This window comes from Paenibacillus sp., assembly GCF_035645195.1.
Lineage (GTDB): Bacteria > Bacillota > Bacilli > Paenibacillales > YIM-B00363 > Paenibacillus_AE.
This window is the reverse complement of sequence record NZ_DASQNA010000052.1, coordinates 1-57,671: the sequence shown is the minus strand read 5'-3', so window position 1 is coordinate 57,671 and position 57,671 is coordinate 1. Positions and strand designations below refer to the sequence as shown.

The 57,671-nt window shown below is 61.7% G+C and carries 55 protein-coding genes, 1 tRNA gene and 1 rRNA gene (1 of these 57 running past the window's edge); 3 read left to right on the top strand and 54 right to left on the bottom strand.

Annotation, left to right across the window (positions count from 1 at the left end; genetic code table 11):
• The 39 genes from VE009_RS26945 to VE009_RS26755 form a co-directional block, all read right to left on the bottom strand.
• Positions 1 to 626, bottom strand: the 5' portion of a protein-coding gene (locus VE009_RS26945; protein WP_325013197.1) for a DegV family protein. The gene continues 214 nt to the left of window position 1, outside the view; only the first 626 of its 840 coding nucleotides appear in the window; its start codon is at positions 624 to 626; its stop codon lies off the left edge, out of view.
• Between the two features lie 110 nt (positions 627 to 736).
• Positions 737 to 1,072 carry a thioredoxin family protein gene (locus VE009_RS26940; RefSeq protein WP_325013195.1) on the bottom strand — a complete coding sequence of 112 codons (336 nt, stop codon included), beginning with the start codon at positions 1,070 to 1,072 and terminating at the stop codon, positions 737 to 739.
• Positions 1,073 to 1,079: 7 nt separating this feature from the next.
• Positions 1,080 to 2,153, bottom strand: a complete 1,074-nt coding sequence (locus VE009_RS26935; RefSeq protein WP_325013193.1) for a M42 family metallopeptidase — start codon at positions 2,151 to 2,153, stop codon at positions 1,080 to 1,082.
• A 24-nt stretch (positions 2,154 to 2,177) separates the two neighbouring features.
• Positions 2,178 to 3,806, bottom strand: coding sequence for an Hsp70 family protein (locus VE009_RS26930; RefSeq protein ID WP_325013191.1), 1,629 nt, complete (start codon positions 3,804 to 3,806; stop codon positions 2,178 to 2,180).
• 38 nt (positions 3,807 to 3,844) lie between these two features.
• Positions 3,845 to 5,782, bottom strand: coding sequence for a hypothetical protein (locus VE009_RS26925; RefSeq protein ID WP_325013189.1), 1,938 nt, complete (start codon positions 5,780 to 5,782; stop codon positions 3,845 to 3,847).
• Positions 5,772 to 6,353 carry a hypothetical protein gene (locus VE009_RS26920; protein WP_325013187.1) on the bottom strand — a complete coding sequence of 194 codons (582 nt, stop codon included), beginning with the start codon at positions 6,351 to 6,353 and terminating at the stop codon, positions 5,772 to 5,774. Before VE009_RS26920 ends, VE009_RS26925 begins: the two co-directional genes overlap by 11 nt.
• A 44-nt stretch (positions 6,354 to 6,397) precedes the next feature.
• A complete protein-coding gene (locus VE009_RS26915; protein WP_325013185.1) occupies positions 6,398 to 9,064 on the bottom strand; it encodes a DEAD/DEAH box helicase in 2,667 nt (888 codons plus the stop codon).
• A gap of 134 nt (positions 9,065 to 9,198) precedes the next feature.
• A complete protein-coding gene (locus VE009_RS26910; protein ID WP_325013183.1) occupies positions 9,199 to 10,560 on the bottom strand; it encodes an FHA domain-containing protein in 1,362 nt (453 codons plus the stop codon).
• A gap of 11 nt (positions 10,561 to 10,571) precedes the next feature.
• Positions 10,572 to 11,072, bottom strand: coding sequence for an A24 family peptidase (locus tag VE009_RS26905; protein ID WP_325013181.1), 501 nt, complete (start codon positions 11,070 to 11,072; stop codon positions 10,572 to 10,574).
• Positions 11,069 to 11,656, bottom strand: coding sequence for a hypothetical protein (locus VE009_RS26900; RefSeq protein WP_325013179.1), 588 nt, complete (start codon positions 11,654 to 11,656; stop codon positions 11,069 to 11,071). The genes VE009_RS26905 and VE009_RS26900 overlap by 4 nt, the downstream gene beginning before the upstream one ends.
• 43 nt (positions 11,657 to 11,699) lie before the next feature.
• Positions 11,700 to 13,532, bottom strand: a complete 1,833-nt coding sequence (locus VE009_RS26895) for a hypothetical protein (protein WP_325013177.1) — start codon at positions 13,530 to 13,532, stop codon at positions 11,700 to 11,702.
• A gap of 14 nt (positions 13,533 to 13,546) precedes the next feature.
• On the bottom strand, positions 13,547 to 14,578 hold the full coding sequence (locus tag VE009_RS26890; protein WP_325013175.1) for a hypothetical protein: 1,032 nt from the start codon (positions 14,576 to 14,578) through the stop codon (positions 13,547 to 13,549).
• Complete coding sequence (locus VE009_RS26885) at positions 14,550 to 14,762, bottom strand: Flp1 family type IVb pilin (protein ID WP_325013173.1); 213 nt, start codon at positions 14,760 to 14,762, stop codon at positions 14,550 to 14,552. The genes VE009_RS26890 and VE009_RS26885 overlap by 29 nt, the downstream gene beginning before the upstream one ends.
• A gap of 21 nt (positions 14,763 to 14,783) precedes the next feature.
• Positions 14,784 to 15,503: a type II secretion system F family protein gene (locus VE009_RS26880; RefSeq protein WP_325013171.1), complete on the bottom strand. Its 720-nt coding sequence runs from the start codon at positions 15,501 to 15,503 to the stop codon at positions 14,784 to 14,786.
• A gap of 137 nt (positions 15,504 to 15,640) precedes the next feature.
• Positions 15,641 to 16,408: a type II secretion system F family protein gene (locus VE009_RS26875; RefSeq protein ID WP_325013169.1), complete on the bottom strand. Its 768-nt coding sequence runs from the start codon at positions 16,406 to 16,408 to the stop codon at positions 15,641 to 15,643.
• Positions 16,409 to 16,429: 21 nt separating this feature from the next.
• Positions 16,430 to 17,611, bottom strand: a complete 1,182-nt coding sequence (locus VE009_RS26870) for a CpaF family protein (RefSeq protein ID WP_325013167.1) — start codon at positions 17,609 to 17,611, stop codon at positions 16,430 to 16,432.
• On the bottom strand, positions 17,590 to 18,651 hold the full coding sequence (locus tag VE009_RS26865; protein ID WP_325013165.1) for a hypothetical protein: 1,062 nt from the start codon (positions 18,649 to 18,651) through the stop codon (positions 17,590 to 17,592). The genes VE009_RS26870 and VE009_RS26865 overlap by 22 nt, the downstream gene beginning before the upstream one ends.
• Before the next feature lie 82 nt (positions 18,652 to 18,733).
• Complete coding sequence (locus VE009_RS26860) at positions 18,734 to 20,359, bottom strand: serine/threonine-protein kinase (protein ID WP_325013163.1); 1,626 nt, start codon at positions 20,357 to 20,359, stop codon at positions 18,734 to 18,736.
• A gap of 159 nt (positions 20,360 to 20,518) precedes the next feature.
• Complete coding sequence (locus tag VE009_RS26855) at positions 20,519 to 21,595, bottom strand: SAM-dependent methyltransferase (protein WP_325013161.1); 1,077 nt, start codon at positions 21,593 to 21,595, stop codon at positions 20,519 to 20,521.
• Positions 21,571 to 22,338 (bottom strand): ABC transporter ATP-binding protein, encoded by a 768-nt coding sequence (locus VE009_RS26850; protein ID WP_325013159.1) that lies wholly within the window; start codon positions 22,336 to 22,338, stop codon positions 21,571 to 21,573. Before VE009_RS26850 ends, VE009_RS26855 begins: the two co-directional genes overlap by 25 nt.
• A 77-nt stretch (positions 22,339 to 22,415) precedes the next feature.
• Entirely contained in the window at positions 22,416 to 23,255 is an 840-nt protein-coding gene (locus VE009_RS26845; RefSeq protein ID WP_325013157.1) for a deoxyribonuclease IV, read from the bottom strand.
• A gap of 11 nt (positions 23,256 to 23,266) precedes the next feature.
• On the bottom strand, positions 23,267 to 24,076 hold the full coding sequence (mutM, locus tag VE009_RS26840) for a bifunctional DNA-formamidopyrimidine glycosylase/DNA-(apurinic or apyrimidinic site) lyase (protein WP_325013155.1): 810 nt from the start codon (positions 24,074 to 24,076) through the stop codon (positions 23,267 to 23,269).
• A 64-nt stretch (positions 24,077 to 24,140) separates the two neighbouring features.
• Positions 24,141 to 25,409, bottom strand: coding sequence for a ribonuclease H-like domain-containing protein (locus VE009_RS26835; protein ID WP_325013153.1), 1,269 nt, complete (start codon positions 25,407 to 25,409; stop codon positions 24,141 to 24,143).
• Positions 25,406 to 27,694 (bottom strand): DEAD/DEAH box helicase, encoded by a 2,289-nt coding sequence (locus VE009_RS26830; protein ID WP_325013152.1) that lies wholly within the window; start codon positions 27,692 to 27,694, stop codon positions 25,406 to 25,408. Before VE009_RS26830 ends, VE009_RS26835 begins: the two co-directional genes overlap by 4 nt.
• 326 nt (positions 27,695 to 28,020) lie before the next feature.
• Positions 28,021 to 28,236, bottom strand: a complete 216-nt coding sequence (locus tag VE009_RS26825; RefSeq protein ID WP_325013150.1) for a hypothetical protein — start codon at positions 28,234 to 28,236, stop codon at positions 28,021 to 28,023.
• Positions 28,237 to 28,336: 100 nt separating this feature from the next.
• Positions 28,337 to 29,578, bottom strand: coding sequence for a molybdopterin-dependent oxidoreductase (locus tag VE009_RS26820; protein WP_325013148.1), 1,242 nt, complete (start codon positions 29,576 to 29,578; stop codon positions 28,337 to 28,339).
• Positions 29,579 to 29,779: 201 nt separating this feature from the next.
• The gene (locus tag VE009_RS26815; RefSeq protein WP_325013146.1) at positions 29,780 to 31,108 is read right to left on the bottom strand and encodes a hypothetical protein; all 1,329 of its coding nucleotides are present in this window, start codon (positions 31,106 to 31,108) and stop codon (positions 29,780 to 29,782) included.
• A gap of 18 nt (positions 31,109 to 31,126) precedes the next feature.
• Positions 31,127 to 31,723 carry a PulJ/GspJ family protein gene (locus VE009_RS26810; protein WP_325013144.1) on the bottom strand — a complete coding sequence of 199 codons (597 nt, stop codon included), beginning with the start codon at positions 31,721 to 31,723 and terminating at the stop codon, positions 31,127 to 31,129.
• The gene (locus VE009_RS26805) at positions 31,720 to 32,109 is read right to left on the bottom strand and encodes a type IV pilus modification PilV family protein (protein WP_325013142.1); all 390 of its coding nucleotides are present in this window, start codon (positions 32,107 to 32,109) and stop codon (positions 31,720 to 31,722) included. Before VE009_RS26805 ends, VE009_RS26810 begins: the two co-directional genes overlap by 4 nt.
• 19 nt (positions 32,110 to 32,128) lie before the next feature.
• Positions 32,129 to 32,746: a copper amine oxidase N-terminal domain-containing protein gene (locus VE009_RS26800; protein ID WP_325013140.1), complete on the bottom strand. Its 618-nt coding sequence runs from the start codon at positions 32,744 to 32,746 to the stop codon at positions 32,129 to 32,131.
• 1 nt (position 32,747) lies between these two features.
• Positions 32,748 to 33,560 (bottom strand): hypothetical protein, encoded by an 813-nt coding sequence (locus tag VE009_RS26795; protein ID WP_325013138.1) that lies wholly within the window; start codon positions 33,558 to 33,560, stop codon positions 32,748 to 32,750.
• A complete protein-coding gene (locus tag VE009_RS26790) occupies positions 33,557 to 34,417 on the bottom strand; it encodes a hypothetical protein (protein ID WP_325013135.1) in 861 nt (286 codons plus the stop codon). The genes VE009_RS26795 and VE009_RS26790 overlap by 4 nt, the downstream gene beginning before the upstream one ends.
• A complete protein-coding gene (gene pilM, locus VE009_RS26785) occupies positions 34,417 to 35,523 on the bottom strand; it encodes a type IV pilus biogenesis protein PilM (RefSeq protein ID WP_325013133.1) in 1,107 nt (368 codons plus the stop codon). Before pilM ends, VE009_RS26790 begins: the two co-directional genes overlap by 1 nt.
• A gap of 100 nt (positions 35,524 to 35,623) precedes the next feature.
• The gene (locus VE009_RS26780; RefSeq protein WP_325013131.1) at positions 35,624 to 36,391 is read right to left on the bottom strand and encodes a prepilin peptidase; all 768 of its coding nucleotides are present in this window, start codon (positions 36,389 to 36,391) and stop codon (positions 35,624 to 35,626) included.
• Between the two features lie 70 nt (positions 36,392 to 36,461).
• Positions 36,462 to 36,824, bottom strand: a complete 363-nt coding sequence (locus VE009_RS26775; protein ID WP_325013129.1) for a competence type IV pilus major pilin ComGC — start codon at positions 36,822 to 36,824, stop codon at positions 36,462 to 36,464.
• A gap of 23 nt (positions 36,825 to 36,847) precedes the next feature.
• Positions 36,848 to 38,056 carry a type II secretion system F family protein gene (locus VE009_RS26770; protein ID WP_325013127.1) on the bottom strand — a complete coding sequence of 403 codons (1,209 nt, stop codon included), beginning with the start codon at positions 38,054 to 38,056 and terminating at the stop codon, positions 36,848 to 36,850.
• Between the two features lie 16 nt (positions 38,057 to 38,072).
• Positions 38,073 to 39,125 carry a type IV pilus twitching motility protein PilT gene (locus VE009_RS26765; protein ID WP_325013125.1) on the bottom strand — a complete coding sequence of 351 codons (1,053 nt, stop codon included), beginning with the start codon at positions 39,123 to 39,125 and terminating at the stop codon, positions 38,073 to 38,075.
• 58 nt (positions 39,126 to 39,183) lie between these two features.
• Positions 39,184 to 40,872 (bottom strand): GspE/PulE family protein, encoded by a 1,689-nt coding sequence (locus VE009_RS26760; protein WP_325013123.1) that lies wholly within the window; start codon positions 40,870 to 40,872, stop codon positions 39,184 to 39,186.
• A gap of 102 nt (positions 40,873 to 40,974) precedes the next feature.
• Entirely contained in the window at positions 40,975 to 41,946 is a 972-nt protein-coding gene (locus VE009_RS26755; RefSeq protein WP_325013121.1) for a metal-dependent hydrolase, read from the bottom strand.
• Between the two features lie 159 nt (positions 41,947 to 42,105).
• Here VE009_RS26755 and VE009_RS26750 point away from each other — a divergent pair, with 159 nt between their 5' ends.
• Entirely contained in the window at positions 42,106 to 42,426 is a 321-nt protein-coding gene (locus VE009_RS26750) for a YbjQ family protein (protein WP_325013119.1), read from the top strand.
• 91 nt (positions 42,427 to 42,517) lie between these two features.
• Here VE009_RS26750 and rnz read toward each other — a convergent pair whose 3' ends face one another.
• Positions 42,518 to 43,447, bottom strand: coding sequence for a ribonuclease Z (gene rnz, locus VE009_RS26745; RefSeq protein ID WP_325013118.1), 930 nt, complete (start codon positions 43,445 to 43,447; stop codon positions 42,518 to 42,520).
• A 2-nt stretch (positions 43,448 to 43,449) separates the two neighbouring features.
• Positions 43,450 to 46,896: a methionine synthase gene (gene metH, locus VE009_RS26740; protein ID WP_325013117.1), complete on the bottom strand. Its 3,447-nt coding sequence runs from the start codon at positions 46,894 to 46,896 to the stop codon at positions 43,450 to 43,452.
• 179 nt (positions 46,897 to 47,075) lie between these two features.
• Between metH and VE009_RS26735 the strand changes: the two genes are divergently transcribed.
• Positions 47,076 to 47,618, top strand: coding sequence for an acireductone dioxygenase (locus tag VE009_RS26735; RefSeq protein WP_325013116.1), 543 nt, complete (start codon positions 47,076 to 47,078; stop codon positions 47,616 to 47,618).
• 25 nt (positions 47,619 to 47,643) lie between these two features.
• Here VE009_RS26735 and VE009_RS26730 read toward each other — a convergent pair whose 3' ends face one another.
• From VE009_RS26730 to VE009_RS26710, 5 genes are all read right to left on the bottom strand, one after another.
• Entirely contained in the window at positions 47,644 to 48,114 is a 471-nt protein-coding gene (locus VE009_RS26730; RefSeq protein WP_325013114.1) for an Hsp20/alpha crystallin family protein, read from the bottom strand.
• A gap of 198 nt (positions 48,115 to 48,312) precedes the next feature.
• Positions 48,313 to 49,095: an HAD family hydrolase gene (locus tag VE009_RS26725; protein ID WP_325013112.1), complete on the bottom strand. Its 783-nt coding sequence runs from the start codon at positions 49,093 to 49,095 to the stop codon at positions 48,313 to 48,315.
• 6 nt (positions 49,096 to 49,101) lie between these two features.
• The gene (locus VE009_RS26720) at positions 49,102 to 49,611 is read right to left on the bottom strand and encodes a hypothetical protein (RefSeq protein ID WP_325013110.1); all 510 of its coding nucleotides are present in this window, start codon (positions 49,609 to 49,611) and stop codon (positions 49,102 to 49,104) included.
• Positions 49,612 to 49,616: 5 nt separating this feature from the next.
• Positions 49,617 to 49,802 carry a DUF896 domain-containing protein gene (locus VE009_RS26715; RefSeq protein ID WP_325013109.1) on the bottom strand — a complete coding sequence of 62 codons (186 nt, stop codon included), beginning with the start codon at positions 49,800 to 49,802 and terminating at the stop codon, positions 49,617 to 49,619.
• 124 nt (positions 49,803 to 49,926) lie between these two features.
• Positions 49,927 to 50,292, bottom strand: a complete 366-nt coding sequence (locus VE009_RS26710) for a LysM peptidoglycan-binding domain-containing protein (RefSeq protein WP_325013107.1) — start codon at positions 50,290 to 50,292, stop codon at positions 49,927 to 49,929.
• Between the two features lie 193 nt (positions 50,293 to 50,485).
• Here VE009_RS26710 and lexA point away from each other — a divergent pair, with 193 nt between their 5' ends.
• Entirely contained in the window at positions 50,486 to 51,106 is a 621-nt protein-coding gene (gene lexA, locus VE009_RS26705; RefSeq protein WP_325013105.1) for a transcriptional repressor LexA, read from the top strand.
• 155 nt (positions 51,107 to 51,261) lie between these two features.
• Here the strand turns inward: lexA and glnA are convergent, their stop codons facing one another.
• From glnA to VE009_RS26665, 8 genes are all read right to left on the bottom strand, one after another.
• Entirely contained in the window at positions 51,262 to 52,590 is a 1,329-nt protein-coding gene (gene glnA / locus VE009_RS26700) for a type I glutamate--ammonia ligase (protein WP_325013103.1), read from the bottom strand.
• Between the two features lie 64 nt (positions 52,591 to 52,654).
• Complete coding sequence (locus VE009_RS26695) at positions 52,655 to 53,065, bottom strand: MerR family transcriptional regulator (RefSeq protein ID WP_325013101.1); 411 nt, start codon at positions 53,063 to 53,065, stop codon at positions 52,655 to 52,657.
• 96 nt (positions 53,066 to 53,161) lie between these two features.
• Positions 53,162 to 54,415, bottom strand: a complete 1,254-nt coding sequence (locus VE009_RS26690; protein WP_414694937.1) for an aminotransferase class I/II-fold pyridoxal phosphate-dependent enzyme — start codon at positions 54,413 to 54,415, stop codon at positions 53,162 to 53,164.
• 37 nt (positions 54,416 to 54,452) lie between these two features.
• Positions 54,453 to 55,733 (bottom strand): GTPase HflX, encoded by a 1,281-nt coding sequence (hflX, locus tag VE009_RS26685; RefSeq protein ID WP_325013100.1) that lies wholly within the window; start codon positions 55,731 to 55,733, stop codon positions 54,453 to 54,455.
• Between the two features lie 132 nt (positions 55,734 to 55,865).
• On the bottom strand, positions 55,866 to 56,513 hold the full coding sequence (locus tag VE009_RS26680) for an HD domain-containing protein (RefSeq protein ID WP_325013098.1): 648 nt from the start codon (positions 56,511 to 56,513) through the stop codon (positions 55,866 to 55,868).
• 36 nt (positions 56,514 to 56,549) lie between these two features.
• Positions 56,550 to 57,251 carry a response regulator transcription factor gene (locus VE009_RS26675; RefSeq protein ID WP_325013097.1) on the bottom strand — a complete coding sequence of 234 codons (702 nt, stop codon included), beginning with the start codon at positions 57,249 to 57,251 and terminating at the stop codon, positions 56,550 to 56,552.
• A gap of 154 nt (positions 57,252 to 57,405) precedes the next feature.
• A tRNA-Gly gene (locus VE009_RS26670) sits at positions 57,406 to 57,480 on the bottom strand.
• Between the two features lie 52 nt (positions 57,481 to 57,532).
• A 23S ribosomal RNA gene (locus VE009_RS26665) occupies positions 57,533 to 57,671 on the bottom strand; the annotation flags it as partial.

The window sequence follows — 57,671 nt, the reverse complement described above, 5'->3', positions numbered from 1 at the left end:
GCCGACGTGCCGCGCACCTTCTCGAGCACCTCGACGGCGCCCTGCTCGCTCGCGTGCATCAGCAGCTTGATGTTCAGCATCGACGCCACGGCGCCGCGCAGCCGGTCGAGCCGGCCGCCTTTGATCACGTTCTCCAGCGTATCGAGCACGAACTCCGTCCGGGTCGTCGAGACGAGCCGCTCCACGGCTGCCTCGATGCGCTCCAGCGGTTCGCCGCCCGCGGCGAGCTGCGCCGCTTGGTACACGATGCCGCCGAGCCCCATGGAGGCGGTTTTCGAATCGATGACGGCGACAGATGCGTCGGGCCGCTCCTCGCGGAACAGCGTCGCCCCGAGCGCCGCGTGCTGATACGTGCTGCTCAGCGCCGACGACAGCGTGACGACGAGGATCGCCTCGCCGGGCGCCGCCTCGCGGAACGCTTCCAGGAACGCGTGCGGCGACGGGCTGGACGTCTGCGGCAGCCCTTCGGACACGCGCATCCGCGCGTAAAATTCGGCGGCGGGCATCGTCGAATCGAATTCGTCGGCGCCGAAGCGAACGCCGAGCGGGACGACCCGGATGTTCCAGGCGTCGCGCAGCGCGGCGGGCAAATCGGAGCTGCCGTCGGTAATGATGTGAACAGGCATGTTAAGCTTCCCTCTTTCTCAACGCGATGAACGTTGTTGGTAGTGATAGATAAGAGCAGAATCGCATCGAACATCGCATACGGCAGGGGTGAAGCCAGCCCTAGCAGACTTTACTTCAGACGAGTTCTGACTCGCTCCAGCACGTTTTCGACGGAGCGCAGCGTGTACAGCTTTTCCGTCACCCGCTTCCCTTCGACGAAGGCGAGGCACGGCACGCTTTCGATTTTCCATTCGGCGACGATCGCCGGCATGAAGTTGACGTTCGCCTTCACGATGCCGGCGCCGGGCTCGATCGCCCGGACGACGCGCAGCATTTTCTCGCCGAGCTTGCACGTGCCGCACCACGGGGTATAAAAGTATACGGCGAAGGCGCCGTCGTCGGCCCAGCGGCGGCGAACGAGTTCGGCTTCGGACACCTCCGGCATGTCCAGCGCATGTTCGGCCATGGCGGCGTCACTCCATCGCATAAGCGGCGAGCAGCGCGTACGTGTGGCGGATGGCGTCGATATGCGTACGCTCCATCGCGTGCGACGCATGCACGCCGGGGCCGACGAGCGCCGCGCGGATGTTATGGCCGGCGCGCAGCGCCGCGGACGCGTCCGAGCCGTAGCGCGGGTAAATATCGACCGCATAGGAGAGGCCGAGCCGCTTCGCGTGGTCGATTAACCGGTTCGTCATGCCGTAATCGTACGGGCCTGTCGAATCCTTCGCGCAAATCGAGACGTCCCGCTCCGTGCACGTCAGATCGTCGCCGATCGCGCCCATGTCGACGGCGATCATTTCTTCGACGCCGTCCGGAATGTACGACGAGCCGTGGCCGATTTCTTCGTAGTTGGAAATCAGGAACAGCACGTCGCGCCGCGGCCGCGCGCCGGTGCGCGACATCGCCTCCAGCACGGCGAACATCGCCGCCACTCCGGCTTTGTCGTCGAGATGCCGCGACTTGATGAAGCCGTTATCGAACACGACGGTCCGCGGGTCGAGCGAAATGTAATCGCCCGGCCCGATCCCGAGCGCCGCGGCGTCTTCTTTGCTCGCGACGGGTTCGTCCAGACGGACGACGTAGTTCGTCTCGTCCCGCTTCTGATCGCGCGCGTCGGGATAGACGTGCACGGACGGCTTCTCCGGCAAAATCGTGCCCGGCACGGCCCGCCCGTCCCGCGTATGGACGAGGCAATATTCGTTCTCGATCGACTGCATCATATAGCCGCCGAGTATCGTAAGCTTCAGCGACCCGTCTTTCGCGATCGAGCGGACCATCGCCCCGAGCGTGTCGACGTGGCCGCTCAGCAGCAGCGCGGGCCCGCCCTCCGTTCCGGGCACGCGAATGACGCCGCCGCCCTTGGCGATCCGCTCCATGCGGAAGCCGAGCCGCGCGGCTTCGTCCTCGAGCAGCCGCATGATGCCGTGCGTAAACCCGGTCGGGCTCGGCGTCTTCAGCAGCGTCTCCAGCAGCTTGATCGTGTACTCCCGGTTGAATTCGGGCGGCTGCGCCGCGCCTGCGTTCCTTGCGTTGGATGCTTCCATCGGCTTGTTGCGCCTCTTTCTCCGTTAATTTCGCTCCAGTTTGACGTTCCAGCCCGCGTCCGCGAGCTCGAGCTCTTCGACGCCGACCTCCTGCTTGAACAGGTTGTCGTAGGCGGTGACGCGCAGCCGCTGCGACTTGTCGATCGCGTACGTGATCGTCAGCCGGTTGATGTCGTGCGTGCCCGGATGCGCGCGGATCGTCATGCGCCACAGGATCGGCCGGCCGTATTTTTGCAGCGGCTCGTATTTGGCGCTGCCCTGCGGCTTCACCATCGGCGCGATCTCGATTTTCGTCTGGTTCGGCTTCGTCGTCGCGACGCGCTTTTGCTTGCGGATCGGATACGTATCGTCCGGCGCGATCACCTCGATCGTTTCCTTGCCGGCATGGTTGTAAATGCCGATCGACGCGTTCACGAGGTCGCCGACGATCCATTCGTCCTCGCTGCGCGTATATCGGGCGTTGCCTCGGGCGATGCGCGTCTGCAGATGCTCTTCGTCCCACACGATGCGCGCGTTCGGGAACAGCTCCTCCAGCACGTCCGGCACGAACGGCACGAGGCTGCTGCCGCCGGAGAGCAGCACGGCGCCGATGTCGCGGCGGGTGAGCCGCGTCGCTTCGGCGAATCGTTTGACGAGCTCCTGCAGTCCTTTATTTAACGTTTCGCGAGGCCGTTCGGTCGCAAGATAAAATTGCTCCGCCGTCACCGTCACGTTCGGTATGCCTTGATCGACGCCCGGCATGAGCGGCGGAATGTCCACCGTCACCGCAGGCTCCGTCGACAGCCGCCGCTTCGTATGCTCGGCGATCACCTTCAGCTGGTGATAGAACGTAAATTGCGGATGCGACTTCAGCTTGTGCAGCCGCTCGGGATCCTCGAACAACTCGAGGGCGATCGACTCGCATACCGGATTGCCCGCCGCTTTGCCGCGCTCGACGAACAGCTTGACGAGGCAATCGTCGAGATCGTCGCCGCCGAGATCGAGACCGAGCTTCGCGACCACTTTGCCGTGGTACCGGTTGCTGTCGTTGTCGTCCGGGTCGAAATACGGATGATGCACGATCGCTTGGCGGTGCTTGACGGACTCTTCCTTATCCATGATCGCCATGTCGAGCGTGCCGCCGCCGAAATCGAACACGAGCGCATACCGCGCCGGGATGATGCGGCAGTCCCACAGCACCGACACCGGCTCGTCGAGAAACCAAACGCGGCTCGGCTCGAGGCCGAGGCGCACCGCCGCCTGCTCCATGATCGCCTTGCGCCGGTCGTCGTAATTGACGGGGACGCTGAGCGCGAGCCGATCGATGGCCGTCGGATCCGGCACGCCCGCGCGCTCGAGCAGCTCCTGCAAAAACTGCGAAATCAAATCGACGAGCTGGATGTCTTCGCCGTCGACGGACAGCGAGAAGTCGGGCGACCGCCGAAGCTCCGTCTTGAGCGACAGGACGGACCGTTCGCGCAGCTTGCCGAGCGCCGCCGCCTGATTGCCGATCAACCAGTCGCCGTCGTGTCCTTTCGTCAAAATGGTTCGGATGAGAAAAGGCGTCTCCCCTTCGTCCAAACGTTTCATATGCACCCGGTTTTCCACCGGGTCGAGCACGGCAACGGAACTGTTCGTCGTTCCGAAGTCGATGCCGATCAGCAACGGATCCATGCGCCTACCTCCGATTCATCGATGTAACGATCCTCACGTTAGAGCAGCTTCAAATCGTCGAGCAGCTTGTTGACCTCGGCGCGGTCGGTCCATTCGGCCCGCACGGTCGCCCGCGCGAGCACCTCCCCCGTCTCCGCATCGATGGCGCCCGGCTTGACGACGCGGTACGCCACGCCTTCGCCCTCGACGTTCGGCGCGTCGGTCTCGAATTGCACCCAGTCGCTGTGCCGCTGCAGCCATTCCTTCACGGCGCGGTGCTGCTCCGCCGGGTCGGCGGCCGTGCCGAGCCAGCGGAAGCGCAGCAGGCGCGTGAACAACCGCTCCCGGTCGCCGCCGATGCTCTCGCGCCAATCGCGCTCGTGCCGCTGCAGCCAGCCGACGACGGCGGAGCGTTTGTCGACGGCGAGGATGGCGGCGAGCTTCAGCATCCGCTCCTGCGGCGCCTGCTTCGGCTCCGCTTCTTCGAGATGGGCGTAAAACAGCTGCAGCAGGTGCTTCCGCGCCGACGACTGGCGTACGCCGTCGCCGCGAAACAGCTGCGACAGGTCGGATGCCGGCAGCTCCATCATCGGCAGCGCGACGTCGAGCGTTCTCGCCCCGTGAACGAACGAATAGAACGCTTCTTTATCATGTTTGGCCAAATACGCGTATACCGATACGACGATGCGGACGTCGAGTCCGCGGCGCACCCCTTCGGCGTACAGCCGGCACAATCGGCGAATCAGCTCCTCCGCCCCGCCCGGGGCCGCCCGCAGCAGCCGGTGCTGGACGTTCTCCGGGTCGAGCAGGAACACCCACGACAGCGCGCGGAACCGCTCTTCTACGCCGTCTTCCGCGAACCGTTCGACGAAGGCGCTCCACTGCTTCAGAACGAGTTCTTCTCTGAGGCGCTTGCGCAGCTCCTCGTCGGGCAGGGCGTACCAGACGAACCGGTGCAGCGCCTCCTCCGCGAACTCGGCCTCCGCGAGCCGCTCTTCCCAGCCGGCTGCTCGGAACGCGCTCGCGACCCAGCCGTCCTTCGCGGCGCGCGGGCGCGCGTCGGCGGCTTCGTCGCCGACTGCCTCCTGCCTCGCCTCCGCTTCGGCTGCGGCGATCCAACGGATCGCGGCGCGCTGACGGTCTTCGACCGGCAGCCAGCTCCGCGTCAGGTCGCTGCGGCTCATGTAAGCGGCCAGCCATCCGCCCCACGCCTGCGCGCCGCTCGGCTCGGCGAGATGCCTCAGCTGCTCGTAATCGCCGCGCTCCAGCGCTTCGGCGAACCGCAGCGCCGGATGGCGGGCGCTCTCCGCGAGCCGGCGCACCGCCCCGCGTACCCGCTCCGCCGGCCGCGGCATGTTCGCCGTCGCCATGAGGCGCAGCAGCGCGTCGTCCGGGAACAGCCGCTGCAGCACTTTGCCGGGCAGCTCTTGCTTGCGCCGATCCCATTTCGCCTGCGCCGCGCGCTTCTCCGCTTCGAGGTCGAATTCGCCCTCTTCGTACTCGGCCGCTTCCGCCTCGAGCTCCGCGAGCTGCTCCGCCGCTTCCCGCTCGAGCCTCTCCGTCTCCGCCTTCAACGCTTCGACGTAATCGGCGTAGCGCTCCGCCGCATGGCGCAGCCGCTCGCCCAGATCGGCGAGGCCGGCCGACCACCGCTCGTCGCCGTAGCGGACGCTCAGGTCGGCGAAGGCGGTCGCGAGCTTCGCGGCCTCTTCGTCGCCGATCGGGGCGCCGACCAGCAGCTCGAGCGGCAATTGCTCCCGGAAGCACGCTTCGACGCCGATCAGGCTGCCCTTCTCGACGCCGGGCGTCCGCTCCCCTCCCCAGGCGTCCCATACGGGCTCCTCCTCGTCTTCCGCGATGCGCGGCAAGACGAGCCATTCCAATACATAATACGGATTCGGTTCCGCGCGCAGGGCGGCGGCTTTATCTTGAAACGACGACAGCTTGTGGGCGTTCACGAACGTCCGCAGCCATCGCGTGGTCGTTCTAAGGCTCATGCGGCTCCTCCTTTGCCCGGACGGCCTCGGCGAGCGGCTTCAGCCACTCGGCGAGCGTCGTATCCCGATTCCAAAACGCCGGATCGCTCAATCGGCTCAACATCCACGGCTCGCCGCCCGCCGAGCGGCCCGCTTCCGCCGCTCGGACGGCGCGTATCGCCGCGCGCTCCCGCCCTTCGGCCGCGGCGCGCGCGAGCTCGGCCCGCGCGTCGCGAACCGCCGCCTGCAGCGCGTGCCGGTCTTCGCCCATCGCCTCCCACCACAGCCACGGGTCGCGCTTCGCCTCCTGCCGGAAGCGAAACAGCGCCGACTGCGCGTGGCGGCACGGCTGGGCGGAGCCGCAGGCGCAGCTCGAACGCCAGCCCGACTCCCGCAGCCCGAGCCGCTCGCGGTCGGCTTCCGTCGCCGCGCCGGCGAGCCAGCGGCCCTCCAGCAGCGGATCGGCCGCGAGCTCCCGCGCCGCGCGCCGGACGGCTTCCGGAGCCGCGAGCGGCACGTCCCATACGGCGCGAGGCTCCCCTCCGCCGGCGACGCGTCCGCGCTCGACGACGATGTCGTCGCGTTCCGCCATACCGATCCGCTCCTTTCCCCTTTATCATAGTCTCGATGCGAGAATTACGCTCCGTCTTCCGACAAAATGACCTGTCTCCGCAGCGCCAGCAGCTCGTTCAGCTGCTCGTCGCTGTATTCGGTCAACCATTTCTCGCCCGCGCCGACGACGTCGTCCGCGAGCTTTTCTTTGCCTTCCAGCAGCTTTTCGATCGACTCTTCCAGCGTTCCCTTCGTGACCAGCTTCCACACTTCCACCGTACGCGTCTGGCCGATCCGGTACGCCCGGTCCGTCGCCTGCCGCTCCGCCGCCGGGTTCCACCACCGGTCGTAATGAACGATCCTGCTCGCCCGGGTCAAATTCAGCCCGAAGCCGCCGGTCTTCAGCGACATGACGAGAACATTCGGTCCGTCTTCCGCCCCTTGGAAGCGGGCGATCAGCGCTTCCCGCTCCTTCCGCGGCGTTTTGCCGGACATGAGGCCGACTTCGACGCCGAGCCGCTCCGCGAGATACGGCTGCAGCAGCGCCGCCATGGCGGCGTACTGCGTGAAGACGATGCAGCGTTCGCCGCTTTCGACCGCCTCCCGCAGCAGTTCTTCGAGGCGCAGCAGCTTGCCGGACGTTCCCGGCCGGAGCGCGCGCTCCCGAAGCGCCTGCTCCGGCGCGTTGCAAATTTGCTTGAGCCGCGTGATCGTCGACAAAATGACGCCCCGGCGGCGAATGCCGTCCGCGCGCTTCAGCTGCTCGGCCATCCGCTCGAGCGTCGCCGCGTACAGCGCCGCCTGCCGCTCCGTCATGCCGCAGTACGACGTCTGCTCGATTTTGTCCGGCAGATCGTCGATGACGGTCGGGTCGGTCTTGAGGCGGCGCAGCAGGAACGGCTTCACGAGCCGGTGCAGCCGTTCGGCCGCCGCCGGATCGGCGCTCCGCTCCGGCCCGTCGCCGAACGCCCGCCGGAAGCCGCGCTCGCTGCCGAGAAAGCCCGGATTCAGAAATTCGAAAATCGACCATAAATCCGACAGCCGGTTTTCGACCGGCGTGCCGGTCAGCGCGATCCGGTGCGCGGAAGGCAGCGTGCGAATAAATTTCGTCAGCTGGGCGCCGGAGTTTTTCACGTACTGCGCTTCGTCCAGCGTGACCGCGTCCCAGGCGAGGGCTCCCAGCGTCTTGCGGTCGCGCAGCGACGTCGAATACGACGTCAGCACGACGTCGCACTGTCCCGCCGCCTCGGCGAACGCCGCGCCCTGCAGCCGGCCTGGACCGTAATGGAAGCAGACGCGCAGCGACGGCGCGAATCGCTCCAGCTCGCGCTGCCAGTTGCCCAGCACGGACGTCGGGCAGACGAGCAGCAGCGGCCGATCGCCGGCGCGCATCCCGCTCGCGGTCGCATGCAAGGCGTAAGCGATCCATTGCACCGTCTTGCCGAGCCCCATATCGTCCGCGAGGCACGCGCCGAGCCCGAGCTCGCGCATCCGAACGAGCCACGTGAAGCCGCGCCGCTGGTAGTCGCGAAGCTCGCCCTGCAGCGCCTCCGGCGTCTCGAGCGGCGCTGCGGCGCCGGCGGAGCGCAGCCCCGCCACGAGCCGGGCGAGGCGCGCGTCGGCGCTCCAACGCCGCACCGGCGGCTTGCCGCTCTCGGCGGCGCCGCCTTCGGCTTCCGCGGCGAGCGCCATGCGCATCGCCTCCGCCGCCGTCGCCGTCCCGGTCTGCGCCTCGCGGAAAAACCGATCCCCGGCTCGCCGGTCCGCCGCCCGCAGCCGCACCCAGCGGCCTTCGCGGAACAGCACCGCCGTCTCTCGCTCCGTCAGCCGGCGCCATTCCGCTTCCGCGATCGGCGCGCCGCCGAGCAGCAGCTCCATCCGATACGACATGAGCGCATCGAACCCGAGCGGCGGCCCGCCAGTCGACGCCGGCGGCGCCCCGGCCGCCTCATCCCGGCTCGCCGGGAGCGCTTCGTAATGGACGGCCGCCTCGAGCGGCGCCGGGTCGCGCCACCAGGCGGGCAGCACGGCGGCGAAGCCGTGCCGCTCCAGCGCGGCCGCGCCCCGCTCGAGAAACTCGATCGCTTCGTCCTCCGTCAGCGCGACCAGCGCCCGCGCGACGTTCAGCCGCGCGATCGGAGCGTACCGCTCCGCCGCCTCGGCGAGCCCGCGCGACAGCCGCTCGTGCGCGCCTTCGAACATGCGCCCCGCCAGCGTCGGATTCGCCTCCGCCGACGTCCACACGTCGCCGGCGGGTACGAACGCTCCGTCGTCCGCGTCCTCGAGCCCCGGCACGAGCAGCCAATCGCCGTACGCCGTCTCCGGCTCCAGCAGCGCGAAGGCGACGCGATACGACGCCGCGGCCGCGCGCCCCGCCAGCTCCCGATGCCAATCCTCCACATCGTCCGCGAACCAATCCGGCAGCGCCGGGCGGTCCGCCTCCTCGCATACGAGGCCGTAGGCCCATTTCTCTAGCGGCGTGTGCGGCACCCCGTACCGCGGTTCGAGCGCGCGGAACGCCGCTTCTTTCGCCTCCGGCGAGAGGCTCCGCCGAACGACCGCGTCGACGCGCTCCGCGACGCCGCCGCGATCCGGCGTCTCCGGCAGCGCCGCCATCGCCTCGCGAAGCGGCGGCGCGTCCCACGCCGGCGTCCAGCGAGACCGCGCGTCGCCGGCGCCGTCCCGCTCCACGAACGGGACATACCACCCTTCCTTGACGATACGGCGAACCAGTCCGTCCCAATGATCCAATCGATTCGACTCCCCGTTTTTCTACAAAAGGTGTATCTATTAGGATAACAAATGGAAAAGCATCGCCGCAACGGCGCCGCGCGATTGGAGGAAAAGAAAAAACCGCGTCTTGGCCCAAGGGCGCCGACGCGGGGTTAAGAACGGGCCGCCGTCAGCACGAGCACGGCGCCCGGGAGCCGCAGCATATCGCCGTCCCGCAGCGGGTACGGCTGATGCGGCTTCATCAATTGGTCCAAGCAGAAGGTTCCGTTCGTCGATCCGAGATCGATGGCATGCGGCGTCGCATCGATCTCGGCGATTTCGAGATGAACCCGGGACGCCGCCGGATGATCGACGACGACGTCGACCCCCGACGGCCCCCGGCCGAACCGAATCGGGACGTCGAGAAGGGGGACCGTCTCGACGCGGTTCGTTTGCTCGAAGCGGACTTCGATCCATGCCGAAGGAGCAGGATCCCGGGGCGGCAACATAACCGTCCTTTCGCCATCGCTCAGCAGCAGCGTGCGAGAATCCAGCGGCGCCGGGGGGAGCGACTCGACCGCCGCCTCGTCTTTCAAGCGGTCGTCGTACGCCGCTGCGTCCTTTCCGATCGCTGCCGTCGAATCGCCCTCCGCCTCGGGGACGAAACGTCGGAACAGCGTCCAACCGATCGGTACCGTGCCAAGGCAGGCGGTCAGCAACAACGGCGGGGACGGCTGCCATGCGAACGCGATCCAGCAGACGATCGCGACGAGCAGTCGAATCGCTTCCGACCGCCCGATGCGCGCAACCGAAAACCGCATCGTGTCGCCGTCCCCTGCCTCGTGCAGCGGCGAAGTCTCCCCGTACCTTTCGTCCAAGCCCCGGAAACCGGCATCGTCGTCCGAAATGACTCCCGCATTCGCCGGGTCCGGCGCCGAAACTCGCGGCGCGGCGTCCGCCGCCGAAGCGTGCCCCACCGCTTCCATCCACAAGCGATGGCTGAACGTATCCTTATGCCATCGCGAAGGGTGCAGACGATCCTTCCATTCCGGGGGCAAGCCGTAACGAACCAAACAATCGTACAGCGCTTGCCACTGGGCGTGACAGCGTTCGGGCGTCCCGAAATCGACGATCGGCACGACCATCAGCCGGACGTCTCGCACGTCGTTCCCGACCCAGATCCATTCCGGATCGAGAACGTATTCCGGCGAGCGAATGCAATAGTCCGCCCCCTCCCGAATGGCCCGCCGAAGCGCGATCAGGAAGCTTTCCCAATGCTCCGGACGCATCGCGTCCGCTTCCAGCGCCGCGCGAAGACGGCGCATTCCGGCGATGCCGTACCGCAGCCTGACGCTGCCGTCCGTGTCTTCGCGTCGCAGCGGCAGCGTACCCGCAAGCGCGTGATGCTCCAGCATGGCTACTTGGACGCGTGTAACCTCGCTGCTCCCAATGCCGTCCGGCCGCTCGACGACGACCTCGGGACCGGACGTCGGATCGATGCGCGCGCGCAGCCCGGTCAATGACCATATGTCCATATTCTCCCCCCTCAATCGGTCCAAAGAAACACGGCGGCGATGGCTGGCCATACGGAGAGCATAAACGGGAACTTCGCTGCGGGCTCCGGAAGACGCGTTCGTTCGCGAAGTACGACGCCTAAAAGCAGTCCGCGGACGTAGTCGACTACGCTTCCCCGAAAGCGCGGCGAAGCCGCCATGCAAACGAGCGCCGCCGCACCCGACGCGATCACCGCCCCCGCCAATAGCCAAACGACCGCTTTCGTTCCGACGAACGCTCCGGCCGCACCGAACCATTTGACGTCGCCCCCGCCGACGGCTTTGAGCGCGTACAGCGGCAGCGCTAGCAGCAAGCCGGCGGCGGCCCCCGCAGCAGCGAATATAACGCCGTTCCCTGTAACGCCGAACCCATGCGCGATCAGCGCGGCCAAGCATCCGACGGCGGCGAGTCCGTTCGGCAGCCTCCGGGTACGAGCGTCCCAGAGAGTCGATACGGCGGCGAAAAGCAGAAATCCGATCATCGGCTCGCTCATTGTTTCGCTTCTCCGACTTTGTCGCCCACCCAGCACCGTTCGAGCGCGACGGCGGTGAACACGATGTCCCGAGGCGCGAAAGGAATCGGAAGCGTCAAACGGTACTCGGCAGCGATCCCGAAATAACTGACGTCTTCCGCAACGAACGTCGGGAGCTGGACGGCCGTGACGACGAGCCGTTCCCGATCCAACAGCGGCTTTCCCGCTCCGTTCCGGTCGACGAACGACATGACGAACGGCTCCGCCCAACGCCGATGCACATCCGCTTCGTTCCATGTCCCCGTTCCGCCGACCCGGCTCGGAAGCGACACTTTCTCTTGAAGCATAACCTTGATGGAATACGGCAAATACCGATCGAGGGTGCTTTCCATGTCTTCGACGAACGGAAGCTTCTTATACGCGTTCGTCAACAGTCCGACCGGATACATGTGCGCGGCCGTCGTTTGAACCGCTTCGTCGACGGCCTCCCGAAGCGCCGCTTCCGTGCGGGCGGCTAGCAGCGCCAGCGACAGCGCAAACCCAAAAACGAGCAGCAACGGTAAGGCGACGGCCGCCTCCAGCGTAACGGAGCCTTTTTCGTTCAAAGCATTCCCCCCCGTTCTCCCAATTGGTACATTACCTATACCTTTAATAAGAAACTACGACCTCCTTTTCTTTCGGCGCCGCAGGGATGATTTTTCCGGCAGCCGGCGGTTTCGTTACGACGCGAACCGCCGTGTACCGTTTCGTCAGGTCGATGCCGGTATTGAGCTCGATCAACGCCTGCATGCGCGACAAAACCGAGGCGTCGCGGCTGTGCAGCAAATAAAACAGCCGTAAGTGGTCTTTATAGTCCAGCGTTACGCCCTGGACGAACGGCAGTTCCACGGGGTCACCGGCGATCAATTGATCGACGTCGTCGTTCGCCTGCTTCGCCCCTTCGGCGAGCGCCGCAAGCAAACTCGCCATCGGCGAAACGGCTCGTCCCGGGTTGTCCGGCGCAAAAAACGCCTCCATCGTCCGCAGCGCGGCCCGCAGCACGAACAGCTCGGTATGCGCTGCGGCTAAGTTCATGTGGCAGGACGGCAAACCGTACAAAATGTACTCCGCCTCCTGCTCCTGCAGCTTGTGCGATGATCTGTCTCCGATGTTGGTGACGACCCTGACGACGTATTTTTGCTTCTGGTAGGTTCGGTACGTAAAGTGGGTCAACGCGTATTCGTTCATGTACGCTTCATCCCTCATGTCTTCCGCGATATCGGACAATGCGGAAAGGAAATCGAACGACGCGTTCAAAAAACTCGCCGCTTCATCCGTTCGGATCGACGGTTCGATGCCCCCGGAAGAAGCGTGTTCGTTGTATGTGCGATATTTTTCATACAGCCCCTCCGGCCCGGTTAGCAGCACATAGGCTTCGAGATCGGTCAGCGCGCAGGCGTCCTTCCAGTTGTCCCTTCGTTTCGTCAGCTGCCCTTCGGCGGCTTGCTTCTGATCGAGCTCCATCCTACGGATCGCTTTGCCTTCCTGCTCTCTCTTCGCCTCTTGCGCTCTTCGACCCGCCAGCCATTCCGACTTGTATGCGTGCAGCCGCTCGAGCATTTCCGCTTTTCGGTCGGGTTCGACCTCCTGCGGGGACGAAGATTGCTGCGCGGGCGCGGGCTCCTCCATGGCGTGCCAAGCGGCGTGCATCGACGCGATCGTCGCCGCTCCGATCCGGTACCCCGTAAAAAAATCGGGCGGGTAGATAGTAACGTGAGGGTAAGGCGTCTCCGGCGCCTGTACCGGCTTCGGAGGGGGTTCGTTCAATTTCTTTCTCAGCTCGAGGTTCGCTTTTTCCGCTTCGTCTAACGACTTATGGATCGCATCGAGCAATTGCTGCAATGCCGAGGCAGGAGAAGCCGTCCCGGCCATCCCGGCCAACGATTGCGCGGATGCCCACGCTCGATCGAGCGCCGCCTCCCGTTTTTCGAGCAGCGCCTGCATCTCCTGCGAAAGCTTCGCATAATGTTGCGCTTGTTCGATTTGCGGACGGCTTTTGATAAATTTGTCGACGACGGTAATGCCGTACTCGATCGGAGCGATATATTTCATGCGCTCCAGCATCTGTTCCTCGAACACGCGATGATCGCCCAAGTGATAAAGCGGCTCGAATGCGATCGGCGATCCTTGGGAAGGGCGTTCGTCGTACAAGCGGAATCCGCCGAGTTTGCGCTCCTCCCGGTTCGCTTCTCCGATCGCCTCCTCCGCCGTTCGCGCCCTCGACTCGTCGATGGAAGCGCCGAACAATCCGTAATTCAGGAGCTTCGTTTCGAATCTAGCCAAAGCGGAGCGGCCGGCGCGCCTCGCCTCGGTCTCCGCCTCGACCGCGGCGAGGCGCATGCGAACGAGATCGATCAGCAGCAGCGAAACGAGCAGCAGCGAAGTCGCGGCGAGCAGCGAAAACAACGTAATCGCGCCTCTTTCGTTGTCGGCGACGCGCATGGCGCCCTCCTCCCTCAATAATGAATCACTACGATAATGCCATGGGACTGCAGCAGCTGTTTCAGCGCCGGCGACGGACCCGCGGTCGTTTCTCCCGTACGGCGGAAGAAATGCCAAGCAACGCCTGAAACTTTGCCTTTGCGCAGCAGCTCCGCGTCCTTCATCAGCTGATCCCTGACGTCGCGGGTTGTCGTCTTCGGTCCGATATACACTTGATGCGCGACGCCGTGCTTGTCCATCGAATCGATTTTCCTCCACTTACCGGTCTCCTGCGTGGATATGCGGCGTTCCGCCCCGTTGATAAGCGTCCTTAAATAGATGGCGGCTTGCGCGTGATGGCCGAACGTCAATTCCCGATCCTTCACAGGAACGATCCCGCGTCGATCCAGCCAAGGGGACAGCGTGTTTCGGAGCGTTCCTACTTCGACCTTCACGTCCAAACGAGGGATATACCCAAGAGTGAGTTCGATGTTGCGAATATATTCCGCCGGGTCGTTGACGCTGTCCGTCGACACGCCTGTCGCCTGATCGGGCAAGCCGAGGCCGGCCGGCAAAGACAGCGGCACGGCGGCGGAGACCGTCACCGAATGCAGCAGGCCGCCGTTCTCGTACGCAGCCGCTCCCCGATACGCCGAAGGCCACCCGAATACGCCCGAGGCGAGCTTTCGCTTAACGACCGATTCATCGTTGCTTCCGTCCGCTTCCCCAGGGTACTCGATCCGCACGCTTTCGCCGCCGCCGGCCGGGCCGAACCATTGTTCCGCCCCGTCGTATAACCACCGCCAATAGAGAGGCTCGCGTTCCAGCGGCGAATACATTCCGGTTTCCGGATGCTTCGTACTCCGGTTCCAATGCTCGGCTACCCGTTCTGCGGACTCCCCCGCCGTAATGTAGACAAGGCTCGATTGGGCGACGGCGATCAAAGCGAAGACGAGGGCGACGAGCACTGCGACCGAAATCGGCAGCAGCAGCGCGGCCTCCAGCGTGAAGGTGCCCTGCTCGCTTCGCAGCGTCCGGTCAATTCGGCAACTCGATCGTATTCTCATTCAACGTGTCGGTGACGTTGTCGTTCGTATTCTGAAACAAGTTATTAATCCATTCCATAATCCACTTCCGAAACGCGATCGCGATCACGAGCACGACGGCGATGATTAACAGAATTTCCAGCGTGCCGACGCCGCTCTCGTCTTTCCACAACGCCTTTGCTTCGTTCCACAGTTTCGTTTTCATAACAACTCCTCCTAAGTCTTGTTATTGCATCATCATGACGGCGGGAGCCGCCACGATGACGAGTACGGCCGCCAGCATAAGAATCATCGGAAACAGCAATTTTGCGGAAGCTTCCTCGCCCTTCGTTCGTACTGCGGCTTGTTTTCGTTCCATAAACAATCTGGAAGCGTCCTGCAGCGCCAGCGCGAACGATTCCCCGCCGCGCTTATAATTCATGAGCACGGTCGTTACCAGCGCTCCGATTTCGGGATAGCCGCAGCGGCGGTGCATGTCTTCGAGCGCTTTCGGGAACGACACCCCTGACCGGATGTCCTGAGCGGTCTTCTCGAGCTCGGCGTACAGCGGATGTCCTCCTTTCCCGGCGCTCGGCGTTCCGGCCCGCCCCCACGCCTGCGGAAGCGTCTCGCCCGCCGACAGCAGCAAAGCCAGCTTGTGCATGAACGTCGGCAGCTCGGAGACGATGCGCCGGCGCTTGCTTTCCGCTTTGCGCTTTACGTCCGACCACAACGCGAACGGCGCTCCCCCCGCGACGCATGCGCAGAGGACGACGATGGAAACGTCCGCCTGCGCGAGCAGCGATACCGCCGCCGCCGCCGCCCCTCCGGAGGACCACGCGAAAGCGACGACCGTCCAACGGAACGCCGGTTGAGGCTGGGCGCTCGCACCGGAGACGAGCTGACAATATCGCACCAGCTGCGGCAAATATTGAATGACCAACGGATACACCCTTAACCGAATCACGCAGTTCTCCGCCGCGCCGTAAAGCAGATTCCCCAGCGATCCGCCCCGGGCGCGCCGCGAATCGGACGCCCGGGGAGGCAGGCGATTCCGGGCTCGACCCGCGAACGCAGCGCGTAAAGACTTCGTCCGCTGCATCGTTACGCCTCGATCCGCATGAGCCGTTCGGAGAGAGCGATGCCCGTTCCGAGCAAGGCGAGAGCGGCGCCCATGACGGCTCTTCCGCCCCCCTCGTAGAGCGGCTCCATGTATTCGGGAGATCCGTAGCGGAATAAGGCGACGATCAGGAAAGGAACGACGGACAATGCCTTCGCTTCGAAACGTTTCCCGGCGATCAAAACCGCGAGCTCTCTTTCCACGTTCAGCTTCTCGATGATGGATCGCGACGATTGTCTCATGATTTGGACCAAATCGCCCCCGGTGCGCTTGCAAGTACATACCATATCCGCCCAGCTGTCGATCTCGTCAATGGCGAGGTTACGTTGAAACTGCTGGATCGCTTCCTCCGCCGGGATGCCGGTGTCTACTTTGCGGTTCAGCTTTTCCAGCTCTTTGAGCAGCAGCGGCCTGCCTCCCGCGTACAGCCGATGCATGTCGCTCTCCACGTCTCGAAAGGCGTTTTCGATCGATTTTCCGGCCTGCAGGGACGAAGAAATCGAAAACAACATTTGCTCGAATTGCGAGGCGACGGTTCGTTTCTGATGTTCCACGTCTCTAACGGCTCGCTTCCCTGCGGCATACCATCCGCCGCAGGCGAGAAGCGCCGACATCGCGCCGCTTTCGAAAAACAGCCACCCGACGCTTGCATACGCCGCCGCGTACGCGCCGGCGTACAACGTCAGCTTTATCGTTCCGGGACGATACGCCGGCGGAATGCCGGCCAGCTGCCTGCCCCATATCGATCGCATAGTTCCTGCATCTCCCTTCTTCTAGCTAAGATCCTGCTCAATTCGGCAAAGCTTCCCCCCGTTCTCGTCCGGTTTCCACACGTATGCCGGGCGAAGCACGTACTCGCCCCCGCGCAAACCTTCGACCGCCGCGATCTCCGTCACCTTGCGCGTGAAATCCGGCATTCGAGAAACGTGCACGACGAGGTGAACGGCGGAAGCGATCTGCTTGCGGATCACTTCGAGCGGCAAGTCGGCTCCGCCGATCGCCATCGTCTCCAGCCGGCTCAGCATGTCCCGAATCGAATTGGCGTGACCGGTCGACAGCGAGCCTTCGTGCCCGGTGTTCATCGCCTGCAGCATATCGAGCGCTTCCGGTCCCCGTACCTCTCCGACGATGATCCGGTTCGGCCTCATGCGCAGCGCGGCGCGAAGCAGCTGGCGAATCGTAATTTCGCCTTTGCCCTCGGTATTGGCGGTGCGCGTCTCCAACGACACGACGTTCGTCAGCGTCCGAAGCTGGAGCTCCGCCGAATCCTCGATGGTAATGACCCTCTCCTCGTCCGGAATCGATTGCGCCAGCACGTTCAGCATAGTCGTCTTCCCCGACCCTGTTCCGCCGCTGATGAAAATGTTCGTTTTGTCCCTAACCGCTTGCTGCAAATCGTGCGCCGCTTCCGGCGTAATCGCATTCCATTCGAGCAGCCGCTCCATCGTCACCGGCCGCTCCGGAAACTTCCGAATCGTCAGCGTCGGCCCTTTCAGCGAGACGGGGGGGAGCACGACGTTCACCCGCGAGCCGTCGGGCAGCCTCGCGTCCACGATCGGGGAAGCTTCGTTCACCGTGCGGTTGACTCTCGAAACGATGGACTGAATAATGTCCTCCAGCCGTTCCCGGCTTTCGAACCGGTGCGGGTACCTCGAGATCCGGCCGTGCTTTTCGTAAAACACATCCTCGTGACCGTTGACCATGATTTCCGTCACGTCCGCGTCGTTCAACAACGGCTCGAGTATGTCCAGCCCCCGGAAGGAAGCCAGGACGCGCTCCACGACCCAAAGTCGTTCCTCGGACGTCCATTTGCGCGCTCTGCTCTCTTCCGCCGCTTTCCGCTCGATCAGCGACCGTACCGTCTGTTCCGTTACGGCGGCCGCGAAGTCGAGTTCAGAGCGAATTTCCTCCCGAAGCCGCAGCGCCGCCGACTCTACGCTCCAGATCTCGCGCACCGCGACCACAGCTCCTCCGCCAGACGATCCGCGGCTTCCGAAAATAGCGGATCGCCGCGGCCCGCGTCTTGCTTCCATTCCGGCACGTACGGCAGCCGGAACGCCTCCGCGCACCACGAAAAAACGAACCTCGGCTCCGGACGAACGCATTTATTGACGACGAATCGGCATTTCATCCGGTACGTTCCGCCGTCCCCCCATTCCGGCCATTCTTGAAGCCACTTGTCCGTCTTGCGAACGCTGATTTCCTCTTCCGGCACGATGCAAACGACCGCCTCCGAATGCCGCCAAACCTGCTCCCCCCACGGGGACCATCCCGCTCCGGCGTCCGCCAGCACGATGCCGCAGCCGAACGAACCGGCGGCGGCTTCGAGCAGCCGCTCCCCCTCCGAGGATCGGATGCTCTGCCATTCCCGAAACGAGCTTTCGGGCGACAAGCGATGCATATCGGCATCTAGCGGGAGCGATTCTTCTGGCCCGGGAATCGGCCGGCCGGCTTTGATCGCGTACAGCCATTCCCCGATGTCGTGCTCTGCCGAGGAGCAGCGTCTCCGGCCGCCGTCCGGGACCGGGTCGACGGCCAGCAAGAACGGCTTGCGCCCCTTGGCCGCAAGCGCAATGGCCGCGTGCGCGGCGATCCTCGTCCTGCCCGCGCCGCCAGCGACCGACCAAATGCCGACGATCGGCGCTCGCCGCGCCTTCGACGCGCGTCCGCCGCCGCACCGGGACAGCCACATGCTCAGCAGCTTCGGCACAGCCTCGTATTTCGAAACGACGGCGGAACCGTCCAGCGCCTCGCGCCTTCCTTCTCCGATCCAAACGAAGCCGTCGCTCCCGGCCGCCTCCTTCAATCTTTCCTCGAACTCGACGGACGCTACGTACAAATCGCAACTTCCGGATCGCCACCATTCCAACAACAGCTCCGGCCGGCTGCATACCGCAATCTCCGCCTCCCTCCGGTAATCGGACTCTTTCACATATTCCGCGACGCGAACCGCATATTCGGTATCCTCGTCGCACAAAGCGATTCTTTTCCGCAATCGACCGCCTCCTTTCGAAAACAACAAAAAAAAGCACGCGCAGACCTTGGATAAGGTCAGCGGTGCTTCCGCATGACAATCGTTATGGATGAAATTTGTCTTTATTATAGTCGATCGACCATTTTTTGGCAAGCCACCTTTTGGCGGAAGACTTCCACTTTTTCGGCCGTTCCGTCTCGGGAGCCAAACGATGAAGCAGCGGGGCCAATCGGTCCGCCAGCTGTTCGCGGACGTCCGCCTCGTCGATCAGCAGCTTCCCGCTCCATCTCGCGCCGACGTTCCGCTCGTACGGAAATTCGGGCACGACCGCCGCCGGACGCACGGAAAACAGCTTGAAGAAGTCTGGCAAACGAACGGCCTCCGGCATCCGGTTCGCGACCCATTCGACGCGTCCTTCGCCGGCGCAGGCATTCAACCGCCGCCAATTGTCCGCCGCCGACACCGAGCGCAAGCCGCCCGGATCGGGAGCGGCTACCGCGACGACGACGTCGGACACGCGGAACAACGCTTCCGCGGCCGCCGGAGGCGCCGATGACGGCACGTCGAACACCGCGACTTCGCCTTTCGTCTCGAACAATGTCTTATAGAGCATAGCGACGTCGAAGCTGCCTTCCGCTTCCGTCTCGCGAAAGCCGACCTGCCACACCGCGTCGCCTTCCCGCCACTCGCCTCCGCTTCCCTTCGTTTCGGCCAGCATGCGCAAAAAGCCGTCGCTTTCCGACCAGGGGAAGGCGACGTACGACGTTCGCCTTCGCCGCTCGGACGCCAGCCTCGCGATCGCCGCGGCGAGGAACGTCGCGCCCGCCTTCGGAAACAATCCGTACACCGTTACGATGCACCGGCGCCCCGAAGCGGGCGGCGGCGACGTCGAGGCCGCGGCCGGTCCCGCGGCGCCCGCCTTCCCTCCGGACGCGAGCAGCGCCTCTTTCGCCGCGCCGGCGTCCGGAAACCGTTCCTCCGGATCTTCCGCCAGCAGCCGCCGGAGCGCCGCCGTCAATCCTTCCGGCAGCGCATCGTTCCACTCCTCGATCGGCTGCTTCGTAAAATTGTAAAATTGCCCTCCGCTCAGCAAAAAATAAAGCATGCTGCCGAGCGAGTACAGGTCGGCGCGGTGATCCGTCTGCCGGCCCGCGAGCAGCTCCGGAGCGGCGAAGCCGACCGACCCGACGTGCACCGTATCCGACGATTTCCCTTCTTTGTACGTACGGGCGATGCCGAAATCGATCAGACGAACGCGGTCGTCGGGACCGACGATGACGTTCGACGGCTTGACGTCCCGGAAGACGATCGGGCTGTCGAGCGTATGCAAATAGCCGAGAAGGTCGCAAAGCTGCGCCCCGTAATGCACGACCGTCGTCCACGGCAGCGCGTGAGCGTGCGCGGCGGAGCGCTGCAGCAGCGTCTCCCCTTCCAAATAGTCCATGACGAGACAGCCGTGGCCCGCGTCGTCGACGCTGAAATAATCGACGATCCGAGGCAAGGAAGGATGCTTCAGCGACGTCATGATCGCCGCTTCCTTCTCCGGCTGCGACGGATCGCGGCCGTCCCGCGGCACCCATTTGAGCGCCCATTGCTGTCCGGCGAGCCGCAAATCGTCCGCCAAATAGACGCGGCCCATGCCGCCTTCCCCGAGCCTGCGCACGATCCGGTAGCGCCCACCGACGACGTCGCCCGAGCGGAACGGTTCTGTACGATCCTGTTCGTCCATGATGTCCCCCCTTTCTCCACAACTTGCCGCAAAACAAAAGCAGACCGGCGCACGGGAAGCCCGTACGCTGGTCTGCTAAAAATAAGTATAATTGGGGCCCGGCCCAACGTCAATCCCTGTCTTGATGCGGTTCGTCCGGACCGATTCGTTCGCGCGCGCTTACCGCTTCCGCCACAAGCACGTCAGCTCTTCTCGGTTGTGGAACAGCTGCTTCGCCTTGACGAGCTTCGCTTCAGGCTCCATGACGGCGGTCACCTCGCGCAGCGTGGCGAACGCTTTGCCGTGCATCAGCTTCACCGTCGTCAGGACGAGCCCGTCGCGCGACACCGAAGGCAGCAGCCGCTTCACGAGCTCGGCCATCCGGATCGGGTCCCAGCTCATGTCGCTGACGAGCAAGTCGAACGAATCCGGCTCGAACTTGACGTCGGCGGCGTTCTTGCGCAAATACGTAAAGCCGTGCTCGCGCATGAGCGACGGATGCATGTCCGCCGGATCGACCGCGGTTACGCGCAGCCCTCGCTCCAGCAGAAACGAAGACCAGCCGCCCGGCGCGGCCCCGACGTCCAGCGCGCTGTGATAACGGTCGAAATCGATGCCGAACACGTCTTCCGCTTCCATCAGCTTGTATTTCGCGCGGGAGATGTCGGCGTCTTCCTTGCGGAAATGGATCGCGCCTCCCGACCACGAAGACAGATTCTCTTCCGGCGTCGACCAACCGATATATGCCGCTTCGCGCGCCAAATAGACGGACACGACGTATTCCATGTCGCGCACGACCGGAATGGCGCCGTGCGCGTTCGTCAGCGCCTCGTCGGCGACGCGCTTCACGTCGATCGGCTGGATCGGCGCTTTCGGCGTCTGGGGCGCCTCCGCCTTGCGCGCCTGCACCGCGACCTTGCAGCCGCGCAGCGGCGCGTCGGCTTCCGCGACGACGGAGCGGATCGCGGCCAGCAGCTCGTCCGCGTCTTCGCCGATCGGAATCACGCGCATCGCCGGCTGCACATGTCTAACGAAAATCGGCTCCTGCTCGCGGATGCGCCGGATCGCCTCTTCTCTCGAGACGTCCACCTCGAACCGGAACACGTCGCCCGGCGACAGCGATTGCGTCTTCGCGCGGCCGAACAGCCGCTGCAGCTCGTTCGCCGCCAGTTTCCCGAAGCCGCGGTTCGACGTCGCGATCCACGTACTGGATCCGCCTTCGGAGCTTTGTTCTATCGTCGTTTCACTCGAATCCAAGGACGTTCTCCCTCCCATTCCAGCGCGACCGGCACGTCGTACGCTTCCTCGATCGTCGCTTCGGTGAGCACCTCGCGCTTCGGTCCCGCCGCCGTCAGCCGGCCGTCCTTCAGCAGCGCGACATGCGTGAGCGCCGGCACGATTTCTTCCATATGGTGCGTGACGTAGAGCAGCGTCGTCTCCGCCGCGATGTCGTTCACAACCTCCAAATATTGCTCCCGCTGGTATAAATCGAGACCCGAGCACGGCTCGTCCAACACAAGCAGCTCGGGCTCGCCCATGAGCGCCCGCGCCAGCAGCGCCTTCTTCCGTTCGCCCTGCGACAGCGTGCCGACGGGGTTGTCGGCGAGCCGCTCGAGGCCGAACTGCCGCAGCCGCGCATAGGTGCGCTCCTTCAGTTCCTCCGGAATACGCTCATAAAACCGCAAATTCGCGCTTTCTCCGGTCGCGACCGCTTCCCACAGCGGATCTCGCGGCGTCAGCTTCTCGAACAGCGATTGGCTGATGTATCCGATCCGCTTGCGCTGTTCGCGCAAGTCGACCCTGCCGTACAAGGCGCCGAGCACCTCGACCCGTCCCTTCGACGGGAATTGATATCCGTTCACGATTTCGAGCAGCGTCGTCTTGCCCGAGCCGTTCCGCCCGAGCAGCGCCCAATGCTCGCCCTTCTCGACCTGCCAATTCACTCCGTCCAAAATCGTCCGTTCCTCGCGAATAAACGCGACGTCCGTCAGCCGAATCATCGTTTCTCTTCCCCCCGCACATCCATCTCGTAGGGAAGTGTATCGCTCGGGCGAACGAATTGCAAGCAAATGCCGATTTACGCGAGCGTTCGGACGAATTCGATTTCCGCTTGATGCGAAGACTCGACCGGGACGGGCGTCTCGAGCACGACCGGCAGCGCGGCGAACTCGCTCGAACGCAGCAGCTCGGCCAGCGGTTCGGCCCCGATCGCTCCCGCGCCGATGTTGGCGTGCCGGTCGCGGCGCGCCCCGGTCGGGTACACGGAATCGTTCAAATGGAGCGCCTTCAAATGCTCCATATAACCGATCGCGCGGCCGTTCTCCAGCAGCTCCCGCCAGTTGTCGCCGTTCCATACTCCGCTCGCGAACAGATGGCACGTATCGAGGCAAAAACCGATTTTCTCCGGATAAGCGGTCAATTGGCGTATGCTGACGTGCTCTTCCATCGTCGCGCCGATGCTCGTCCCTTCGCCGGCTTGGTTTTCGATGAGCAGCAGCGCGCTGCCGTTCCAGCCGTCGAGCGTTTCGTTCAGCGCGGAAATGATGATTTTATATCCTTCCAGCGGATCTTTGCCGCCCTTCCATTTGCCGAAATGGACGACGACGCCGACAGAGCCGCACGCTTCCGCGATTTCGAGGTCGTTGCGGAGCGAGCGGATCGTCGGCTCCCGCAGCGCGCCTTCGGCCGCAAGGTTCGTCGCGTACGTCGTATGCGCGATGCTGCGAATGCCCCGCTCCCGGCACAACGCGGCGCAGGCGGCCGCGTCGGCGGCGCTGAAGTCTTTAATGGCGAGACCGCGCGGATTTTTCGGAAAATATTGAAACGCCGTCGCCCCGATCGCGGCCGCCGTCTGCGCGGCGCCCGAATAGCCGTGCTTGATGCTGATATGACAGCCGACATGCCTCAATTTCGTCATGGCGGCACCCCCTAACGCTGACAGCGGTCGCAATAAAACACTTTGCGGCCGCTGCTTTCGGTTTTGACGATCAAGCTCCCGCATCGGTAGCACGGCTCGTCCCCGCGATCGTACACCTTGCAGCGATCGTTGTAGCCGCCCGTCAGCGCATCCCCCGCGAAGAACGGCGATTCCATATAACCGCCGTAGCGAATCGCTTCCGCGAACGTCGAATGCATCGCGGTGAACAGCGTTCGCAGCTCCGCGGCGGCGATGTCCGCCATCCGGCGCAGCGGCTTGATCGCGGCGGCGAAGCACATTTCGTCGGCGTAGCAGTTGCCGATGCCGGCGATGACGCTTTGGTCGGTCAGCGCCGTCTTCAGCGCCCCGCGCGAACGCCGCAGCGCCGCCGCGAACTCCTCCGCCCCGAAGCCGGCGTCGAGCGGATCGGGGCCGAGCTTCGACAGCTTCTCCGTCAGCTCGGCCTCGTCGTAAATATGTAAATACCCGAGCCGCAGCCCGTGGAAAAACAGCTTCCGCTCTCCGAACGAAAGCGTCACCTGCGCCGTTCGGTCCGGCGCCTCCTCCGTCGTTCCGTAAAACATCGAACCGCCGAGCATCAAATGCAGCAGCAGCGTATCGCCGTTGTCAAGGCGGAACAGAAGCATCTTGGCGCGTCGGTCGATGCGCTCGATCGTCCGGCCCTGCACGCGTTCGATAAATTGGTCGACGGGCACGTTCACCGTCCGTTCGCGCCCGACCTCCGCCGCGGCGACGGCGCGCCCCGCGATGCGTTCGTTCAGTTGGCTTCGATACGTCTCCATCTCCGGCAGCTCCGGCACGGCGATCCATCCTCTCAAGTCCGTTTGGATTAGATTGCCTGCCGACCTGCCGGATTATGCCTCGCTACAATGACGTCGCGCCGCTTTTCCGTGCGAGCCGCTCCTTGCGCTTGCGCAGCTCGCGAAGCAGCTCGCGCAGCCGCGCGTCGCCGCCCGCGCGCGCGAGCGACAGCCGCTGCTCCGCGAGCCGCAGCGCTTCGTCCGTCCACTGCAGCGCCGCGTTCACGTCCTTGATCCGGTGCTCGTACGCGACGGCGAGCTCGATGTACGGCTCGAGCCGGGCGGCGAACCGGCCGGCGTGCTCCTCCGCGATCGCGCGCCACAGCCGCACCGCGTCGTCCCACCGCTTGCGCCGCTTGTAAAACTGCGCCGCCTCTTCCCACGCGTCGCTCGCATCGATCGCCGGCCGGCGCGCGAGCGCGTCGACGGCGGACACCGCCTCCGCCTCGAAACCGAGCCGCTCGTACCACAGCGCGAGCCGAATAAGCTCGGCCGCAGGCAGCGCATCGAGCTCCACGCGAGCGTCCAGCAGCCGGCCGAAATGGATCGCGAGCGCGAGCAGCGTGACGATATCCGTCTCGTTATGGCGCACGACGCCTTCCAGCACCGACACGTCGCGCTCTGCGAGATATTGGAAATAGAGCGCCGGCGCCATCGATCCCGGGACGTCGTCCACGCGAAAGACGCCTAGCTTCGCCTCCTCGACCGCGCCGAGGCGGACGGACGGCATCGTCGTCCGCCACAAGCTGCGCGACGGGTACAAGAAGTCGAAATGCGCCGGATCTTTCGGCTGCGGCATCCGGTGCAGGACGTACCGGTTTTTGACGAGGGGCCAGTCGAACGTGCGGCCGTTGTACGTCACGAGATGCGTGAACCGCGGCAGCAGCTCGGAAAGCATGCCGAGCATCGCCGCCTCCTCGCCGGGATGGCGAATCAAATATTGCCGCACCGTAAACCCGCCCGGCGTCCACCAGCCGGCGCCGATCAGGAACGGCACGTTGCCGGCTCCTTGGCCGAGCCCCGTCGTCTCCGTATCGAGGAACAACAGTCCTTCCGGCTCGACGACGCGGCCGGCAGGGTCGAGCCGCGACAAAGCGCCGCCGAGCTCGCCGAGGTCGGCGACCGCGAAGTCGCCGTGCCGATGCGCTGCGCCGTATACGGCGTCGCGGACGAGACAGGCGCCCTCCGGCCCCGGGCGCAGCTCGAAGCCGAGGCGCGCCCATTCCTCCGCTTCAGGCTCCTGTTGCGGCGCCGGGGCCGCGGGCCGCTCCTTCTCGCCGCCGCCCGCGCTGCGCGTCAGCCGGCCGAGCCGCTCCCGCAGCCCGCCGCTCATGCGCGCCCCGCCATCCGGTCGACGAGCTCGAGCGCGAGCGATTTGCCGAGCAGGCCGACCTCTTCGATCGGGCCGACGCACGCCGGACAGCCGCTCAGGCACGAGCAGCCGGCAATGATGCGCCGCGCTTCCGCGAGCAGCTCGCCGTGCGTCTCGAACAGCCGCTCGGCGAGTCCCACCCCGCCGGGATACCGGTCGTAGAAAAAGATCGTCGGCCGCTTCGACTGCTTCGCCTTCACCTGCGGCACGACGCGGATGTCGAACGGATCGCACATCAGCCACAGCGGGGCGATGTGAATGAGCACGTTCGAAAGGCCGAGCAGCGCGAACTGCAGGTCGTTCGCCGTCTTCATGCCGCCGAGCTCGTCGTCGAACGTAATCCAATACGAGCTCGTATGCAGTTCTTCCTCCGGCAGATGGATCGGTCCCGCGCCGATATTTTCATGCGTGCGCATCTTGATTTTTTTGAAAATCGTCGCTCTCGCGTTCACTGTCACATCTCCGTAATGCGTCGTGTGTCCGGCGCCGCCCGGGCGCGAACGGTCCTCGTGCAGGATGTTCAGATCGACCGCCAAATTCGCATCCGTGAAATAATCGACGTCGACCTCGCGCACGTACGCCTTTTTCTCCTCGTAATCGAGCTTTTCGACCTGGTATTGGACGCCTTCGTGAATGTAAATCGCTTCTTCATGGACGAGCGTCGGCGCGCTGAATCGGTCGACCTCGCCGATGACCCGGTGCTCATGCGTCATGTCGATGATGATGATATTTTCCTGAGCCGCGGTCCGCAGCGAAATGTTGTTCGCCGGAAAATGCTGCTCCATCCAAAAGTATTTGCCGCCGTTGCGATGCAGGACGCGCTCCTCGACGAGAAACTCGAGCAGATCGGACAGCTTCTCCTCTCCGAACGTATCCCCTTCCTGAAAAGGAAGCTCGTACGCCGCGCACTTCACATGGTCGAGCAGCACGAGCAAGTTGTCCGGGTGGATGCGCGCATGCTCCGGCGTCCGCTCGAAGAAGTAGTCCGGATTTTGGATCACGTACTGGTCCAGAGGATTGCTGCTCGCGACAAGGAACGTGACGGCCGTTTCGTGGCGGCGTCCGGCGCGGCCGGACTGCTGCCACGTGCTCGCGATCGTTCCGGGGAAGCCGTTCAATACGCAGGCCTGCAGCTGGCCGATATCGATGCCGAGCTCGAGCGCGTTCGTCGACACGACGCCGCGAATTTCGCCGTTGCGCAGCCCTCGCTCGATTTCCCGCCGCTGCTTCGGCAAGTACCCGCCGCGGTAGCCGCGGATCGTCTTCGGCCCGAGGTCCTTGCGTACGAGATCCTGCAAATATGTCAGCAAAATTTCGACCCGAACGCGGCTTCGCGCGAACACGATCGTCTGAATGCCCTGCTTCAGCAGCAACGCCGCAAGCCGCTGCGTCTCCAGCACGCTCGATTTGCGGATGCCGAGCTGCTGATTGACGACCGGCGGGTTGTAGAACACGAAGTGCTTCTCCCCCGACGGCGCGCCGTTGTCGTCGATCAGCTCCATCGGCTCCCCGATCAGCTTCTCGGCGTGCTCCTTCGGGTTCGCGATCGTCGCCGACGCGCAAATGAACTGAGGCTTCGAGCCGTAAAACGCGCAGATGCGCTTCAGCCTGCGGATGACGTTCGCGACGTGGCTGCCGAATACGCCCCGGTACGAATGCACTTCGTCGATGACGATAAATTTCAAATTTTCGAACAGCTTGACCCATTTCGTATGATGCGGAAGAATCGCGGAGTGCAGCATGTCCGGATTCGTCACGACGATATGGCCGGCGTTGCGAATCGCGGCGCGGACCGTCGGCGGCGTGTCGCCGTCGTAGGTGTGCGTCTTCAGATCGACGCCCATCCGGTCGACCGTCTCCTGCAGCTCGGCGACTTGATCCTGCGCGAGCGCCTTCGTCGGGAACAAATACAGCGCTCGCGAGCTGTCGTCCTCGAGCAGCTGCTGAATGACGGGCAAATTGTATGTAAGCGTCTTGCCGGAAGCCGTCGGCGTCACCGTGACGATGTGGCGCCCCTTCCGGATCGCGCGGAACGCCGACGCTTGGTGCGTATACAGCTTCGTGATGCCCTTCTCTTCCAGGGCGGCGCGCAGCTCCGGCCGAAGCCCTTCCGGAAATTCGGCGTACTTCGCCGGCCGGGGCGGCAGCGTCCGCCATTCGGTCACGTTCTTCATAATTTCCGGCGTCGATTTTATAAGTTCCAAGAGCTCCTCCATCGAGGAGACTTTGCCTGTTAAACGGTTCATGCCGATTTTCCCCCACTCGAATGCATGAATCCATTATACCAGAATGTACGTTCGGTTGGTAGGGATAAATGACCCGCTCCGTCGGTGTTCCGGCCAATGAAAAATCCCCTCCGGCATCGGACGATATGGGCCGAATGCCGCGAGGGGATCCTGTGGGGGTCAATCGTTTCGGCGTACCGCGCCGCGGGCATTTCCCGACTCGAAAGTCGAAACGGCGCGAGGCCGCGGCGTGGCGATGTCCAAACGAATCAACTGTTGTCGAAATTGTTAGAATACTTTGTCGATTATACGTTTTGCGTTGTCGCTTCCTGCGGTTTCCCGGGAAACTATCCTTGTACGCCCGTATCCGCGCTGTCGTCGTAATCGTACCGGAACCCGTCCGCCGGCGGTCCCATCGTTGTCTGAGCGTCGACGTCGTGCATTTCCTGCAGCTTGCCGAGCACCGTCTGGTACGTCGTCACCTTGTGGTAATCCGCGCCTTGGTTGATCGCCTCGCGCAGCGCCTGCTCGATGACGGCCATGTCGTATCGGTTGAATTGCATGCGAATGAAGCCCCCCTGTGGTAAATGGTAAGGTAATGGGTAGTGTTCCCAAAGGCTTCGTTTCTATTACGGTCTCCGGTCGGTTTCGGTTCGGCTGCGTTCAACCGGCTCCGGGAACCCATGCATCCACGTCGTATCCTCGCTCTTGCCAATACCCGATATGTCCGGCATCGATCAGCTCGATGCGCTCGAGCCATTTCACCGATTTGTACGCATACATGCGCGGCACGATCAATCTTACCGGCCCGCCTAAGTCTTCCGGAATCGGGCTGCCGTCGATCAAAGCCGCGACCATAATATCGTCCGCCTCCGCTTGCTCGAGCGACAGCGCGTCCGTGTAGACCCCGTCCCCCGAATAAAACTTCACGTATTTCGCCCCCGCCCCTACGCCCGCCGACGCCAGCAGCTCCTTGAGGGGAATTCCTTCCCATGTCGCGCGATAAACGGACCAACCGGTCACGCAGTGGAAATCGCTTACTTGAACCTTCCTCGGCAGCTCCGCGAACGTTTTCCAATCGAAGGAGAGCGGTCGGTCGACGAAGCCGTCGATCGTGAACTTCCATGCGGACGCGTCGAATTTCGGAATCGGCGCGACGGTATAAATGCGGAATTGGCCTTCCGCACCGCCCCCGATCGGCGGTTTCGATTCGGGCAGCGGCACGAGCAGCTCTTGACCGTTCCCGGCGGACGCCGATCGCGAAGCAACCTCCGCCGCCGTCATGCCGCCCGGTTCGCCGACCCGCCTCAGCCATCGGTATGCGAGAGGACCGGCGATCAGCGCGGCGGCCGCCGCGACTCCGGCCTTCACCAATGCGCGCCGGCTTCCGTCGTATCGATCGAAGCTCCGCTCCGCCGCTTCTTCCTCCTTCGAACGGGCAGCCGCCCGCTCTCGGACCCATCGGCTCCGCGTCACGGCATGGAATATCGCATACGGAACGCCGATCCACGTCAGCCAGTCATGCATGCGCAGCGCGAAGGACGTCGCCCCGGGGGGCATCGACCGCTCCAGCCATAGGATCACGCCGGACGCGCTCCACCCGAGCAGCAGCAGCAGCACGATCGCTAAATTCGCCGTTTGCGCAGGCTTCCCCCGCAAGCGCTTCGCGTGTTTCGGAAGGAACGGCAAATACAGCAGCACCAGCGCAATCGAAACGAGGCCGGCCCAAATATGCCCTTCCTTCAGCGCGACCCGCACCGGAGCGGTCGCGCCCCGCAGCGCCGGCAAATACAATACGATTCCCGAAACCGCCAACCCGAGCAGCAGCCACGCGTTCCACGCGTGAATCGTTTTCAGCTTTCGTCCCGTCCGACTCGTATACGATTTGAGCGGCCGCACCGCCATCCCCCCCCAAACTATTAATGTTTTTAATATTTAATACAATGAAATTTTAATCAGATAAATCGAATCTGTTCAGAGAAACCCCTTTGGGCAAATTTTACCTAATAAAGAGCCGCCTGACTAGCGTTCCTTCCGGAACTTTCCCGCAACGGCAATAGGCGACCCGCCGAAGCGAATCGCCCTATAACGCCGGCTTCCGGCGAATTATCCTTCCCTCTTAATGACCCAGCCCGTCCCCGGAACCGTCGTCCCGCTGTCGTCGATCTGTTTCGCAATGTCGACGATCGACGTCGTTCCCCCGCCGGTCTCGATCGTCGAATTGCCTTGCATTATGGTAAAATCGCCGCCGGAGGCGACGATGCCTCCCGTCGAGATCGTGACGTTGTTATGCGCCGTGAAATTCGTCTCCACCAGAAAATCGCCCGCCGTCGCGGTCAAGGTGGAGTTGTTTTTCACGACCATGCTGCCCACCGAAACGTCATGTGTGACTGTGAGCTTGACGCTGTTTTCCAGCGAAAATTGATTTTGCACCGTCAAGGTATCTGCGCTGATTTCAACCGAATTGGCCGTCTGCAAGTAGTTCATCGATCCGGCGTAGAGGTCGCCGCTAACGTCGATCTTTAAGGCATTGTTCCCGCTGACGCTTCCTTTGACGAACATGTCCCCGTATTGCCCTCCGACGCTGTATACCGTCATCGACGAATTCGCGCCGTCGAACAGCACGTTCGTCCGCACGAGCAGGCTGCCGTACACGGTGACGTCGGCCTTTTTCGAATATGTTACGCTGTCCGCAATCAGGATAACCGGAGCCGACGACGAACCGTACACGACGTTTTGATCGATTCTGAGGGCGCCCATCTTCAGCACGATCGGCGGCGGACTCGTCACGCCCTCGTCGTACAGCGCGAACGTTCGGTTCACTTCCTCGGCCTTCGCATCGATTATGTTACCGATAATCGTCTCAAGATTCGCGATCGTTTGGTCGACGGCGATCGTTTGCGGCACGCCGGCCGCCGTTTTGTCCGTTTGGACGAAAATGCCCGAATACTCCTCCGGCACGGCGTATCGCCCTTCGTCATCCGGAGCCGGTCCCGACGAAGGGGCGGTCGGAGGCTTCAGAGCGTAAGCAACGGTTTTTGATCTTTCTAGTACATCCGTTCCGACCCTGGCGATCGCTTGGACCTGGTATTCGCCATCCCCGTCCGGATCGTCGTCGAACGTAATGCTGACTTTTACTTGAGCCCCCTCGGGCGTCAAAAAAGCAACCTCGTTCAATCCCTTATATTGCCTCACATACGCTACCGGGTCGGTCCCATGTTCGTCCCTGTCATACTTGTATAAATACGCGAGAAACGTCTCCATCGCGCTGACGGCCAGCTGCGACGCGGCCAACGCATTGCCGTCGGTCTTCCGCCGCAGCGTTTCGTTCGAGGTCGCCGCCAAAATCGCCGGCGTCACGATCATCAGCACCAGCGCGATCATGGTGACGTACATGAGGGAGGCGCCGCCCCGTTCGTTCCGTATCCGGTTCATGGCCGCGCCTCCTTCGGTTTAATTCGCCCCGTTCTCGTCGAGCAATTTCACGATTCTTCGCTCGGGTTGTAACGACGTTCGCGTTACCCCCGCATTCGTTACCTGCGCGATCTGGAACGCCGCCTCGATCTCGATCAATTCGCCGTTGCTTGCCGCTGTGCCGGAATCGACTCCCTGAATCTCGAAAACGATTGAGTCCAAGTTACCCCCGAGCGGCATAGGCGCCGCATACATCCCCGGGCGGCTCGTCAACGATACCGTTCCGTCGGTAAAACGCGAGGCATCGCCGAAACGATATACCGTAACGGTCCCGGTAGTCTCGTCGAAAACGGCGGCTTTGTAAACGACGGAAACTCCGTCCCCTGTAACGTATCGAATTTCTCCCAGTGCGTCGAAATAAACGGCCCGACTCGCGCTCCCGAGCTCCGCGGCGAGCGCTTGCATCGTCCGGTCGACGTCGGCTCGATCCGCGGCGCGCTGTCCCGACGTCGCGAACCAATGGGAGACGGAGCCGAGCACCGTCGTGGCGGCGGCCAGCACGATCGCGCCGATCACAAGCGAGGCAAGCAGTTCGATGAGCGTCAGGCCGCGCTCGTTGCGCAGCGGCCGCATCATGGCCCGCCCTCCCACGACACCGTTACGGTGACGACCTCGGGCTGTCCCCCGAGGAGCGCGAACGCTTGCAGCGAGACGTGCCGCGAACCGAACGCGGAAGTCTCGTACTGCACGTTGCCGACCGAAGCGCTTTGGATGTAGACCGCGTAGCCCTGCGTCGTCGACGCGTACGGCAGTGACGGACTCGGATCCTCAAGAAGCAGCGCTCTCCACTGATGAAGCTGCTCCTCCGCGATCCGCCGCGCCTCCTGCTGTTTGTCGGCTTGCCGCCCCGCCAGCGCGGAATAACCGGATACGTTCAAGAAAACGATGACGACGACGCTGAGGACAAGCATCGCCGCCACCGCTTCGATCAGCGTGACCCCGCGTTCGTTGCGTATCGGCATGCCCGTCCCCCCCTTGTCGTCATTGCTCGGACAGCTTCTCCGTCAAATGCCCGCGCAGCTCGGCGTACGCGGAACGCAGCAGCTCCCAAGCGACCGTGTACTGCTCGAAATTTTTGTTCGCCCATCCCGTGCGCAGCACGTCCGCCGCGACCATCAGTTTGTCGAAGCTGTCGGCCGCCCGCTCGTCCTTCAGATCGAGCGCGATGTCGCGCAAACGACCCCATCCCTCGATGTCCGCGCGGATGCCCGCCGCGTCCCCTGCCCGCAAATGCTGAGCCAAACTGGCGACGATCCGGTTGTGCTCCATGGAGATGTATTGATAAAAACCGTATTCCACGGCGCTTCCGAGCATGTCCGCGTCGTTGCCGACGAATTCGAGCGATACCGTTCGCGTCGTGGCGTCCCAGAACGGTTCCGCCCCGAGCAGCTCGGAGACGGTGCGCAGCGGAACGTAGATCGAGCCGTTGTAAATCAGCGATTCTTTGTCGACTTTCGTTGTCTGACCGTTGATGCGGAAATCGATACTCTCGAAGAACGCCTCGATTTTCCGATAACGCCCTTCCGCCCAAGCGATGCCGGAAACGGCGAACGACGCCGCCACGACGAGCGGTATAATCCAAGAGCGGGTTCGGCGCATGTTATTCCCCTTCCTGCGATTCGGCAAGTTGTTCGTAAAAGCGTTCGTTGCTGAGCGTCGGATCCTCGCGTTTCGGCGCGCCTTCCGCCCGAGGCGGGACGGCAGCCTCCGCCAAATCGGCGAACGCCGGGGCGGTATACGTATAAAAGCTGATCCGCAGCCCGACGACGCCCGATCCGTCCTCGCCCGCCGGCGCCGAAGCGGCGGCTGTCGTCAGCTCCCAGTCCCGGACGACGACGATCCGTTCCGCTCGGGTCAGCCGCTCCCAAAAGCCCATCACCTGGGCATACGAACCGGACACCTCTACCGTCGCCATCTCGGAAACAAGGCGGTCCGAAGGAACGGCCCCGGCGGCTTGATCCGGCGACGGCGAAGCGGAAGCTTCCTGCACGTCTTCCGTCTGCTGCTGTTGGGACGCCTGCGCCGCAGCGAGCGCATCCAGCACGTTTCCGGGCTCCGTCTCCTCGTCTTCGACCGTGAAGCTGTTGATGCGGCCGCCGCTTTCCGCCTCGATGGCCAACAACATCTGCAGCAGCGCTGCGTGATTATTCTCGACTGGCACTTTGGCGAGCCACGAGCCCATGTCCTCCGGCCGGAACGGCGCCGGAATCGGCGTCGCCGTCAGCTCCGCGCGCTGCGCGCGCAGCCGCTCCGCCTCCGCGGCGGTCTGCAGCTGCGCTTGGACGGCGGGCGCATACGCTTCGATCAAAATCGCGATCGACGGCGCCGCGCCGAGGAGGGCGACGAGCAGCAGGGCGACCTTCGGCCGCCGCAGCGCTCCCCTGAGCTGTGTCCATTGCTGCTTGCTGATCACGGGCCGACCCCCTCACCCGAGCCGGCGGCGACGCTCGGCTGTATGCCGGCCGCGCGAAGCGCCAGCTCGACGCGGTAATACGTAACGGACGCCGGCTCGACCGGCGCCGCGACCGGCGCCTCGGCGGCTCGATATCGGCTCGCCGCTTCCCAGGCGCTCGCGATTTCTTCCGCGGTGAACGCCCCCTGGAGCCGCTCGTCAACCGGCGCCTCTGCCGAAGGACTGTCCTTCGGCAGCGCGACCCCGCTTTCTTGGAGGACCGCCTCGCGGAAAATGATCCACTCGAGCTCGGCCAGCAGCGGATCGTCCGACGGCTGGAACGCAGCAGCCGGATCCGCGGCAGACGCTGCCGCGGGCGCTTCCTCGGCGAGCGTGGCCGTTTCGGTCGTCAGTGCCGTGATCAGCACGTCTTCGAACGCACCGGACGTCTTCAGCGCGTCCACATATGCAGCGACGTCTTTCATCGCCTTGAAATGCGCAACGACCGCGACGCTTGCCTCGGCGGAGTCGTACGCGGCGTTCGCCAACCGGGCTGCGCCCGGCAGCGGCGCGGCGATGTCGCGCAGCGTCGAAGGCCAATCGTATCGCTGCCCTTCGACGGCGCCGACGATATTCCGGTACTGCTCGAAACGCAGCGCCTCCGGCGCCGGCATGCGCTCCTGACGAAGCAGCACCATCTGAATGAGCAGTTCGTCGATTTCCGCCTCGTCCCGGATGCGCGCCTGGTCGGCCGACGAAGCGCCGAACGCCAGCAGCGCGGCGGACAAAGCGTACGCGGCGGCGAGCCCCCCGAACAGCGGCACGAACCGCTCTTCCCAGAACGGTTTGCGCGGCAGCAGGTTAATCGGCTTCATCATCATGCTCGCCCCCTTAGCGCCAGTCCGAGCGGACCGACGAATCGGAGGACATTCGGCGCGCCGGCGGGAATGCGCAGCCCGCCGTCGAAGCGGAGCTCGCGCGTTTCGAACGGAAACCGCTCCGCGAAAAATGCGGCGATGTCGCCGAGCCGGGCAGGCTCTCCGGAGAGCAGCAGCTGCTGCACCTCGTGATCGCGATTGTTCAGCGAATACCGATAGAAGTTAATGAATCGCTCGACCTCCGACGCTAAATCTTGACAGGCGCTCTGGAATTCGAAGCGAGTCCAATCGTCCGCATCTTCCGCCTTGTTTGGCATGTCCGGAAATCGAATCGGTTTATTCCTCGTAATCCGCAGCGCCCCTTCGCGGTAAATACCGATATCCGCGTACGTCGACGTAATGTCGATCATGACGATCGTCGCGTTCGCATCGAGCGGCGTCAGCCGTTCCGCGACGCGGAACAGCGACAGCGCCTTAATTTCAATGCTGGCGGGCCGCAGCCCCGCCGACCGAACGACGGAAGCATACTCCTCAATCGTCTCGAGCGGCGCCGCGACGATCATGACCTCGCACTGCTTCGCCGGCTTGCCGCCGTCCTCCGGCTCCGACGCCGCGGCGGCCTCCTGCATGCCGAGATTCCATGCGTTCGGCTCGATCGCCGGCGCCGTCTCGGGACTGCTCGCAATCGTACGCGCCGCGGGCAGCTTCGCGAAGTCGTAGTACGGCTTGTCGAACGGCAGCGGAATGTTGAAGCGCAGCTCGAAATCGATCATCTTCTTCAGGTCTTTCGCCGGTACGTCCGGCAGCGTCAAAAACCGGACCATCGTCACCGTGCTCGGCAGCAGCAGATGAACCTTCTTCGTGCGGCTCCCCGTCCGCTGGCGCAGCGTCTGCAGCGCTTGGATGACCGCTTGCGGCTGCAAAATGCGCCCTTCGTCGACCGCTCCCTCGAGCAGCGGTTCCGTATCCATCGCGACGACGTCCGCGCTCCCGCTTCCGATGCGGTCCAGCTCGATCCAACGCGCTTCGCGGTCGGTAATTTCGATGCCGAGAGAGCGGGAATGAAATAACGGAAGCAGCGCTTCCTTCGCTTGAGTCCAAAGCATGCCCCGCCCCCCCTGTCTATCTAAGTTGTTCGCCACGTTTTTACACTTTTCTACATAATTCTACATTATCGCATAAGTGCATAAGGTCCGGTACCCGTTTTTATATCCAAAGACCCAAGTATGCCTCGATCCAAGCTTGACCGTAAAAAAACGACAAAATCGCCCCGGCCGCGATGAACGGACCGAACGGAATCGGACGCCCTCGCTCCGTCCGGCCGGCTAGCCGCGCGGCGATTCCGTAAAGCGTGCCGAACAAGCTTGCCGCGAACAGCGACAGCAGCGTCGCCGCAAAGCCGCACGTCAATCCGATGAACAAATACAGCTTGATATCCCCGCCGCCCATTCCGCCTTTGCTGACGACGGCGAGCAAGTACAGCACGCCGAACCCGACCGCTGCGGCGAGCGCATAGTTCCATAGCGGAAGCGGATGAACGAACGCGCGAAGCAGCGCCGCGAGCGCGACCGCCGGGAACACGATTCGATCCGGAATGAGCATCGCCTTCAGATCCGTGTGCACGACGGCGACGAGCACGGCGCACAGCAGCGCCCCCGCGAGCCATTCCGGGTCGAACGGCCCGAACCGAAGGCCCGTCCAGAAAAACAGCGCGGCCGTCGCCGCTTCGCCGATCGGATACGCGGCCGAGATCCGCGTTCGGCAGTAGCGGCACCGCCCCCGAAGCGCCGCGTAGCTGAGCAGGGGGATTAAGTCCCATGCCCGTAATCGGTGCTTGCAGTGCACGCAATGCGAAGGCGGGTACACGATCGATTGTTTGTTTAGCGCGCGGATCGCGACGACGTTCAAAAAGCTGCCGATCAAGAGCCCGAACGCCCCGAGCGCCGCCGCGAACCAGAGATGCAGCTGTTCCATGGGAATTGCTCCTTATGTGAAAAAAGGCAACTCGAGTGAGTTACCTTTTTTACTGACTTGCGAATAACCGTTATTGCGCCGCCACAGCCACGCTTCCGGCAGTCCACCCCGTGGCATTCGCCCAGGCAACCGCTACAGTAGTGTAGGCTTTCCCGGTGGCTTGTTCTACCGGAGCGCTCTTGAGATATCCGTTGCTCACCAAATCTGCAATGGTTACTGACGTAACGGAAGTAGCTAGGTTTTTATCGTAAGCGTAACGCTCGGCAGCTTCTTTAATTAAAGCAACGGATTGCGTGTCCGCCGAAGTTTTCGAGTTTGCGATAATCCCCCCGATCGACGGTACCGCGATCGCCGCGATCACGCCTAAAATCACAATAACCGCCAACAGCTCGACCAACGTCAATCCTTTTTGATTTTTCAGCAGCTTTTTCATGCGGCTCTCTCCCTGTGTAGAAATTATATATTGTCAAACAGCTGGAACGTCGGGAGCATGACCGCTAACACGATGCCTCCGACGACCGCCGCAAGCGCCACGATCATAAGCGGTTCGAGCGCCGATTTTAACCGGTCGGTCGTTTGATCGACTTCGGCTTCGTAAAAATCCGCCACTTTTTCCATCATCGAATCGAGCGCCCCCGATTTTTCGCCGATCGCCAGCATCTGCACGACCATCGGCGGAAACACCCAGGACGACCGGTACGGCTCCGCGATCGAATCGCCGCTGCGGATCTGCTCCCGGGAGTTCAGGATTACCCGGGAGATGACCTCGTTGTCGACGACGGAGGCTACGATCGACAGCGACTGCAGCATCGGGATCGCCGCGCCGTACAACGAGCTGAACACGCGGGCGAACCGGGCGAGGGCCTGCTTTTGCGCCAATGCGCCGAATACGGGCGCTTTCAGCCTCAGCCAATCGAGCGCATACGTCCCTTTCGGCAGCCTCTTCACCGCGCTAGAGATCAATGTCGGCACGAACAACGCTCCGATGACGGCCGGCCAATTCGCCTGCACGAAATGGCTAATCGCGATGACGATGCGCGTCGGCAGCGGCAGCTGCAGGCCCATCGAGTCGAACGTTGCGATAAAACGCGGGATGATGAACAGCATCATCGCGGTAACGACCACCGCCATAATGACGAGCATGAGCGCAGGGTACACCATCGCGGACTTCACCTTCTCCCGCGTGTTGTGCTCCTTCTCGTAAAACACCGCCAGCCGCAGCAGCATCTCGTCCAGATTGCCGCTCGCTTCCCCGGCGCGCACCATGCTGACGAATACGTTGCCGAACACGGTCGGAAACTGCGCCGCCGCAGCCGACAGCTGCGACCCTCGCTTCAAGTCTTCCGCGACGCTCGCGAGCACCTTGCGGAATTCCTTGCTCTCCGTCTGCTCGGACAGCGCCTTGACCGCTTCCACCATATTGACGCCGGACTTGTACAACGTCGAGAGCTGCCGGCAAAACACGGTGAAATGCTGCGTCTTCACCCTCGGGCCGCCGAGCTTCAGCTCCCGGTGCCAAATGCTGGATCCCGGATCGAAGCAGCGAATCGCCCATAGCCCTCTTTCCCGAAGCGTCTCCACCGCATTCGCGAGCGAAGCGGCTTCGAGGGTGCCTTTCGAATAAATGCCGTATTGGTCGACGGCCACGTATTTGAACTTCCCCATGCGCCGTTCCCCTCGCCTATCCCAATTCCCCGAAGCCGAATAGCGCTTCCTTCGCGGTCTCCATCGTTACGACGCGCTGCTGCACCAACTCCCGCAGCGCCGTCTCCATCGTCTGCATGCCTTGGGCTCTGCCCGTCTGCATGACCGACCGGATTTGATGCACCTTCTCCGTACGGATTAAGTTCGCGACCGCCGGCGTGCCGACGAGCACCTCCATCGCGGCGACGCGGCCCGAGCCGTCCGCCCTCGGAAGCAGCCGCTGCGCGACGACGCCGATCAGCACCGCCGCGAGCTGCACGCGGATCTGCTGCTGCGCTTCCGGCGGGAAGACGTCGATGATCCGGTCGATCGTCTGCGGAGCGTCGGCGGTATGAAGCGTACCGAACACGAGATGACCCGTTTCCGCGGCGGTGATGGCGGTCGAGATCGTCTCCAAATCTCGCATTTCGCCGACGAGAATGACGTCGGGATCTTGCCGGAGCGCCGCCCGCAGGCCGACGCCGAACGAGGCCGTGTCGACGCCGATTTCCCGCTGATTGACGATGCAGCGTTTGTTCGGATGCACGAATTCGATCGGATCCTCGAGCGTGATAATATGTTCGCTGCGCGTTTGGTTGATATAATCGATCATCGCGGCGAGCGTCGTCGATTTCCCGCTTCCCGTCGGTCCGGTGACGAGCAGCAGTCCTTGCGGCTTGTTCACGAAATCGAGCACGCCGGGCGGCAGGCCGAGCCTCTCGAGCGGCGGAATGTGCGTCGGAATGATCCGGATCGTCAGCGACGCGTTACCCCGCTGCCGGTACGCGTTCACCCGGAACCGGGCGACGCCTTCGATGCCGTACGAACCGTCGAAATCGCCGCGCGAGAGGAACGCTTCGTACTGTTCCTGCGTCAGCAGCTGTTTCGTCAGTTCCATCGCGGCGAGCGGCGTCAGCGGCTCGCTCCCGGCGGGCTGCATGTCGCCGTGGATCCGGAACATCGGGGGAGCACCGGCCGTAATATGTACGTCGGAGGCGCCTCTCTCGTGCGCGTAGCGAAGCAAACGGTCCATCTGCAGCTGGGTTTCCATGGCGACATCCTTCTCCTCTGTGAGTCTATGGATAGCGAAACCGGGCGGTCCTTCGGACCTACACCGAATCTCCGCTCGTGACGCGCAAAATTTCTTCCACGGTCGTAAAGCCTTTGGCGACTTTGGCGAGGCCGTCCGCGAGCATCGGCACGAACCCGCGCTTCAGCGCGTACTGCCGATATTCGTTATCCGACCGGCGCCGCAAAATCATCGACCGGAGCTCGTCGTCAAGCGTCAGCACCTCGTGGATAGCAATCCGCCCGCGATAGCCCGTCCGGCCGCAATCCTCGCAGCCGGCGCCGCGCCGCAGCCCTTCGACGCCGAAGCCGTTCGCTTCGAGCATCTCCCGCTCTTCGGGTTTCGGCGCGTACGGCGCCGCGCATTTCGAGCAGACGTGCCGGACGAGCCGCTGCGCGACGACGCCTTTCAGCGACGATGAGATCAGGAACGGTTCGACGTTCATATCGATCAAACGGGTCACTGCGTTGATCGCCGTGTTCGTATGTAACGTGCTTAGCACCAAGTGGCCGGTCATGGCGGCCCGGATCGCGATTTCGGCCGTTTCCGCGTCGCGAATTTCCCCGACCATGATGATGTTCGGATCTTGACGCAGCATCGCCCGGAGCCCGACCGCGAACGTAAGACCCGTCTGCGGGTTGACCTGTACTTGGTTAACGCCGTGGAGCTGATATTCCACCGGATCTTCGACGGTCAATATATTGACCTCTTCCCCGTTCAGCTGCGACAAGGCGGAATACAGCGTCGTCGTTTTCCCGCTTCCCGTCGGACCGGTGATCAATACGACGCCGTACGCGCTAGAGATGCAGGAGCGGAACAGCGCCAAATTGTGATCGGAAAAACCCAGCTTCTCGATGTCGGTCAGCGCGTTGCCGAGATCGAGCACCCGCATGACGACCTTCTCGCCGTGAATCGTCGGCATCGTCGAAATCCGAATATCTACCTTGCGGTATTGGATATCCATTTCGACCCGGCCGTCTTGCGGCTGACGCCGCTCGGCGACGTTCAAATTCGCCATAATCTTGATCCGCGCGACGATGACCCCCTGCATGTGAGGCGGCAGCGTCTGTTCCGTCCGCATGACGCCGTCGATGCGGTACCGGATGCGCAGCGAATCTTCCTGCGGGTCGATGTGAATGTCGCTCGCCCCGTTTTGAACGGCGGTCAAGATAATTTGATTCACGGTTTTAACGACCGGCGAATCGTCTTCCGCCGGCGCTGCGGCCGCGGCGTCCTCCGTCGTTTCGCGAGACTGGAGGTTTTGCATGATCTGCTCGACGTTCTCCTGCAGGCCGTAAAACCGTTTGATGCCTCGCTTCATTTCGTCGCGGGAGGCGAGCACGGGTTCGATACGGAAGCCCGTGCTCATGCGCAGCTCGTCGATCGCGAAATAATCGAGCGGATCCGCCATGGCGACGACCAGCTTATTGCCTTCGACGCGCAGCGGAATGACCGTATGCTGTTCCGCGAGGCGCTGCGGAATCATGTTAATGACTTTTTGTTCGATTTTTTGGCGGAACAACTGAACATGAGGGATGCCGAGCTGAAACTCGAGGACTTGGATGAACTGCTGCTCGGACACGTATCCCCGTTGAATGAGCAGGTCGCCCAGTCTCAGCTTCGATTCTTTTTGCTCTTGAAGGGCCTGCTGCAGCCTCTCGGCGGTCAGTACGCCGGCTTCGACCAGCAAATCCCCGATTCGTTTTCGCGGTTGCGGCTGTATGCTCATGTCTTGGTCCTCCCGCGAAAAATGTCGATTCGTGCAATCAGTTGAGGTTGCGTATAATTAAAGCACATAAAAATTAATACGGTCAATTGCAAAATAAGCGCGTCAAACGTAAGGTCCTTCCCACACCTTTTTGCGCCAGCCGATCGACTCGGACACGATGCGCCGGTCGCGGTCGAACTTCACCTCGACGCCGAACGGCAGCTTCCCGCCGAAGTGAAACCGTACGTCGCTCCACCGCACCTCGCAGCCTTCCTCCGTCTCCCTCACGTCGACATGCGCCCGAGCGGCGAAGCCGAGGAACGCGTCCACCGCATCCGCCGACTTCGATGCCTGGACCCACGGATCGGTCTCCGAAGAGGCGCTTTTCATGACCGTTCCGGCGACCTCGACCCGCCCATCACGAATAAACCCGCTGACGAAGCGGTCCTCCCGTTCGGCGAGGAACGCCCATCGCCACCAATGCAGGCAAGGCATGACGTAACACACGCCCTCCGCGCGGAACGCTTCGCGAATGCGTTGCAGCCAGCGGCGCCGCCGCCAGCCGCGCAGGCCGATATATAGGAACGTCAGTGCATACAAAGCGGGAAATGTCGGGTACGGTTCCACGGCGCCGGCGGCCCACAGCGCCAGCGCGGCCCCATGAATCGCAAACAAAAACGGATCCCACAGCGTCAGCACGTCGAGATGGACCCATCTCCGCGTGAACGGACGCAGACACTGCACCCCGTATCCATTCAGCGCGTCCAAGACGACATGCCAGAGCACCGCTGCGAAGCACCATGCGTACAAGTGGACCCCGGCGACGTCCGTGCCGAACGCGTACGCGTAAGCGAGGAACGGCAGCAAAGGCCATGCAAACAGTGCGGGAATCGAATGCGTAACGCCGCGATGCCAGCGCAAATACGCGCTGCGTCCTCTCAGTCTCACGACTGTGTCGAAATCGGGCGCGTGGGAGCTTAGCACCATCGCAGCCAGCACGAAACCGAATCGTTCCGGGTGAGCCGCGATCGCGGGATCTGTCATCGCTAACCCCGTCATCGTCGCCCCGAACAATACATGACTCGCCGTATCCATGTCGATCCGTCCTCCTTGCAAAGTTTCGTCGCCTTCAGCGTACCAGCGTTCCGTTAACTTTTATCGTTAATCATTTAAATATTTTGTAAGGGACGAAACGTTTGGCGCGCGCGAAACGTAATACCGAGCAAGCTGCAAAATCTTAGGAGGCATGATTTCATGATTATTACGACAACGAATGCGATCGAAGGCCAAAAAATCGTAGAATATCTCGGGATCGTAAACGGCGAAGCCATTATGGGCGCGAACATCGTACGCGACCTGTTCGCCTCGATCACCGACATCGTCGGCGGCCGTTCCGGCGCCTACGAGCAGAAGCTGAAGGAAGCGCGCGAAATCGCGATCCAAGAGATGCAAAGCTACGCTCGCAGCCTCGGCGCGAACGCGGTCGTCGGCATCGACATCGACTACGAAGTCGTCCGCGAAGGCATGCTGATGGTGACGGTCAGCGGCACGGCGGTGCGCACGGAACAGGCATAGTCGAGATCCGTAAATAAAAAGGCGAACCCGTCCGGCGAATCGGAGACATGTGCTCCGTTCGTCGGCGGGTTCGCCTTTTTCGCTTATGAGATTAATCGTCCCGGCGCGGAATCGCGTACGACCAAAAATCTTCGGCCACGTGGGAATGCGGGAAAATGGCCCGCGCTTCCTCGAGCAAATGATGGACGCTCTCGTCCTGATACCTCGACGACAGATGGGTCATGACGAGCGCCCCGACGCCCGCGCGAACCGCGAGCTCCGCCGCCTGCGTCGCCGTCGTGTGGAAGTAGCGGTGCGCGTTGTCCGCCCGCTCGTGCATATACGTCGCCTCGTGCACGAGCACGTCCGCCCCCTGCGCCAGCGCCAGCTCGCTCGGGCACGGGCGCGTGTCGCCGAAGATCGCGACGATGCGCCCTCGCTGCGGCGCGCCGACGTACTTCGCGCCGTCGATCGTGCGCCCGTCCGGCAACGTCACCGACTCGCCCCGCTTCAGCTTCGCGTACAGCGGCCCCGCCGGCACGCCCTCCCGCGCCAGCCGCGCGCTGTCGAGCGCCCCGGGGACGTCCTTCTCCTCGATGCGGAAGCCGTACGACTCGATCCGATGCTCCAGCTTGGCGGCCGTGACGCGAAACTGCTCGTCCTCGAACACGACGCCTTCGCCGATCTCTTCGATGCGCACCTCGTATTCGAGATGCGTCCCGCTCACCTCGAGCACCGTCTCGACGAAATGGCGGGTGCCCGGCGGGCCGAAAATCGTCAGCGGCGTTTCCCCGCCTTGGTACGAACGGCTCGACAGCAGTCCCGGCACGCCGTACGAATGGTCGCCGTGCAGATGGGTCAGAAACAAGAACTCGATTTTGCCCGGTTTGATGGGCGATTGGAGCATTTGGTGCTGCGTCCCCTCGCCCGCGTCGAACAGCCATACGACGCCGCGCTCCGTCATAAGGTTGAGCGCGACCGAGGTGACGTTCCGCTTGCGCGTCGGCATCCCCGCTCCCGTGCCAAGAAAATACAATTCCACCGTTACTCCGCCTTATCCACGTTAAAATATCGGGCTTCCGGATGCGAGAAGACGATCGCCGAGACGGACGCTTCCGGCTCCATCATAAAGCTGTCCGTCAGCTCGACTCCGATGTCCGCCGGCTTCATCAGCTCGAACAGCGGCGCTTGATCCTCCAGGTTCGGGCACGCCGGATACCCGAAGGAGAACCGCTGCCCTCGATATTTAGCCGCGAACAACCCTTGTATCGTTAGGTTCGCCGGATCCGGAATTCCCCATACGTCGCGCATCAGTTGGTGAACGCGTTCGGCGAACGCTTCGGCCGTCTCTAACGCGACCGCCTGAACGGCGTGGGACAGCAGATATTCGCCCTTCTGCTTATACGACTCCGCAAGGTCGCGGATGCCGGCGCCCGCCGTCACGACGAGGAAGCCGACGTAGTCCATCTCTCCGCTGTCGACCGACTTCAGGTAATCGGCGAGACACAAATACGGCTCGACGTCTTGGCGCGGGAACGTGAACGTCTGCAGCACGCGGCTGCGGTCCTCCGGATCGTACACGATGACGTCGTTGCCGCGCGACTGCGCCGGGAAGAAACGGTACATGCCGTTCGCTTTGATCGTTCCGTTCTTGATGGCGTCCTCGAAAATGTCGTCGACGACGCTCTTCAGCTGCAGCGCCTTCGGATCGCGTTCCTCGAGCAGCGTCGCGACTTTGCCCTTCAGCCCCAAGTGGTGGCCGAGCAGCATCTGCATGTTCACGTACGGCAGCAGATGCGCGATCGGGTAATCGCGCAGAATGTGCCGTTCCGTATCTTTCGGCACCTGCACCGGAACGTCGCGGGACACGTTCGACACCTTCGGCGCGTCGGACGACGGCCCCGCTTTCTCCTTCTTGCCCGACTCCTTCACGTCCGACTCTATCGCTTCGCGAAGCTCCGCGATGAGGCGCTCCCGTTCTTCAAGGTTCATGATCTTGTTCGCGATATCGAGGCCGTCCATCGCATCCTTCGCGTACAGGACGAGTCCGTCGTACTCGGGGGCGATGCGCGTCTTCGTGAATTTGCGCGACAGCGCCGCGCCGCCGACGAGAATCGGCACGTCGACGCCGGCCGCCTTCAAATCCTGCGCGGTCGTGACCATCTGCTGCGCCGATTTGACCAAGAGGCCCGAGAGGCCGATCGCGTCCGGCTTTTCCTTCCTGTATGCTTCGATCAGCTGCTCCGGCGGCACCTTGATACCGAGGTTGATGATTTTGTAGCCGTTGTTCGTCAGGATGATCTCGACCAAGTTTTTGCCGATGTCATGCACGTCGCCTTTGACCGTCGCCAGCATGATCGTGCCCTTGACGCTCGACTCCGATTTCTCCATGAACGGCTCCAGATGCGATACCGCGGCCTTCATGACTTCGGCGCTCTGCAGCACTTCCGCGACGATCAGCTCATTGTTGTTGAACAGCCGGCCGACCTCGTCCATGCCCGCCATAAGCGGCCCGTTAATGATCTCGAGCGGCGTCGCCGTTTTCAACGCTTCGTCGAGGTCCGGAATAAGCCCTTCCTTCGTGCCTTCGACGATATAAGACGCGAGCCGCTCCTCGAGCGAAAGCGTGCTCGTCTTTTCTTTTTTCTCGACCTTCTTTTCCCGGAAGTACGCGACGAACGCGGCAAGCGTCTCGTCGCTCGTTTGGAAAATGAGGTCCTCCGCGAGCTTCCGTTCTTCTTCCGGGATCGACGCGTAGCGCTCCAGCTTCTCCGTATTAACGATCGCGTAGCCGAGGCCCGCCTTCGTATTATGATACAAGAACACGGAGTTCAGCACCTCGCGGCCCGCCGGCGGCAAGCCGAACGAGATGTTGCTGATGCCGAGAATCGACGAGGACTCCGGGAAATGCTCCTTAATGAGCCGGATGCCGTCGATCGTCGCTTTCGCCGAACCGATGTACTGCGGATCGCCGGAGCCGACCGGGAACACGTTCGGGTCGAAAATAATGTCGCGCGGGTTGACGCCGTATTGATTGACGAGAATGTCGTACGACCGTTTCGCGACGCGCAGCTTGTCCTCCGCCCAAACGGCCATCCCTTTCTCGTCGATGAGGCCGACGACGACCGCCGCGCCGTATTTGTGGATGAGCGGCACGACCTTCTCGAACCGTTCGAGCCCGTCCTCCATGTTGATCGAGTTGATGATCGCTTTACCCTGCGAATATTTAAGGCCGATCTCAAGCACTTCGGCGTTCGTCGAGTCGAGCATGAGCGGCACTTTCACTTTCTTCGTGACGAGCTGGAGGAATTCGGCCATCGCCTTCTTCTCGTCAAGCTCGGTATCCTCAAGGTTGACGTCGATGATGTGCGCTCCGCTCTTCACCTGAGCGCGGGCGATCTCGGAAGCTTCCTCGAACTTCCCTTCGAAAATGAGCCGCTTGAACTTACGCGAGCCGATTACGTTCGTGCGTTCCCCGACCATGAGCGGACGGCTGTCCTCTTCGAGATACACCGTCTCGATGCCGGATACCGCCGGCGGGTGTTCGCCCGCGCGCGCACGCGGCTGGAACCGGCCGAGCTCTTCCGCCATGGCGCGGATATGTTCCGGCGTCGTGCCGCAGCAACCGCCGGCGATGTTAAGCCAGCCTTGCTCGGCGAAGCCGGCCATCTTCTTCGCGAGCGATTCCGGCGACTCGTGGTAGTTGCCGTTCTCGTCCGGCAAGCCCGCGTTCGGGTAGCAGGAGACCGCCGCATCCGTCAGCTTCGCCAGCGTCCGAATGTGGTCCTTCATGAACTCCGGTCCCGTCGCGCAGTTGAGACCGATCGATATCGGCTTCAAATGCTCGAGCGACACGAGGAACGACTCGATGTTTTGCCCCGCCAGCGTCGTGCCCATTGGCTCGATCGTGCCGGAAATCATGATCGGCAGTCGGATACCTGTCGTCTCGAACGCTTTCCGGATGCCGATGCTGCCCGCTTTGACGTTCAGCGTATCCTGCGACGTCTCGAGCAGCAGCGCGTCGACCCCGCCCTCGATCAGCGCGAGCGCCTGTTCATAGTACGACTCCACCAGGCCGTCGAACGTAACGCCGCCGGTCACCGACAGCGTCTTCGTCGTCGGTCCCATCGCGCCGGCGACATACCGCGGCCATTCCGGCGTCGAATACTTGTCCGCCGCTTCCTTCGCGAGCCGCGCCGCAGCCAAATTCAATTCGCGCGCCATATGCGGAATGTCGTATTCCGCAAGGACGACGCTGGTCGATCCGAAGCTGTTCGTCTCGACGATGTCCGCGCCGGCCGCGAAGTACGCTTCGTGGATGTCGCGGATGAGATCCGGCTTCGTGATGCACAGCATTTCATTGCAGCCCTCGAGCTCGTCCCCGCCGAAATCGGCCGCCGTCAAATCCGCCTGCTGAATCATCGTGCCCATGGCGCCGTCTATAATTAAGATCTTTTTCTCTAATTGCCGCTCGATCGTCGGTTTCATCATGAGCGCCCCCTGCCCCTATCACGCATTAATTTTAAAAGTATAGCAAAATGCTCGGAATTCGAAAAGTTCTTTATCGAATCGGATGACATCCGCAGAAAAATATCTTATAATCGAATCGATTGAAGTCTAATTTTAGAATGATTCTAAATAGCTAATGATTAAGAAAAGAGGGATTTGCGATGGCAGAGATTCGCATCCGCAACACGAACGAGCGCATTACGGGCGAAGAAAACGTCCGCGCCTTTTTGAACAGCCAAGAAGTTTTGTACGAGCATTGGGATCCGTCCAAGCTTCCGGAGCACCTGAGAGAGAAGTTCGTCCTCAGCGACGAAGAGAAGAACGAAATTTTGTCCACGTTCGACGCGGAAATCCGCGACCTGGCAAGCCGCCGCGGCTACCGGACATGGGACATCGTCGCCTTGTCCGACGCGACGCCGAACCTGGAAGAGCTCCTCAAGAAATTCGAAAACGTCCACACCCACACGGAAGACGAAGTGCGCGCCATCACGGCGGGTCGCGGCATCTTCATCATCAAAGGAACGGAAGATGTCGGTTACTTCGACGTCGAGCTCGAAGCCGGCGACGTTATCTCCGTACCGGAGCATAAGCCGCACTTCTTTACCCTGATGGAAAACCGCCAAATCGTCGCGGTTCGCCTGTTCATCGAGACGGAAGGCTGGATCGCGCACCCGTACGCGGACCCGGAATTCCAGAAGGCGTAACCCGCCGCCATACCGTCCCCTTCGGTTATCGAGCCGAAGGGGATTTTTTTGCGCTGACGCGAAGCGGAACGCTGCGAATCGCCCGCAGCGCCGGCTTTTTCCTCAGCCGGATTTCCAGTACGCCGTCCGAATAGTCGGCTTTGACCCGTCTCGCGCTGACGGCCGCCGGAAGCGTCACCGTCTCGTCCAGCTTGCCGGGAAGGCCCGCGAGCGTCAGTTTGCGCCCGTCGATCTGCACGTTCGGCAGCTTCCCGCGATCATCCGCCGGCAGCGTGACGCGTACAATGACCGAACGGAACGTTTCGAAGCAGTCCCACGTATAGCCCGAAGCGCGATGCCGCTCCAAGTACGCGAGCGACTCCTGCAGCAGCCGATCCCACTCGTATTCTCCCCGAACGGAAGGCGCTTCGCGCATCGTCGCCAGCGCGCTCCGCACGGCGTTCTCGAAAGACTTCCACCCGTTACGAAATTGCCCGTTTCTCCATACGCCGCCCACGCGAATTAGACCTCCTCCGCGATTGCCTAGTTACGGTTACTGTATTCACGAATAGGCCAGGGCGTTCGTATAAAAAACTTCGGAAGTTTTTCTTGGTATAGAATTACTCGCTCCGAAGTCAGCGAAACTTACAAATTTATGATGTTAAAATAAGCCGCGGAGTCGTCCGCGGCCGATAGGATATCATAGCGTTATTCGTTATACGATCGACAAGATGTCCTTCAAACGGGTCACCGTATGCTTCGGCGGCACATGCTCGCCGATTTCGGCTCCATGGTGATTGATCCAGATGTTGTCCATGCCGATTCGGCTCGACCCGAGAATGTCGGTCGTCAGCTTGTCGCCGATCATAATTCCCTCGGACGGATCGATGCCGAGCAGCTCGACCGCATGGCGGAAGATGGACGGATCGGGCTTGCCCCGGCCGAAATCGCCGGAAATGATAATATGATCGAAGTACGGCGCCAGCTTCGGAACGCCTGTGAGCTTCTCCTTCTGGAGATCCGGCGAGCCGTTCGTCAGCAGCAGCAGCTTCACGTTGCCCTTAAGCGCATCAAGAACTTCGTACGTTTCTTCGTATACGTACGCGAGCGTCCGTCGGATCGCAGGGAACCTCTCGCCAAGCTTCGCCCCGAGTTCGGGGTCGTCGACGCCGAGCGCTCGCAAGCCGCGAGTCCACGATTCGGCGCGATATTGCGGCGCGATGCGCTCCATTATGCGGAATTCCGGCGCGGCACCCTCGCGGAAGTTGCCCCATAGTCCTTCGAACGGGTTAATGCCGATCATTTGGGTGAACGGGAACGTCTCGTAGCTCTCATATAGCGCTCGAGCCTCTTTGCGAACGGCGAGCTCCAGCGCTTTCGGATCGACTCCCGCCGCCTCCGCCGCCTCCCGGCACGTCATATCGAACGCTTCCTGAACGGAACGCTCGTCCCACAGCAGCGTGTCGTCTAAGTCAAAAAGTACGGCTTTCTTATTCATCGCGAATTAAGTCTCCTTCGTGCTACGGTGTAAAGGGATTTGGTGCGCGGCGGCGAATTGCGTCAGCGCCTCGTTGATCCGGTCCATCGGATACAAATGATACACCTTCGAGAACGAACGCTTCGTCTTCCCGTCCTTCAGCAGAACGGACGACTGGTTGTCGCCGACTTGGATCGAGGCGATATCGCCCGCCGTCGCGGTCTTCTCGCCCGTATAGGTGCGCCACGTCAGCGCGTTCTTACTCACCTTCAAGTAAGGCCTGCGCACGAAGTAATGGAAAACCGCCAGCAGCAAATAAAGAATGACCGTAATGACATACAACGAGTCACCGGAGCGTTCCGCCGGCATCGTAAAAGCGAACAATAAGCCGGCCGTCGCAAGCGCGAGCGGAAATACCCAGCTTCTTCCTTTAATCGCGCCGTCCTGCGTGCCGATCGGCGACTGGCCATGCTTCACGCGCGTTTGATTCAACCGCTTCTGATTTTTCTCCACCATGCGTTCCCATCTGCGGGACATCCGTCTCAGTCCTTTTTGTTATCGTCTTCTACAAATTCAATCGCATCCAACTGCTGCCGGAGCGAGTTTTTCAGATCGTCGATATAACCTTTGCGCAGCTCGGCCTGTTCCACTTTCTCGTCATCCGTCAAACCGACCGTCTTCTGCTTGCGCGCGAGCTCGTTGATGCGGAGTACGCGAGCGGATACCATGATGACTCCCCCTTTCTTCTTCCACCTACTTTGACATAGGAGCAACTTCGAAGTCAAGGCGCGAAAACGAAGAAGCCGCACGCCCTCACGGGGGCATGCGGCGGCGTTCTTCGCCGTTATGGCGTTATGGCAGACGGAGTACTTGCCCGACTTCCAAAGCGGCTTGTTCCAAACTGTTCGCAATCATGATTTGCTTCACATACGCCTTCACCGAGACGCCTTCAGGCGCATACTCCTCCGCGATATCCCACAGCGTATCGCCCGGCTCTACGCATAGAATCGGCATCTCGTCCAAGACGTAGCTCTTCGTCGGTTCTTCTGCTGCCGCAGCTTCCGACGTCGACGTCAGCCCTTGATTCATGGCGCTGGCGTGGAGCATGACTCCGGACGTCGCGCCTAGTCCGATGAATACGAGCGCCAACGCCAATCGGATAAAAAACGTATTTCTCGCTTGCTTCGCTGCTTGCTTCTTATGTAAGTTCGTTCTCATTGGTATCGTCCCCCAAACGTGTATTCCGGAACATCTGTTCTGTTAACAAAATAACACGAACATCCGTTTGTGTCAACGCATTTCAGGAACAATTGTTCTTATTTTTTTGCAAAACTCGAACTTATGTTTGTACGAACTCCGGTTCTGTGTTATAATTTCTATAATTTATTACCAATCCTTGGAGTGATCGAACTTGACGAAGCTGTCAAACCGGCAACAAGCAATTTTAGAATTTATAAGAAGCGAAGTTCGTGAGAAAGGTTATCCTCCTTCCGTTCGCGAAATCGGCGAGGCTGTCGGTTTGGCATCCAGCTCGACGGTGCACGGACATCTCGATCGACTGGAGAAGAAAGGGTTCATTCGAAGAGACCCGACGAAGCCCCGCGCGATCGAGCTGCTCGGCGACGACGACGAGCGCGAGCTCGTTCGCCTTGCCGTATCCCGCGTTCCGCTCGTCGGCAAAGTGACGGCAGGACAACCGATTACGGCCGTAGAGAATATCGAAGAATATTTCCCGCTTCCGACCCATATGGTGAAGGACGACGAGGTGTTTATGTTGTCCGTCGTCGGCGACAGTATGATCGAGGCCGGCATTATGGACGGCGACTACGTTATCGTCCGTCAGCAGCAGACGGCTTCGAACGGAGATATTGTCGTCGCGATGACCGAGGACGATGAAGCGACGGTGAAGACGTTCTACAAAGAACGCGACCACATCCGCCTGCAGCCGGAAAACCCGACGATGGAACCGCTGCGTTACAAGCACGTTACCGTACTCGGCAAAGTGATCGGCATCTTCCGCGAATTGCATTAAACGTAACCAAACCCGTGCAGCGAGGTAACTCGCCGGCACGGGTTTTTTCGGCATTACTCATATAACGCGGACGCAGCCCTATCGACGCGCCACCTGCAAGTCGAACAAACCAAAAAACAACCCCCGAAGCCGTAGGCGTCGAGGGTTGTTTCGTTTTAATACAAGGACAAGTATTGGTCGCGTTCCCATTGATGGACTTGGGTACGGTACATATCCCACTCGATTTCTTTCAGCTCGATGAAGTGCGCGAGCGCATGATCGCCGAGCGCGTCGCAAATCACTTCGTCGCCGAGCAGCTCGTCGAGCGCTTCCTTGAGGCTCGCCGGCAAGCTCGGGATGCCCGCGGATTCCCGCTCGTCCTCGCTCATGATGTAGATGTTCCGGTCGACCGGCGCCGGGAGCGGCAGCTTGTTGCGGATGCCGTCGAGGCCTGCCGCCAGCATGACAGCCAGCGCGAGGTACGGGTTCGCCGCCGGGTCCGGGTTGCGCACCTCGATGCGGGTGCTGAGGCCCCGCGACGCCGGAATACGGATCATCGGCGAACGGTTGCTCGCAGACCAAGCGACGTACACAGGAGCTTCGTAGCCCGGAACGAGACGCTTGTAGGAGTTCACCGTCGGGTTCGTGATCGCCGCGAAGCTGCGCGCGTGGCGGAGCACGCCGGCCATGTAATGGCGCGCCGTCGCGCTAAGACCGAGACGGTCGCTCTCGTCATAGAACGCGTTCGCGTCGCCCTGGAACAGCGACTGGTGGCAGTGCATGCCGGAACCGTTCATCCCGAACAGCGGCTTCGGCATGAACGACGCGTGCAAATTATATTTGCGGGCGATCGTCTTGACGACGAGCTTGAACGTTTGGATTTGGTCGGCCGCATGGATCGCGTCCGAATATTTGAAATCGATCTCGTGCTGTCCCGGCGCGACTTCATGATGGGACGCCTCGATTTCGAAGCCCATTTTCTCAAGCACGAGAACGATTTCGCGGCGGCAGTTTTCGCCGAGGTCCGTCGGCGCAAGGTCGAAATACCCGCCCTGATCGTTCGTCTCCAGCGTGGGGTTGCCTTTCTCGTCCGTCTTAAACAAGAAAAACTCCGGCTCCGGCCCCACGTTCATCGTCGAGAAGCCCATCTCCTGCGCTTCGCGCAGCGCCCGCTTCAGGATGCCCCGCGGGTCGCCCGCGAACGGCGTGCCGTCCGGCATGTAAATATCGCAAATCAATCGCGCGACGCGATCTTCCGTCACCCAAGGGAAAATCACCCACGTATCCAAATCCGGATACAAATACATATCGGATTCTTCGATGCGGACGTAGCCTTCGATGGAAGAACCGTCGAACATCATTTTGTTGTCGAGCGCCTTCTCCAGCTGGCTGACCGGAATTTCCACGTTTTTGATGATGCCCATTAAGTCCGTAAATTGCAAACGAATGAAACGAACGTTCTCTTCCTTCGCAATGCGTAAAATGTCTTCCTTCGTGTAACCCAATGCGATCTCTCCCATCGACAAATTAAATTAGCCAAAAGAAAAACGTCTTACGACGTCTCTCCCGCTAAGAATTGAAGAACCGGGACAGCTCGCCCTGAATGAGCGACACTTGCCCCCTGCGGTTGCCGCCGAGCAATTGCTGCTTCAACATCTTGTGCAGCTGCTTGTCGGTCAATTCACGGCGCTTGACTTCAGTGTGCTCGTTGAGCACCGTCGCGTCGTCCGATTCCTTGTTGACCGGCGACAGTACTTGCTTGATGCCTGCAATATTGACGCCTTTCTCGATCAAGGACTTAATCTCGAGCAAACGTTCGACGTCGTTAAAAGAGAACAGTCGTTGGTTCCCGGATGTTCGCGCCGGCATAATGAGTTCGTGCTGCTCATAGTAACGAATTTGTCTCGCCGTCAAATCGGTCAGCTTCATGACGATTCCGATGGGAAACAACGCCATGTTGCGGCGAATTTCATCACCCATTATACATCAACCTTCCAGTGTTTATAAGTGCTACTGTACATTTTAACGAAATGACGGAGAGTTGTCAATTTATGTTAGGTTATATGTAATGAATATTTACAAAATACTTTCGTCCATCATGCGCTGCATCGCGGACATGACGCCGAGCTTCACGTGAGAGTACGTTAAGCCGCCCTGCATGTAAGCCGTGAACGGTTCCCGAATCGGTGCGTCGGCGCTTAATTCAAGGCTTCCGCCCTGAATGAACGTGCCCGCAGCCATGATGACCGGACTTTCGTAGCCGGGCATGTCCCAAGGCTCCGGCACGACATGCGAGTCGACGGCGGACGCCCGCTGCACGCTCTGCACGAACGCGATCAACTGGTTCGCCGTCTCGAACCGGACCGCTTGAATCAAATCCGAGCGCGGGTCGTTCCATTTCGGATTCGTGACGAAGCCGAGCGACTCGAACAGCGCGGCAGCGAACACCGCTCCTTTGAGCGCTTGTCCGACCGCATGCGGGGCGAGGAACAGCCCTTGGTAAATCGCCCGGGTCGTACCTAGCATCGAACCGACCTCCGCTCCGATGCCCGGCGCGGTCAAGCGGTACGCCGCAAGCTCGACGAGCCGCTTCCGGCCGACGATATAGCCGCCGGTCGGCGCGATTCCGCCGCCCGGGTTTTTGATCAGCGACCCCGCCATCACATCGACGCCGACCTCGGTCGGCTCTCTCGTCTCCGTGAATTCGCCGTAACAGTTGTCAAGGAACGTGACGACGTTCGGGTTAAGCCGCTTTACCCGCTCGACCATCTCCCCGAGCTGCGCGACCGTGAAAGACGGCCGCCATGCGTATCCGCGGGAACGCTGCATCGCCACGACTTTCACCGCCGGGTTCCAAGCCGCTTCGACGGCCGCCCAATCGACGGCGCCGTCCTCTGTGAGCGGAACGATCGTGCAGCGCACGCCCCAATCCCGCAGGCTGCCGGTCCCGTCCCCTTCGGAGCCGATAACCTTATGCAGCGTATCGTACGGCGAGCCCGTGATGAACATCAGCTCGTCCCCCGGCCGAAGCAGGCCGAACAAAGCGGTAGCGATCGTGTGGGTGCCGGATGCGAAGTGCGGGCGAACGAGACCCGCCTCCGCTCCGAACACCGCCGCGTACACTTCGTCTAACGTTTCCCGTCCCCGGTCGTTGTACCCGTACCCGGTCGAGCCGCTGAAGTGGAAATCGCTCACTTTGAACTTTTGGAACGCTTGAATCGTTTTCCATTGGTTTTCGTCGATCATCCGATCGATGTCGCGAAGCCGCGGCTCCGCCAATCGTTCCGCCGCGGCGACGGCGTCCTTCAATCTCGGATGTAACTCCATCATGTCTATTTATCTCCCATCGAGCTTTCATTTATGAATATTATACTAGGATAAACGGTTCCAAACGTGACGCGTGCGGCGTAAAGCTCTTCGACTGCAGCTTCACCGTCAACGCAACGGCGTCCTCTTCCGTCGTCGATTCGAGCACGTCGCCGACGCGGTACGCCAAGGCGATCAGATCGCCGCGTTCGATAGGAAACCGGAACCGGACGATCTCCCCCATCAGCCGGCGTTCCAACACCTCGAGCAGCGACGCCAAATCGCTGTCGTTCCACGCGGAAATCGCCAGCGCGTCGTCGCCTGTCGGGATCATTTCGCGCTCGGCCGGCGTGCATTGGTCGATTTTGTTGTAAATCACAATCGTTTCTTTCCCCTGCGCGCCGAGGTCCTCCAACACGTCTTCCACGACTCGGATATGCTCCTCCCGCATCGAGGACGACGCGTCGACTACGTGCAGGATCAAGTCCGCTTCCAGCACCTCTTCGAGCGTAGCGCGGAAAGCGGCGACCAAATCATGCGGCAGCTGCTGAATGAAACCGACGGTGTCCGTCAGCACGATTTCCCCGACCGACGGCAGCGGGAGGCTCCTCGAGGTCGGGTCTAGAGTGGCGAACAGCTGGTTTTCCGCATAAACGTCCGACTTCGTCAGGCGGTTGAGCAGCGTCGATTTGCCAGCGTTCGTGTAACCGACCAGCGCTACCTGATATACGCCGCTCTTTTTCCGCCGTTCTCGATGCAGTTTTCGATGCCGCATCACCTCGTCTAACTGTCGGCGGAGCTCGGAGATTCGGTTTCGGATGTGCCGGCGGTCCGTTTCCAGCTTCGTTTCGCCGGGACCGCGCGTGCCGATGCCGCCGCCGAGACGCGACAAGTTTTTGCCTTGGCCGCTTAGCCGCGGCAGCAAGTAGCTGAGCTGCGCCAGCTCCACCTGCAGAATTCCTTCCCTCGTTTTGGCGCGCTGCGCGAAGATATCTAAAATGAGCTGCGTCCGGTCGATGATTTTCGCATCCAACGCTTCCTCTAAATTGCGGACTTGCCCCCCGGACAGCTCCTGGTTGAAAATGACCGTATTTCCGCCAAGCGCGATTAACTGCTCGCGTACTTCCTCCACCTTGCCCTTGCCGATAAACCACTTGGAATCGGGCTTATCGCGCTTTTGCATCGTCGTCGCCAACACTTCCACGCCAGCGGTTTCGGCCAGACGCACCAGCTCTTCCAGAGAATATCGGCTAAGTTCGTCGCTCTCTTCTCCGGTGACGAGGCTGACTAAAACGGCGCGGTCCGCCACCTCGGTTTGGGTCGTCATCGTACTTGCCTTCATGTATGTAAATTACCCCTTTCGGCGCGAAATCTCCCCCATAACATAACATCTCGCGCAAACAATTTCCACTTGACCGGTTTCGCGGCACGCAAAAGGCCCCCCGTCGGTGCCGACAGACGGAAGGCCTTCGGATTATTGCGCGTCTTGTCCGTTCCACTCCGCTTCGAACCGTTCGAGGAAGCTTTCCATATAGCGATGACGCTCCTCCGCGATCGCCCGCGCTTCCTCCGTATTCATAAGCGACTTCAACTTCAGCAGTTTTTCGTAGAAATGGTTGACCGCCGTGCTCTTCCCCGAGCGGTATTCTTCGGCGGTCATGGACGTTCGGGGCGGCAGCGTCGGATCGTGCATCGGCTGCCCCTTCCAACCCGAGTATGCGAACGTGCGGGCGATCCCGACCGCTCCGAGCGCATCCAGTCGATCCGCATCCTGCACGACGCGGCCTTCCAGCGTCGGCATCCCGGAACGCCCGCCGCCTTTGAACGACAAATTCGCGATTATGGCCACGATATGGTCGGCCGTAACGGGCGGCACGTCCTGCGCCTCCAACCACACCCGAATGTCGCGGAGTCCTTGCTGCTCGTCCCCGAACAGCTTCTCGTCCGCCAAATCGTGCAACAGCGCCGCCATCTCGCAAACGAAAGCGTCCGCTCCCGTTTCGTTCGCGAGCCGCAGCGCCATGTTGCGAACGCGCTCGATATGCCACCAATCGTGACCGCTGCTGTCTCCGCCCAATTTTTCCTTTGCCCATCGTTCGGCATTCGCTACTACGTGTTCCACCTGATTCTCCCTTTCGACTGAACGCTGTTTCCCCGTTTAATCCTTCTCACCCGTAAACTTATAACCGGAACCCCATATCGTTTTTATGTAACGATTCTGATCGACGAGCTTCCCTCGCAAATTTTTGATATGAACGGTGACAGTGTGGATGTCGCCTGCATCCTGCGTACCCCAAATCGCTTCATAAATTTCTTCGCGAGAGAGCACTTTTCCTGCATGTTCGGCCAAATAAGAAAGAATTTGAAATTCCTTCGTGCTGATATCCAACCGCTTATAATGCAAATAGACTTCATGCGTATCTTTGTGAATGACCAGCGCGCCGCCGTCGAACGATAAAACATGTTCCGAAGTTTTGCTCGCGTTGCGGGCTCGGCGCTCGCGCCGCAAATGAGCTTTCACCCGCGACACGACTTCGTCGATTTCGAACGGCTTCGTTATGTAATCGTCGGCTCCTAACGTCAATCCGATCACCTTGTCGGCCTTGCGATCCCGGCCGCTGATCATAACGATCGGTCCGGGAAATTGGTCTCGAATTCTCTGGCATAGCTCCAAACCGTCCATGCGAGGCATCATAATGTCCAGTAGAATCAGGTCGAACTGGTGTTCTGCGATCAGCTTTAGCGCGTCGATGCCGTTTTCCGCCGTGATGATGCTGTGTCCTTCCGCTTCCAACGATTCCGCAAGGACTTGCTTTACCGCTCGATCGTCGTCCACTAACAGTATTAGAGGCTTATCCATAAGGCTGCATGTCTTCCTTTGTATATGGTTAGTATAATCTATGTAACAGTATATCAATTCTAGCAGCCGGGAGCCAGTTTGTTTATCTCAAAATTGCGGAAAAAACGCGCAAAAAAAGCCTTGAGCTCCTCAAGGCTTTACAATTTCACAGGTATGGAGCGGACGATGGGATTCGAACCCACGACCCTCGCCTTGGCAAGGCGATGCTCTACCACTGAGCCACGTCCGCATGAAGGGATTGCCCCTTGAAAACTGGATGCGAATCGAACGAAATATTCGTTTTGGATAAGTCCTCGACCGATTAGTATTCGTCAGCTCCACGCATTGCTGCGCTTCCACCTCGAACCTATCAACCACGTCGTCTACATGGGGTCTTCAAGCAGGGAAATCTCATCTTGAGGGGGGCTTCACGCTTAGATG

Bases quoted from the DNA above. Each gene is read 5' to 3' on its own strand.
- VE009_RS26835 (WP_325013153.1), bottom strand. From the start codon at position 25,409: ATGAGCGGCGGGCTGCGGGAGCGGCTCGGCCGGCTGACGCGCAGCGCG.
- VE009_RS26675 (WP_325013097.1), bottom strand. From the start codon at position 57,251: ATGGATAAGCCTCTAATACTGTTAGTGGACGACGATCGAGCGGTAAAG.
- VE009_RS26750 (WP_325013119.1), top strand. From the start codon at position 42,106: ATGATTATTACGACAACGAATGCGATCGAAGGCCAAAAAATCGTAGAA.
- VE009_RS26845 (WP_325013157.1), bottom strand. From the start codon at position 23,255: ATGACGAAATTGAGGCATGTCGGCTGTCATATCAGCATCAAGCACGGC.
- VE009_RS26800 (WP_325013140.1), bottom strand. From the start codon at position 32,746: ATGCGCCGAACCCGCTCTTGGATTATACCGCTCGTCGTGGCGGCGTCG.
- VE009_RS26925 (WP_325013189.1), bottom strand. From the start codon at position 5,782: ATGAGCCTTAGAACGACCACGCGATGGCTGCGGACGTTCGTGAACGCC.
- VE009_RS26940 (WP_325013195.1), bottom strand. From the start codon at position 1,072: ATGGCCGAACATGCGCTGGACATGCCGGAGGTGTCCGAAGCCGAACTC.
- metH (WP_325013117.1), bottom strand. From the start codon at position 46,896: ATGATGAAACCGACGATCGAGCGGCAATTAGAGAAAAAGATCTTAATT.
- VE009_RS26830 (WP_325013152.1), bottom strand. From the start codon at position 27,694: ATGAACCGTTTAACAGGCAAAGTCTCCTCGATGGAGGAGCTCTTGGAA.
- VE009_RS26890 (WP_325013175.1), bottom strand. From the start codon at position 14,578: ATGAGAATACGATCGAGTTGCCGAATTGACCGGACGCTGCGAAGCGAG.
- VE009_RS26735 (WP_325013116.1), top strand. From the start codon at position 47,076: ATGGCAGAGATTCGCATCCGCAACACGAACGAGCGCATTACGGGCGAA.
- VE009_RS26875 (WP_325013169.1), bottom strand. From the start codon at position 16,408: ATGCGATCGATATGGGGCAGGCAGCTGGCCGGCATTCCGCCGGCGTAT.
- VE009_RS26790 (WP_325013135.1), bottom strand. From the start codon at position 34,417: ATGATGAAGCCGATTAACCTGCTGCCGCGCAAACCGTTCTGGGAAGAG.
- VE009_RS26895 (WP_325013177.1), bottom strand. From the start codon at position 13,532: ATGCGCGTCGCCGACAACGAAAGAGGCGCGATTACGTTGTTTTCGCTG.
- VE009_RS26820 (WP_325013148.1), bottom strand. From the start codon at position 29,578: ATGGCGGTGCGGCCGCTCAAATCGTATACGAGTCGGACGGGACGAAAG.
- VE009_RS26935 (WP_325013193.1), bottom strand. From the start codon at position 2,153: ATGGAAGCATCCAACGCAAGGAACGCAGGCGCGGCGCAGCCGCCCGAA.
- VE009_RS26920 (WP_325013187.1), bottom strand. From the start codon at position 6,353: ATGGCGGAACGCGACGACATCGTCGTCGAGCGCGGACGCGTCGCCGGC.
- VE009_RS26775 (WP_325013129.1), bottom strand. From the start codon at position 36,824: ATGAAAAAGCTGCTGAAAAATCAAAAAGGATTGACGTTGGTCGAGCTG.
- VE009_RS26910 (WP_325013183.1), bottom strand. From the start codon at position 10,560: ATGGACATATGGTCATTGACCGGGCTGCGCGCGCGCATCGATCCGACG.
- VE009_RS26860 (WP_325013163.1), bottom strand. From the start codon at position 20,359: ATGGACGAACAGGATCGTACAGAACCGTTCCGCTCGGGCGACGTCGTC.
- VE009_RS26715 (WP_325013109.1), bottom strand. From the start codon at position 49,802: ATGGTATCCGCTCGCGTACTCCGCATCAACGAGCTCGCGCGCAAGCAG.
- VE009_RS26885 (WP_325013173.1), bottom strand. From the start codon at position 14,762: ATGAAAACGAAACTGTGGAACGAAGCAAAGGCGTTGTGGAAAGACGAG.
- VE009_RS26695 (WP_325013101.1), bottom strand. From the start codon at position 53,065: ATGGGTGATGAAATTCGCCGCAACATGGCGTTGTTTCCCATCGGAATC.
- VE009_RS26690 (WP_414694937.1), bottom strand. From the start codon at position 54,415: ATGATGGAGTTACATCCGAGATTGAAGGACGCCGTCGCCGCGGCGGAA.
- VE009_RS26815 (WP_325013146.1), bottom strand. From the start codon at position 31,108: ATGAACCGGATACGGAACGAACGGGGCGGCGCCTCCCTCATGTACGTC.
- VE009_RS26810 (WP_325013144.1), bottom strand. From the start codon at position 31,723: ATGATGCGGCCGCTGCGCAACGAGCGCGGCCTGACGCTCATCGAACTG.
- VE009_RS26850 (WP_325013159.1), bottom strand. From the start codon at position 22,338: ATGATTCGGCTGACGGACGTCGCGTTTATTCGCGAGGAACGGACGATT.
- VE009_RS26720 (WP_325013110.1), bottom strand. From the start codon at position 49,611: ATGTCCCGCAGATGGGAACGCATGGTGGAGAAAAATCAGAAGCGGTTG.
- VE009_RS26930 (WP_325013191.1), bottom strand. From the start codon at position 3,806: ATGGATCCGTTGCTGATCGGCATCGACTTCGGAACGACGAACAGTTCC.
- VE009_RS26710 (WP_325013107.1), bottom strand. From the start codon at position 50,292: ATGAGAACGAACTTACATAAGAAGCAAGCAGCGAAGCAAGCGAGAAAT.
- pilM (WP_325013133.1), bottom strand. From the start codon at position 35,523: ATGCTTTGGACTCAAGCGAAGGAAGCGCTGCTTCCGTTATTTCATTCC.
- hflX (WP_325013100.1), bottom strand. From the start codon at position 55,733: ATGAAGGCAAGTACGATGACGACCCAAACCGAGGTGGCGGACCGCGCC.
- VE009_RS26755 (WP_325013121.1), bottom strand. From the start codon at position 41,946: ATGGATACGGCGAGTCATGTATTGTTCGGGGCGACGATGACGGGGTTA.
- VE009_RS26770 (WP_325013127.1), bottom strand. From the start codon at position 38,056: ATGGGGAAGTTCAAATACGTGGCCGTCGACCAATACGGCATTTATTCG.
- VE009_RS26725 (WP_325013112.1), bottom strand. From the start codon at position 49,095: ATGAATAAGAAAGCCGTACTTTTTGACTTAGACGACACGCTGCTGTGG.
- VE009_RS26760 (WP_325013123.1), bottom strand. From the start codon at position 40,872: ATGAGCATACAGCCGCAACCGCGAAAACGAATCGGGGATTTGCTGGTC.
- VE009_RS26825 (WP_325013150.1), bottom strand. From the start codon at position 28,236: ATGCAATTCAACCGATACGACATGGCCGTCATCGAGCAGGCGCTGCGC.
- VE009_RS26905 (WP_325013181.1), bottom strand. From the start codon at position 11,072: ATGAGCGAGCCGATGATCGGATTTCTGCTTTTCGCCGCCGTATCGACT.
- VE009_RS26780 (WP_325013131.1), bottom strand. From the start codon at position 36,391: ATGGAACAGCTGCATCTCTGGTTCGCGGCGGCGCTCGGGGCGTTCGGG.
- VE009_RS26765 (WP_325013125.1), bottom strand. From the start codon at position 39,125: ATGGAAACCCAGCTGCAGATGGACCGTTTGCTTCGCTACGCGCACGAG.
- VE009_RS26805 (WP_325013142.1), bottom strand. From the start codon at position 32,109: ATGCCGATACGCAACGAACGCGGGGTCACGCTGATCGAAGCGGTGGCG.